The sequence below is a fragment of the Mesorhizobium sp. 10J20-29 genome (genome assembly GCF_054130485.1).
In genome coordinates, this window is sequence record NZ_CP199156.1 from 333,658 (window position 1) to 389,916 (window position 56,259).

Annotated in this window: 53 protein-coding genes, 1 tRNA gene and 1 pseudogene (2 of these 55 cut by a window edge); 25 read left to right on the plus strand and 30 right to left on the minus strand. The window is 60.9% G+C overall.

Going from position 1 to position 56,259, the window contains the following annotated elements:
• Window positions 1-649: the 3' portion of a threonine aldolase family protein gene (locus ACT2BZ_RS01645; RefSeq protein ID WP_457938815.1), read on the plus strand. The gene continues 401 nt to the left of window position 1, outside the view; 649 of the gene's 1,050 nt are visible here — the last part of the coding sequence; the start codon falls outside the window, past its left edge; it ends in the stop codon at window positions 647-649.
• Between the two features lie 55 nt (window positions 650-704).
• Here ACT2BZ_RS01645 and ACT2BZ_RS01650 read toward each other — a convergent pair whose 3' ends face one another.
• Window positions 705-1,163: an Hsp20 family protein gene (locus ACT2BZ_RS01650; RefSeq protein ID WP_457938816.1), complete on the minus strand. Its 459-nt coding sequence runs from the start codon at window positions 1,161-1,163 to the stop codon at window positions 705-707.
• A 459-nt stretch (window positions 1,164-1,622) separates the two neighbouring features.
• Between ACT2BZ_RS01650 and ACT2BZ_RS01655 the strand changes: the two genes are divergently transcribed.
• Window positions 1,623-2,579, plus strand: coding sequence for an alpha/beta fold hydrolase (locus ACT2BZ_RS01655; RefSeq protein WP_457938818.1), 957 nt, complete (start codon window positions 1,623-1,625; stop codon window positions 2,577-2,579).
• Between the two features lie 21 nt (window positions 2,580-2,600).
• Here the strand turns inward: ACT2BZ_RS01655 and hisN are convergent, their stop codons facing one another.
• Window positions 2,601-3,431 carry a histidinol-phosphatase gene (gene hisN / locus ACT2BZ_RS01660; RefSeq protein WP_457938820.1) on the minus strand — a complete coding sequence of 277 codons (831 nt, stop codon included), beginning with the start codon at window positions 3,429-3,431 and terminating at the stop codon, window positions 2,601-2,603.
• Between the two features lie 203 nt (window positions 3,432-3,634).
• Window positions 3,635-4,573, minus strand: coding sequence for an N-formylglutamate amidohydrolase (locus ACT2BZ_RS01665; protein WP_457938821.1), 939 nt, complete (start codon window positions 4,571-4,573; stop codon window positions 3,635-3,637).
• Window positions 4,574-4,735: 162 nt separating this feature from the next.
• Between ACT2BZ_RS01665 and cpdR the strand changes: the two genes are divergently transcribed.
• From cpdR to ACT2BZ_RS01700, 7 genes and pseudogenes are all read left to right on the plus strand, one after another.
• A complete protein-coding gene (gene cpdR, locus ACT2BZ_RS01670; RefSeq protein ID WP_457938822.1) occupies window positions 4,736-5,098 on the plus strand; it encodes a cell cycle two-component system response regulator CpdR in 363 nt (120 codons plus the stop codon).
• Window positions 5,099-5,204: 106 nt separating this feature from the next.
• Window positions 5,205-5,279, plus strand: a tRNA-Val gene (locus ACT2BZ_RS01675).
• 101 nt (window positions 5,280-5,380) lie between these two features.
• The gene (locus ACT2BZ_RS01680) at window positions 5,381-6,367 is read left to right on the plus strand and encodes a site-specific integrase (RefSeq protein WP_457938823.1); all 987 of its coding nucleotides are present in this window, start codon (window positions 5,381-5,383) and stop codon (window positions 6,365-6,367) included.
• A gap of 650 nt (window positions 6,368-7,017) precedes the next feature.
• Entirely contained in the window at window positions 7,018-7,950 is a 933-nt protein-coding gene (locus tag ACT2BZ_RS01685; RefSeq protein WP_457938824.1) for a hypothetical protein, read from the plus strand.
• Window positions 7,951-9,310: 1,360 nt separating this feature from the next.
• Window positions 9,311-9,418, plus strand: a pseudogene (locus tag ACT2BZ_RS01690) (sugar O-acetyltransferase); the annotation flags it as partial.
• Between the two features lie 50 nt (window positions 9,419-9,468).
• Entirely contained in the window at window positions 9,469-10,200 is a 732-nt protein-coding gene (locus ACT2BZ_RS01695) for a glycosyltransferase (RefSeq protein ID WP_457938826.1), read from the plus strand.
• Between the two features lie 314 nt (window positions 10,201-10,514).
• Entirely contained in the window at window positions 10,515-11,075 is a 561-nt protein-coding gene (locus ACT2BZ_RS01700) for a recombinase family protein (RefSeq protein WP_457938827.1), read from the plus strand.
• A 28-nt stretch (window positions 11,076-11,103) separates the two neighbouring features.
• Here ACT2BZ_RS01700 and ACT2BZ_RS01705 read toward each other — a convergent pair whose 3' ends face one another.
• Complete coding sequence (locus ACT2BZ_RS01705) at window positions 11,104-13,320, minus strand: AIPR family protein (protein ID WP_457938828.1); 2,217 nt, start codon at window positions 13,318-13,320, stop codon at window positions 11,104-11,106.
• A gap of 391 nt (window positions 13,321-13,711) precedes the next feature.
• Here ACT2BZ_RS01705 and ACT2BZ_RS01710 point away from each other — a divergent pair, with 391 nt between their 5' ends.
• Window positions 13,712-14,239, plus strand: coding sequence for a hypothetical protein (locus tag ACT2BZ_RS01710; RefSeq protein WP_457938830.1), 528 nt, complete (start codon window positions 13,712-13,714; stop codon window positions 14,237-14,239).
• A 630-nt stretch (window positions 14,240-14,869) separates the two neighbouring features.
• Here the strand turns inward: ACT2BZ_RS01710 and ACT2BZ_RS01715 are convergent.
• Window positions 14,870-15,430, minus strand: coding sequence for a YecA/YgfB family protein (locus ACT2BZ_RS01715; protein WP_457938831.1), 561 nt, complete (start codon window positions 15,428-15,430; stop codon window positions 14,870-14,872).
• Between the two features lie 45 nt (window positions 15,431-15,475).
• Here ACT2BZ_RS01715 and ACT2BZ_RS01720 point away from each other — a divergent pair, with 45 nt between their 5' ends.
• A complete protein-coding gene (locus ACT2BZ_RS01720) occupies window positions 15,476-16,231 on the plus strand; it encodes a glycosyltransferase family 25 protein (protein WP_457938833.1) in 756 nt (251 codons plus the stop codon).
• Between the two features lie 153 nt (window positions 16,232-16,384).
• Window positions 16,385-16,573, plus strand: a complete 189-nt coding sequence (locus ACT2BZ_RS01725) for a hypothetical protein (protein WP_457938835.1) — start codon at window positions 16,385-16,387, stop codon at window positions 16,571-16,573.
• Window positions 16,574-16,685: 112 nt separating this feature from the next.
• Here ACT2BZ_RS01725 and ACT2BZ_RS01730 read toward each other — a convergent pair whose 3' ends face one another.
• The 13 genes from ACT2BZ_RS01730 to ACT2BZ_RS01790 all read right to left on the minus strand — a co-directional run bounded on the left by ACT2BZ_RS01730 (window position 16,686) and on the right by ACT2BZ_RS01790 (window position 29,776).
• Window positions 16,686-17,096 carry an MAPEG family protein gene (locus ACT2BZ_RS01730; protein WP_457938836.1) on the minus strand — a complete coding sequence of 137 codons (411 nt, stop codon included), beginning with the start codon at window positions 17,094-17,096 and terminating at the stop codon, window positions 16,686-16,688.
• 735 nt (window positions 17,097-17,831) lie between these two features.
• Window positions 17,832-18,299, minus strand: coding sequence for a CatB-related O-acetyltransferase (locus ACT2BZ_RS01735; RefSeq protein ID WP_457938837.1), 468 nt, complete (start codon window positions 18,297-18,299; stop codon window positions 17,832-17,834).
• Window positions 18,300-18,343: 44 nt separating this feature from the next.
• On the minus strand, window positions 18,344-18,748 hold the full coding sequence (locus ACT2BZ_RS01740) for a host attachment family protein (RefSeq protein ID WP_457938839.1): 405 nt from the start codon (window positions 18,746-18,748) through the stop codon (window positions 18,344-18,346).
• A gap of 144 nt (window positions 18,749-18,892) precedes the next feature.
• Window positions 18,893-19,738, minus strand: coding sequence for an EamA family transporter (locus ACT2BZ_RS01745; protein WP_457938841.1), 846 nt, complete (start codon window positions 19,736-19,738; stop codon window positions 18,893-18,895).
• Window positions 19,739-19,745: 7 nt separating this feature from the next.
• The gene (locus ACT2BZ_RS01750) at window positions 19,746-20,651 is read right to left on the minus strand and encodes an endonuclease/exonuclease/phosphatase family protein (RefSeq protein ID WP_457938842.1); all 906 of its coding nucleotides are present in this window, start codon (window positions 20,649-20,651) and stop codon (window positions 19,746-19,748) included.
• Window positions 20,652-20,766: 115 nt separating this feature from the next.
• Window positions 20,767-21,831, minus strand: a complete 1,065-nt coding sequence (locus ACT2BZ_RS01755; protein ID WP_457938844.1) for an ABC transporter ATP-binding protein — start codon at window positions 21,829-21,831, stop codon at window positions 20,767-20,769.
• A 19-nt stretch (window positions 21,832-21,850) separates the two neighbouring features.
• Window positions 21,851-22,636 (minus strand): ABC transporter permease, encoded by a 786-nt coding sequence (locus ACT2BZ_RS01760; protein ID WP_457938845.1) that lies wholly within the window; start codon window positions 22,634-22,636, stop codon window positions 21,851-21,853.
• Window positions 22,633-23,517 (minus strand): ABC transporter permease, encoded by an 885-nt coding sequence (locus tag ACT2BZ_RS01765; RefSeq protein ID WP_457938846.1) that lies wholly within the window; start codon window positions 23,515-23,517, stop codon window positions 22,633-22,635. The genes ACT2BZ_RS01760 and ACT2BZ_RS01765 overlap by 4 nt, the downstream gene beginning before the upstream one ends.
• Before the next feature lie 78 nt (window positions 23,518-23,595).
• Complete coding sequence (locus tag ACT2BZ_RS01770; RefSeq protein ID WP_457938848.1) at window positions 23,596-24,702, minus strand: ABC transporter substrate-binding protein; 1,107 nt, start codon at window positions 24,700-24,702, stop codon at window positions 23,596-23,598.
• Between the two features lie 213 nt (window positions 24,703-24,915).
• Complete coding sequence (locus tag ACT2BZ_RS01775; protein WP_457938849.1) at window positions 24,916-26,088, minus strand: iron-containing alcohol dehydrogenase; 1,173 nt, start codon at window positions 26,086-26,088, stop codon at window positions 24,916-24,918.
• An 18-nt stretch (window positions 26,089-26,106) separates the two neighbouring features.
• Window positions 26,107-27,492, minus strand: a complete 1,386-nt coding sequence (locus tag ACT2BZ_RS01780) for an aldehyde dehydrogenase family protein (RefSeq protein WP_457938851.1) — start codon at window positions 27,490-27,492, stop codon at window positions 26,107-26,109.
• A 31-nt stretch (window positions 27,493-27,523) separates the two neighbouring features.
• Window positions 27,524-28,894 carry a glutamine synthetase family protein gene (locus ACT2BZ_RS01785; RefSeq protein ID WP_457938852.1) on the minus strand — a complete coding sequence of 457 codons (1,371 nt, stop codon included), beginning with the start codon at window positions 28,892-28,894 and terminating at the stop codon, window positions 27,524-27,526.
• 81 nt (window positions 28,895-28,975) lie between these two features.
• Window positions 28,976-29,776 carry an N-formylglutamate amidohydrolase gene (locus ACT2BZ_RS01790; protein WP_457941445.1) on the minus strand — a complete coding sequence of 267 codons (801 nt, stop codon included), beginning with the start codon at window positions 29,774-29,776 and terminating at the stop codon, window positions 28,976-28,978.
• A 159-nt stretch (window positions 29,777-29,935) separates the two neighbouring features.
• On the opposite strand from ACT2BZ_RS01790, the gene ACT2BZ_RS01795 reads away from it, so the two are divergent.
• From ACT2BZ_RS01795 to ACT2BZ_RS01805, 3 genes are all read left to right on the plus strand, one after another.
• Window positions 29,936-30,769, plus strand: coding sequence for a MurR/RpiR family transcriptional regulator (locus tag ACT2BZ_RS01795; protein WP_457938853.1), 834 nt, complete (start codon window positions 29,936-29,938; stop codon window positions 30,767-30,769).
• 161 nt (window positions 30,770-30,930) lie between these two features.
• Window positions 30,931-32,109, plus strand: coding sequence for an efflux RND transporter periplasmic adaptor subunit (locus ACT2BZ_RS01800; protein ID WP_457938854.1), 1,179 nt, complete (start codon window positions 30,931-30,933; stop codon window positions 32,107-32,109).
• A 4-nt stretch (window positions 32,110-32,113) separates the two neighbouring features.
• Window positions 32,114-35,242: an efflux RND transporter permease subunit gene (locus ACT2BZ_RS01805; RefSeq protein WP_457938856.1), complete on the plus strand. Its 3,129-nt coding sequence runs from the start codon at window positions 32,114-32,116 to the stop codon at window positions 35,240-35,242.
• Window positions 35,243-35,246: 4 nt separating this feature from the next.
• On the opposite strand, the gene ACT2BZ_RS01810 is transcribed toward ACT2BZ_RS01805, so the two are convergent.
• Together ACT2BZ_RS01810 and ACT2BZ_RS01815 are read right to left on the minus strand one after the other, a co-directional pair.
• On the minus strand, window positions 35,247-36,278 hold the full coding sequence (locus tag ACT2BZ_RS01810) for a zinc-binding dehydrogenase (RefSeq protein WP_457938857.1): 1,032 nt from the start codon (window positions 36,276-36,278) through the stop codon (window positions 35,247-35,249).
• An 81-nt stretch (window positions 36,279-36,359) separates the two neighbouring features.
• Window positions 36,360-37,598 (minus strand): acyl-CoA dehydrogenase family protein, encoded by a 1,239-nt coding sequence (locus ACT2BZ_RS01815; RefSeq protein WP_457938858.1) that lies wholly within the window; start codon window positions 37,596-37,598, stop codon window positions 36,360-36,362.
• Window positions 37,599-37,694: 96 nt separating this feature from the next.
• On the opposite strand from ACT2BZ_RS01815, the gene ACT2BZ_RS01820 reads away from it, so the two are divergent.
• From ACT2BZ_RS01820 to ACT2BZ_RS01835, 4 genes are read left to right on the plus strand one after another with little or no spacing between them, the layout of a single operon-like run.
• Window positions 37,695-38,510, plus strand: a complete 816-nt coding sequence (locus ACT2BZ_RS01820; RefSeq protein WP_457938859.1) for an SDR family oxidoreductase — start codon at window positions 37,695-37,697, stop codon at window positions 38,508-38,510.
• Between the two features lie 27 nt (window positions 38,511-38,537).
• A complete protein-coding gene (locus ACT2BZ_RS01825; RefSeq protein ID WP_457938860.1) occupies window positions 38,538-39,011 on the plus strand; it encodes a MaoC family dehydratase in 474 nt (157 codons plus the stop codon).
• On the plus strand, window positions 39,011-40,054 hold the full coding sequence (locus ACT2BZ_RS01830) for a phosphotransferase (RefSeq protein ID WP_457938861.1): 1,044 nt from the start codon (window positions 39,011-39,013) through the stop codon (window positions 40,052-40,054). The genes ACT2BZ_RS01825 and ACT2BZ_RS01830 overlap by 1 nt, the downstream gene beginning before the upstream one ends.
• Window position 40,055: 1 nt before the next feature.
• Entirely contained in the window at window positions 40,056-40,421 is a 366-nt protein-coding gene (locus tag ACT2BZ_RS01835) for a putative quinol monooxygenase (RefSeq protein WP_457938862.1), read from the plus strand.
• Window positions 40,422-40,480: 59 nt separating this feature from the next.
• Here ACT2BZ_RS01835 and ACT2BZ_RS01840 read toward each other — a convergent pair whose 3' ends face one another.
• Entirely contained in the window at window positions 40,481-40,789 is a 309-nt protein-coding gene (locus ACT2BZ_RS01840) for a hypothetical protein (protein ID WP_457938863.1), read from the minus strand.
• 254 nt (window positions 40,790-41,043) lie between these two features.
• On the opposite strand from ACT2BZ_RS01840, the gene ACT2BZ_RS01845 reads away from it, so the two are divergent.
• A complete protein-coding gene (locus ACT2BZ_RS01845; protein ID WP_457938864.1) occupies window positions 41,044-41,682 on the plus strand; it encodes a thermonuclease family protein in 639 nt (212 codons plus the stop codon).
• A 13-nt stretch (window positions 41,683-41,695) separates the two neighbouring features.
• On the opposite strand, the gene ACT2BZ_RS01850 is transcribed toward ACT2BZ_RS01845, so the two are convergent.
• From ACT2BZ_RS01850 to ACT2BZ_RS01885, 8 genes are all read right to left on the minus strand, one after another.
• On the minus strand, window positions 41,696-41,902 hold the full coding sequence (locus ACT2BZ_RS01850) for a hypothetical protein (RefSeq protein ID WP_457938865.1): 207 nt from the start codon (window positions 41,900-41,902) through the stop codon (window positions 41,696-41,698).
• Between the two features lie 57 nt (window positions 41,903-41,959).
• A complete protein-coding gene (locus ACT2BZ_RS01855; protein WP_457938867.1) occupies window positions 41,960-42,520 on the minus strand; it encodes a sarcosine oxidase subunit gamma in 561 nt (186 codons plus the stop codon).
• Window positions 42,513-45,500, minus strand: a complete 2,988-nt coding sequence (locus tag ACT2BZ_RS01860) for a sarcosine oxidase subunit alpha (RefSeq protein WP_457938869.1) — start codon at window positions 45,498-45,500, stop codon at window positions 42,513-42,515. Before ACT2BZ_RS01860 ends, ACT2BZ_RS01855 begins: the two co-directional genes overlap by 8 nt.
• Entirely contained in the window at window positions 45,497-45,877 is a 381-nt protein-coding gene (locus tag ACT2BZ_RS01865) for a sarcosine oxidase subunit delta (RefSeq protein ID WP_457938870.1), read from the minus strand. Before ACT2BZ_RS01865 ends, ACT2BZ_RS01860 begins: the two co-directional genes overlap by 4 nt.
• 9 nt (window positions 45,878-45,886) lie before the next feature.
• The gene (locus ACT2BZ_RS01870; protein WP_457938872.1) at window positions 45,887-46,312 is read right to left on the minus strand and encodes a hypothetical protein; all 426 of its coding nucleotides are present in this window, start codon (window positions 46,310-46,312) and stop codon (window positions 45,887-45,889) included.
• Window positions 46,312-47,565 (minus strand): sarcosine oxidase subunit beta, encoded by a 1,254-nt coding sequence (locus tag ACT2BZ_RS01875; RefSeq protein WP_457938874.1) that lies wholly within the window; start codon window positions 47,563-47,565, stop codon window positions 46,312-46,314. The genes ACT2BZ_RS01870 and ACT2BZ_RS01875 overlap by 1 nt, the downstream gene beginning before the upstream one ends.
• Window positions 47,566-47,689: 124 nt before the next feature.
• The gene (locus tag ACT2BZ_RS01880; RefSeq protein ID WP_457938876.1) at window positions 47,690-48,901 is read right to left on the minus strand and encodes an MFS transporter; all 1,212 of its coding nucleotides are present in this window, start codon (window positions 48,899-48,901) and stop codon (window positions 47,690-47,692) included.
• A 126-nt stretch (window positions 48,902-49,027) separates the two neighbouring features.
• Complete coding sequence (locus tag ACT2BZ_RS01885; protein WP_457938877.1) at window positions 49,028-50,311, minus strand: Hsp70 family protein; 1,284 nt, start codon at window positions 50,309-50,311, stop codon at window positions 49,028-49,030.
• Between the two features lie 234 nt (window positions 50,312-50,545).
• Between ACT2BZ_RS01885 and rpsU the strand changes: the two genes are divergently transcribed.
• The 5 genes from rpsU (at window position 50,546) to ACT2BZ_RS01910 (ending at window position 54,937) form a co-directional block, all read left to right on the plus strand.
• Complete coding sequence (rpsU, locus tag ACT2BZ_RS01890; protein WP_457938879.1) at window positions 50,546-50,806, plus strand: 30S ribosomal protein S21; 261 nt, start codon at window positions 50,546-50,548, stop codon at window positions 50,804-50,806.
• A gap of 142 nt (window positions 50,807-50,948) precedes the next feature.
• Entirely contained in the window at window positions 50,949-51,728 is a 780-nt protein-coding gene (locus ACT2BZ_RS01895) for a tetratricopeptide repeat protein (protein WP_457938881.1), read from the plus strand.
• An 800-nt stretch (window positions 51,729-52,528) separates the two neighbouring features.
• Entirely contained in the window at window positions 52,529-52,807 is a 279-nt protein-coding gene (locus ACT2BZ_RS01900) for a DUF992 domain-containing protein (RefSeq protein WP_457938882.1), read from the plus strand.
• Between the two features lie 63 nt (window positions 52,808-52,870).
• Window positions 52,871-53,356 (plus strand): DUF992 domain-containing protein, encoded by a 486-nt coding sequence (locus ACT2BZ_RS01905; protein ID WP_457938884.1) that lies wholly within the window; start codon window positions 52,871-52,873, stop codon window positions 53,354-53,356.
• A gap of 156 nt (window positions 53,357-53,512) precedes the next feature.
• Window positions 53,513-54,937: an MFS transporter gene (locus ACT2BZ_RS01910; protein WP_457938885.1), complete on the plus strand. Its 1,425-nt coding sequence runs from the start codon at window positions 53,513-53,515 to the stop codon at window positions 54,935-54,937.
• Here the strand turns inward: ACT2BZ_RS01910 and ACT2BZ_RS01915 are convergent.
• Window positions 54,934-56,259 carry the 3' portion of a hypothetical protein gene (locus ACT2BZ_RS01915; RefSeq protein WP_457938886.1) on the minus strand. Its footprint extends 93 nt past the window's final position, so only the last 1,326 of its 1,419 coding nucleotides appear in the window; its start codon lies beyond the right edge, outside the window; it ends in the stop codon at window positions 54,934-54,936. The two genes, ACT2BZ_RS01910 and ACT2BZ_RS01915, sit on opposite strands and share 4 nt — an antisense overlap.

The window sequence follows — 56,259 nt, forward strand, 5'->3', positions numbered from 1 at the left end:
GGCCGCCGTCTCGATCACCCAGGCGACCGAGATCGGCACGCTCTACGGGCTCGACGACATCGCGACCATCTCGGCGATCGCCAAGAAGCATTCCCTGCCGCTGCACATGGACGGCGCACGCTTCGCCAACGCGCTGGTGGCGCTCGGCACGACGCCAGCCGAAATGACCTGGAAGCGCGGCGTCGACATTGTCTCCTTCGGCGGCACCAAGAATGGCTGCTGGTGCGCCGAGGCAGTCATCCTGTTCGATCTCGAACGGGCCAACGACTTCGGCTTCATCCGCAAGCGGGCGGCACAGCTGTTTTCCAAGTCGCGCTTCATCGCCGCGCAGTTCGACGCCTATTTCGAGGGCGGGCTGTGGCTGGAGACGGCGGCCCACGCCAATGCCATGGCTGCGCGGCTGGCCGCCGCGATGCGCGCCTCCCGTACCCTGCGGCTCGCCTGGGAACCCCAGGCCAACGAGGTTTTCGCCATCATGCCGGCGGCAAGGATGAAGGCGCTGCAGGAGGCCGGGGCGCGCTTCTACGACTGGCCCACACCGCATGGTTTCGACGGTGACATCGGCGAGGGCGAGCAGCTTTGCCGCTTCGTGACCAGCTTTGCGACGACGGCCGACGAGGTCGATACCTTCGCCAGCCTCGTTCCCTGAAACGAAAAAGGGCGGCGCTAGAAGCGCCGCCCCGGTTTGACCTGAACAGAGAAGCTTAGGCCGCGGCCTTGGCCTCGATCTGCTTGGTCGACTTGCCGATTTCGATCTTGCGCGGCTTCAGTTCCTCGGGAACCGAGCGCTTCAGATCGATGTGCAGCAGACCGTTCTTCAGCTCGGCGCCCACGACCTCGACATGGTCGGCAAGCTGGAAGCGGCGCTCGAAGGTACGCGCGGCGATGCCGCGGTAAAGCACTTCGGTGCCTTCGCCATTGGTCTCATCCTTGCGCTCGCCCTTGACGCTCAGCACGTTGCGGTGAGCCTCGATGGCGATGTCGCTGTCAGAAAAGCCCGCTACCGCCATCGAGATGCGGTAGGCGTCCTCGCCGGTGCGCTCGATGTTGTAGGGCGGGTAGGTCTGGGCGTTCTCGGGCTGGCCGAGCGAATCCAGCATGGTGAAAAGCCGGTCGAAGCCGACGGTCGAACGGTAGAGAGGCGAAAAGTCAACGTGACGCATGGGTTTGTTCTCCTGTTGAGCAACTGTTTTGCGTGTTTGATCCGATGGCAGAACCCGGTTTGGCGTTCCGTCTGGACCAGCGGCCCCACGAGTGGCGACCGCTCCCAAGATTTGGGTGCCCAATTTCGGCATTTCAAGAGATTTGACGGCAAAATCGCCGTCGTCTCGATGAACCCGAGGTGAACCGCCCCTTCGGACGCCATTCAGGCGCGGCCGGTTAGAGTCTCGTCAAGATCACGGACAAGGCGGGTGCCCGACAGGCACCGCCGACGAGGCCGAGCCGGGTGTAACGTCCCTTCCTCCCGGATCGACAGAGGCCGGAAGACCGCCATGGGCGGCTTCCGGCTTCCCCTTTTCAGGCACAGGCGTATCCGGGAATTCCTTGCTTTTGCCGGCCGCGCTTTCTATCACCGGTCAGGCGTTCCGCTGAGGCACGCAAAACCCCGTCAACAGCGCTCCATGTCCGATCTGTTCCACCAATCCCCCGGCAATCCCGTACCGGAAAAGGCACGCGGCGGCCATTTCACCGCCCGCGACGGCGTCAAGCTGCGCTACGGCCTGTTCTCGGCCACCGGTCGCCCGCTGAAGGGCACGGTGATCCTGCTGACCGGTCGCAACGAATGTATCGAGAAGTATTTCGAGACCGCCAGGAACCTGTCGGAACGCGGCTTTTCGACCGCCATCATGGACTGGCGTGGCCAAGGTGGTTCCGACCGGCTGCTGCGCGACAGGCAGCGCGGCCATGTCCATAGTTTCCGTGACTATGTGCGCGATCTCGACCAGTTCTTCGAGGAAGTGGCTCTGCCTGACTGCCGCGGTCCCTACTACGTCCTCGCCCATTCGACCGGTGCGCTGGTCGCCCTGCTTGCCACGCCCTCGCTGATCAACCGCGTGCAGCGCATGGTGCTGGTGGCGCCCTTCCTCGCCTACAAGGGCGTGCCTTTCTCGATCCGCACCGTCGGCCGCATCACCCGGCTGCTCTGCTATCTCGGCCTCGGCAAGATGTACGGCGCCTGGGGCCCGCGGCCGCGCCGCACGCCGCCCTTCGCCACCAACCGGCTGACCACGGACATCACCCGCTACCAGCGCAACTCGGAAATCTACGAGCAGCATCCCGAGCTTGCGCTCGGCGGTCCGACCATTCGCTGGATCCGCGCGGCGGCCGAGGCGGCAATCGCCGTTACCGACCCGGAATTTGTCTCCCGCATCCAGATCCCGGTGATGTTCGTCGCCGCCGGCGCCGACGACATCGTTTCGAATGCGGCGATCGGCGACTATGCGCGCAAGCTGCGCGGCGGCTCGATCCTCAACATCATCGGCGCGCGCCATGAATTGCTGCAGGAAGCCGACATCTTCCGCGAGCAGCTGCTTGCCGCCTTCGACGCCTTCGTCCCGGGCACCGACAATCTGGTCTGAGGTTGGCGTGCCGGATGGCGCTCAGCCGGCGACCGCCGACGGCGCTTCCTCGTGCAGGATGTGCATGGCCGCGGCGTGCAGTTCCGGCGTTGCCGCCGCAACGATCTCTCCGCCCGCCTCGGCCGGCCCGCCATGCCAGTCCGTGATCATGCCGCCCGCCGCCTCGACGATCGGCACCAGCGCGACGATGTCGTAATTCTGCAGGCCGACCTCGACGACGAGGTCGACATGGCCGGCGGCAAGCATGGCATAGGCGTAGCAATCGGTGCCGTAGCGCGGCAGGCGCACGGCCTTTTCCAGCCGGTCATAGGCGGAGCGCCTTGCGTCCATGAACAGCGCCGGCGTCGTGGTGCAAAGCGTGGCATCCGCAAGCGACACGACCTTGCGGGTGGAAAGCGGCCGCGTGCCGCCCGGCCCCTCATAGACGGCCTTGCCGTCGATAGCGTGGAACAGCTCGCAGGTGAAGGGCTGCGCCATCATGCCGGCAATCGCATCGCCATTGTGTGTCAGCCCGACCAGCGTGCCCCACAGCGGAATGCCGGAGATGAAGGAACGCGTGCCGTCGATCGGGTCGATGACCCAGACATGATCGCTGCCGGGATTTTCCAGGCCGAACTCTTCGCCGAGGATGCCATGGCCGGGATATTCGGCCCGGATCAAGGCGCGGATGGCTTGCTCGGCCTGCTGGTCGGCCTCGGTCACCGGATCGAATCCGCCGCTCAGCTTGTTCGTCACGTCGCCAAACTGACGGAATCGCGGCAACGTCTCTTCCGCGGCGGCACGCGCGATACGCCGCAAAAACTCGACCGAAATAAGCAAAACCCGTCTCCAACTGTTGCCCAAACGCAACATTTTTGTGCGTTCGCAGCCTTTTGCACATGCCAATGAGCTTTAACAAGCCAGAAACAGTTGACATTTGTGCGTTGCACAATAAATTTTGAGTCGAACAGGTTTTCCTGTTCATGCCCTCCTTGGGCGTTTCCTCCCTAGACTTCGACCGCATCGTAGACCGATGCGGTCTTTTTTTATCTGCCGTCGCCCGATTCTCCGCAAGGCTACTCGGCGGCCAGCGGCATATCCCTGAAATGATCGCCGGGCATCCCCATCAGCTCGGCAGAAAACCGCGCCAGGTCGTCGGCCAGCGCGTCGAAGCCCGACGTGCGGGCAAGCGTGCGTTCGTTCATGTAAAGGCCGCGGTTGATTTCGACCTGGATGGCGTGCAGCCCGCGCGCCGGACGGCCGTAATGCTCGGTGATGAAGCCTCCGGCATAGGGCTTGTTGTGCGCCACCGTGTAGCCCATCGACATCAGCAGCCCGATGGCGTGCTCGGTCAGGCCGCTCGCTGCCGAGGCGCCGAAGCGGTCGCCGACGATGAAATCCGGCCGCACCCCTGATTCGCCGATACGGATGCTGGCGGGCATCGAGTGGCAGTCGACCAGCACGGCATAGCCGAAGGCCGCATGCGTGCGGGTGAGCAGGCGCTTCAGCGTGTCGTGATAGGGCTTGTAGACGTTTTCGATGCGGCCGATGGCCTCGGCAAGCGGCAGGCGCCCGGGATAGATGTCGAGCCCCTCGCCGACCAGCTTGGGGATGGTGCCGAGTCCGCCGGCGACGCGCGCCGAGCGGATGTTGGCGAAGGAGGGAACCGGTTCGGCGAACATGCGCGGGTCGAGTTCCCACGGTTCGCGGTTGACGTCGAGATAGGCGCGCGGGAAGTTCGCCACCAGCATCGGCGCCCCGAGCGCCGAGGCCGCGCCGAACAGTTCGTCGACATAGCAGTCTTCCGAGCGGCGGATCGCCAGCCGGTCCAGACGGGTCATTTCCAGGAAGCGTTCCGGATAGCGGTTGCCGCTGTGCGGCGAGTTGAAAACGAAGGGCACGCGCTGTTCGGCGCCGGTGCGGACCTCAAAGGCCGGCACATCGTCAAAATCGTCGGCCGCCCTTGTCAACCGCGCCTCACCCGAAGGACCACTCTCATGCGGCGAAACTGACATCTGGCGGACGACCTGTCCAGCCTGTCGCAAAGTACCGGCTTCGATGCCGCAGGAGCCCCAAACGCAACATTCACTTGATGTTTACCCGCCGCACTTCATATACAGGATGGTTAACGGGCCTGTCGGTGTACAGTCCCGCAATAGCGATTCGGACGGGGTCAGATGGCACGCATACTCCTGGCAGAAGACGACGACGACATGCGCCGGTTCCTGGTCAAGGCGCTCGAACGCGCCGGCTACGACGTCAGCGATTTCGACAATGGGGCAAGCGCCTACGAGCGCCTGCGCGAGGAGCCCTTCTCGCTGCTCCTGACCGACATCGTGATGCCGGAGATGGACGGCATCGAGCTGGCGCGCCGCGCCACCGAGATCGATCCCGACCTCAAGGTGATGTTCATCACCGGCTTCGCCGCGGTCGCGCTGAACCCGGATTCGGGCGCCCCCAAGGACGCCAAGATCCTGTCGAAACCCTTTCATCTGCGCGACCTGGTGAGCCAGGTCGAAAAGATGCTTCAGGCTGCCTGAGCCACACTTTCGGGCGCATCCGGCAAGGTCGGCGAAAAGACCGGCCGGAGGCGTCCGCTGGCTATTGACGCGCCAGCGCAAAAGTGGTGTATGCGCGGCTTCGGATGGGTGTGTAGCTCAGCGGGAGAGCACTTCGGTGACATCGAAGGGGTCGTAGGTTCAATCCCTACCACACCCACCATCCTAAATGATTGAAAACAAAACGTTTTTTGATCTGACCGCTCCATCGAAACCTGAATGATTTTGGCCGCTGTCACACTCCTGTCACAGTGAGAAATCGTCATGGCTACAATTCGGAAGCGAGGAACGAACTGGCAGGTGCAAATTCGCCGCCAGAACATGCCACCAGTTACACGTACATTCCTGAAGAAATCAGACGCGACAGAATGGGCCCGATTTTGGGAGACCAAGGCGGACCGAAACGAGTTGCCCGAAAACACAAGAAACCTGAATCACATATCGCTGGGCGAGCTCGTCCAGCGCTACCTTGAGGAAATTGTCCCAACCAAAAAAGGCGCAGTTAACGAGACGATCGTTCTCAATGCCTTCATGCGTGACCCAATCTGTCAAAAGAAACTTTCGGTATTGGCTACTTCGGATTTCGCGGCGTATCGGGATGGGCGCCTAGAAACTGTTGCGGCCAAATCCGTGGCTCGATGGCTATCGCCACTTTCCAATATGTTCAGAATTGCCAGGGTGGAATGGGGTCTCCCATTGAGCAACCCTCTTGCAGACCTCCGGTTGATTACAACGGACAGGAAGCGGCATAGGCGACTTCGAACTGGAGAACTCGACCGGCTTCTATTTGCGATCAAGAAGTCCCGAAACCGCTACGTCAAACCCATAATCTTGTTTGCGATAGAGACGGCGATGAGGCGCGGGGAAATCCTCGCCATGCAATGGAGCCAAGTGGACTTCGAAAGGCGCTCAGTGGCCATCCCTGAGGCAAAGAACGGGCATTCCAGGGCGATTCCATTGACCCTGACGGCAAGGGACATGCTCTTGGAGTTGGATCGATCACATTTGAAGGTGTTCCCCTTAACACCCGTGGCATTGCGGTTGGCTTGGGATCGATTGACTACGAGAGCTGGATTGGTCGACCTTCATTTCCATGATCTCAGGCATGAAGCGATTAGTCGATTTTTCGAGATGGGTTTGACCGTCCCGGAAGTGGCTTCTATCAGCGGGCATCGAGACATAAGAATGCTGTTGCGCTACGCTCATGCTGACACCAGCCGTCTCACAGCCAAGTTGGATAATCAGCAGTAGCGCTTATGCCCTATAGACCCCCTACGATTACGAATTTCAATCATGCGAAGTGGCTGAAGCGTGGGTTCCGGTTGAGCGAGATATTCGACCCGTTCCTCGATGAAATGACTGATCGGGTGTTGGTCCACTCAGGCCGAACGAGGCGGATTGACAACCTACGAAACATCAAGAACGCGTTGAATGTACTGCTAACTAATTTGTACAGCACACACATTCGAAATGAGAATAGATTCATAATTATTGACAGGAGCAATAACGGGTATTCTCGAGGAGAATTTAATCCCCTGAGATTGAACAGAAATAAGATGAGAGATTGTTTCAATTTCTTGATAAACGCTGATCCACCTTATATTGAAATGATGGGAGGTAACTTTGATAATAATATAGGTCGAGGTTACCCAACAAGGATGAGAGCTTCAGAGAGAACCATCAACGAGATAGAGGGCTATCTATTTCAACTGAGGGAATTCCGGCAGGAAGAACCGCAGGGTATTATTAGGACCACTTTGAGAGACAACCCACAGTCCCCAACTCTCGCTTTTTTATTTAGAGAAGAAAACCTTCCGATCATCCGATTAAGAGGAGAGAAGCCTGCGGATGGTGGCTCTGCTCCACAGTTAACATTCGAACACACTCCCGAAACTCGTCAGATGGAAGCCAACCTTCTAGCCTACAACCAATTCGTGAGTCAGCATCACTGGATTGATATCCTCATCCCGGACAGAGACTTCGATGCATTGTCCCGAAACGTTGACGACGAACGTGATGAGTTTGGTGACGAAGACGACGGTCGATGGGAACTCATGCTGGGTCGAAATCAGCTTTATCGGGTGTTCAACAATGGGCGCTTCACCGATGGCGGAAGGTTCTATGGTGGATGGTGGCAGGGCGTACCGAGTCGTTTGCGTGAACATCTGACTATCAATTGGTACCCAACCTCTGAACTCGACTACTCGAACATGCAGATCGCGATGCTTTACTCGGACTCTGGTTTGCAGCTCGAGGGAGACGCGTATGAGATTGATGGCATCCCTCCCACGCATCGAAAATTGATCAAGCGGACTGTCTTCAAAATCATAAATGCAGCTGGCCAGATACGAGCACCGCTGCGAACTCAACTCCCTGACGGCTGGACATGGAACCAACTCATGGAAGCCGTGAGAGAGAAGCATCGGCCAATCGAACATCGCTTCGGTACCGGTATTGGGATTCAGCTCCAGAAGAGAGACGCCGACATTGCTGAAAGTGTCATGCTGACCATGATGGCCGAGGGGATTCTGGTGCTACCCATCCATGATAGCTTTGTCGTCGAGGAAGGGCGGCAACAGCGCTTGAGAGAAGTGATGATACAGGCCTACAATGACCACCTAGGACACGGGATTGATATAGATGCGAACGTGACATGGCTGGGGCGACTCCCACAAGAAATTCACGTGATGGAAGAGCTAGGCGTCCGAGGGCCTGAAGACGTGCTGGCTGAACAGGAAATGCAGCCGGAGTATGCCAACTACCGCGAACGGAGAGCGGCTTTTCTACGTGAAAGAGGCGAACACTGGGGTCACACGCATCACTTCCATTCCTAATCCGATCCCGGCCACCAGATAGCCTCCATACGCCACATAGAAGCCCGTACAGCGCGTTCTTACAAGATTAGGCACAATCTTATCCAAAAACTACAAATACCTCTGTATGAGCTTCTATTGTATTTCTATAGCGCATAGAGAATATATAGTCTTTCAGATAAAGATTAATACGCACAAAAGATGATGATAAATATTCCCCCTATTTAAATATTATTGCCAATTTTACAACTCAATTTTCTCAAAATTACGGCGAGGTTGTATTAAAGAGATTGTACTCCTGGCGCGGCTCCTGCCCCACCCCGAGCAGGAAATGGGTAATAGTGTACAAATCTCCAAGATCAGGGAGTGGGCAGGTGACATGTACACGAGCCCGAAATTGCCGGATAACTTTACAGACAAATCTCGCAAAAATACGCCGAGGCTGTATCCGATAGGGATACCCCTACCCTTGGCTCCTGCCCCTGTCATGCATTCTGCAGATATACCGCGAGATACGAACCAGACTGACGAAATGCATGCGAGCGGAAACCGACGAACCCGCAAATGCGCTCACTAGGACCGGACCAGAAGCGAGCAGGGCCGCAGTTCAGCTAGTGTATCAGAGTCTACGGAACGGCAAAGGTTGTCGTCGGTGAAACAGTCGTGGGTGCAGCCGTCGTTGGTGGAACCGTTGTGGCTGTTCCAGTCGTGACTGGTGGCGATGCCTGAGCGTGGGCAGGAACAACAATCGATTCTACGATTGGGCGGGTCCACTTTGACGGAAGCGCGATTGTCGCAACCACCACTCCGCCAGCCACCAACTTGATAGCTCGCCTACGGTTGACATTGCGCTTGCTCATGCTGGCTATCCCATGTTCCACGATATCTACTACATTGAAATACCGTCTGCATGCGTCCTGTCAACGCTTGAGCGATTAAACGGCCTTCAGCTACCATGGCGTAATACGCCGCAGATCGAACCCTCTAGGATTGGTTCAATGCCGAAACACGGCGACGAGCGATGATGACCGAAGACCTGAATCTGCGTTTTCCTCACGTCCATTTCTACAATATGCGCCTGACCGAGGTGCAGGAGGGCGTGGAAATCGGGGCTGGAACTCGCGTTGGATCGATGACCCTCATACATAAAGGGGCACACATTGGCACCAACTCAACGATCGGATCACACTGCAACATTTGCGACTGCCGGATTGGCGATAGGGTCTCCATACAGACCGCCTGTCACATCACCAGGGGTGTCGTCATTGAGGACGATGTGTTTGTCGGTCCGGGAGTAATAACGGTCAACGATCCCCTCACGGTAGTGGAATTGGCTTATCCGAGGATTTGCAAAGGGGCCAAGATCGGTGGCGGAAGTGTCATTATGCCAGGTGTGACAATTGGTGCAGACGCCATCGTTGGTGCCGGGAGCGTTGTGACGAAAGATGTTGCGAAGGGTACTACCGTCGGAGGGAGCCCGGCTCGTTTAGCTGCGCTTGGCAGGATTGCCTCGAGAGGGGCGGAGAACGATAGAACCCCATGACCAAACTGCCATCAATCGTATGCCGGACAGCAACTTTTGGGCGTGGGCCCCTCTTAAACGAGGCCGTAGGGTCCTTCCTGCGCCAAGATTACCCAGGCCCCAAGCGGATGTTTATCCTCAACGACTGTCCCGGTGTCGAATATTGGTGCGACCACCCGGACATCCACGTCGAAAATTCGCCCACGCGGTTTCCGACATTGGGAGACAAGTTCAACCACTTATTAGGGAGTTTCAAGTGCGACATCGTGGTCAACTGGCCGGATGACGACATCATGCTGCCCCACGCAATCTCGACCGTCGTCGACAATATCAAGGACCGTAAAGTCTTTGCCGGAGTTGGCTTCTGGTACATGGAAAGCGGTGAAATCAAGAAGTTCGATAGACTGCATTGTGCAGGTGTCCTAGCCTTTCGCCATAAACTCTGGCGGGAATTGGGGGGCTATGCCTCAATGAATAGTGGCGAGGACAAGGAGTTTCTTGCTCGCATTCGCAACCATGTGGACGTGGAATTCTCCCAGCTCTCGCCTGATCAAGCTTACTTCATCTACCGTTGGGCGACTGGCTTCGGGCATCTCAGTGGCTACGATCACGGTTCGACAGATGGGTATGCCGAGTACGGTGAAACGGTCATGGGTAGAAGCGTGCCAGGTCGGTACGAGATAACACCCACGTGGAAATACGACTATCAGGAAATGGTGGAAGAGTTTCTCAATCGCCCTCCCATCTAGTTGGTGCCCTCCCCTGCGAAGCGACGAGACCATCCGAGAGCCAATTGGCTAGGGCCTACAATGCAGGTTGCAACTGATCGAACGAAACACTCCGTTGGGTATCGCTGGAACAACACCGCAGAATTGAGCCGAAAAGGCCAACGTTCCTGCTTCGGGAACTGCTCAGAGTCAGTGCCGCGATTGGACTTGCGCAAGCTGGCAACTGTCATCCGACATGTCCACAAAGGTATACCATTCTAGCACACCAGGATTGACCGTACCTTTTGCGTCCAATATCTAGGTGTCTTTCACTCTCTAGAGGAAAGGGTACAGACATGGGAAGCATCGTGGCATATGCGCGTGTTTCAACAGGTCAGCAGGACAACCAGTCTCAGATTGATCGGCTCATGGCAGCAGGGGCCACCAAGGTCTTTTCGGAGAAGAAGTCTGGGCTCGATGGCGGAAGACCGGAGCTTGCCGAGTGCCTGAGATATGTCCGTGAGGGCGATACGCTGATGGTGACCAAACTCGACCGGCTCGCTCGTTCCACAGCTGACCTCTACAAGATTGTAACTGAGTTGGCCGACAAGGGTGTTGGCTTCAGGGTCCTAGACGATGCTGCTGTTGATACGACGACCAGGACTGGAAAACTTGTCATGGGTATCCTGGCCCTGATCGCAGAGTTTGAGACCGAGATACGCAGAGAGCGTCAGATGGAAGGTATTGCCAAGGCCAAGTCTGAGGGCAGGATGGGTGGACGTCCAAAGCAGGTAACCGACGAGATTGAAGGGCGAATTCGAGATCTCCGGGCGCAGGGAGTTAGCATTCGTAAAATCGCAGCCGAGGTGGAATTCTCGAAAGCCACTGTACAAAAGGTAATAACCTATCGGCTTTGACTCGTGATATCCGATTGTACGGCCCGCATTATTTCAGGTTTTTCCTTATGAATTCGAAGACGCCTTGGCACTCATTTATGCCCACAGCCCAACTGCGCATCAACTGCGATGTCTTTACGAAATTATCCATCTGGATGACTTCATTGAAGAAAATCTCTCTTGTAGAATACCCATAGTTAAATCTTGTGCGATTGGGAGCAATGAGCCACTGCTCCTTCCATGGAGAAGCGAGCATTCCTTCAACGATATGACCAAAAAGATACCAGAGGGTCTGCACAATATCGTCCTTCTGGTAGTGCCACTGGTTGCTCTCGTCTTCCGCTTTCAATGTCGTGAAATCAGCATTCTCAAACAACCTTTTAAACGTGCCATTTCGCACCAGCATCTGGCTTTTTTCTGAATACAAAGACCCATAACTCTTGTACATACAAAACCCCACAAGTTCGGGAAATATGTAAGTGGTTGCGCGGAGTATGACGCCCCGAAGATACTTGTTGTCCCTGTTCAGCTCCTCGTTCTGCTTCTCTCTTGTCGCGCCATCTAAATTAAGACGCGTTACCGCCTCATCCCGATGCTTCTTTGCTGATGGGGCTAGCTTTCGTGCAAGTTCCCTGGCCAAATACGCGGCCAAAAGAGATTTTGGATACGGCGAAACAGGAGTAACATCTCCCAGAACCTTCTTAACATCAAATCGGAAGCCGTAATCACATCCGTGCTTCTCAGGCTGATGGAGGTATATCAATCTATAGAGATCGTCCTCGCGAAAAATATCGGTCTTCTTTTGAACGGCCTCATTTGAATACCCAATATATGCTAGCCAGCATTGACCCAACTCTTCATTATCTACAGTTCTCGGGGTTGCTCCTGAGCGAAAATCGGACGCTTTCTTACCTTGTAAGGTGCCCCATCTCTTCGCGTCACCTCGAAAAGCCGCCCATGCCCCCTCTTTTCGCTCGTAGAACCAGCCCAACTCTGCAAAAAGCCGTTCATAAATAATCTGCTCCCCGTCGTTCGCGCGAAGATTCCTCTGCTGCATTGGATTCTGGTTGTTTGTCGATTTCACAAGGGATCGAAAGTCTCCAACCGCGTTCCTCGCGTGAAGCCGCACGAGCACGGTGCAATCGTCTTCAAACTGCCGCTTCTCTTGCTGATCCAGATCGCCATAAGCATCATTCAAAGATTTAAGTGTCTGCAATCCATTGATTACGCCGGGCTGCCTTATGCGTATCGATGAAATCGATGGATGTCCCTTTTTCTCAAACCCATCGCAAATGACAGTTAGTCCGTTGTTTAAGTGTTTAAACTCTTTGCGTCCCTTGAAACTTTTTACAGACGCTCTTATCGCCTCATTCACGCGGGAACGTTGTATTTCACAGCGAACATTTGGTTCGAATATCTGATATCCGAAATCTTCATACATCCTAACAAGATCTATCGCTTTAATAAAGCAAACAAGAGATTTCGGTTCTTCGATGACGTTTCCATCCACACGAAGGGTCACTGTATCCCTATTATTGCCGTCCTTGTCTCGCCACTGAGTGTTATTTTCCCGCCATTTGTCCTCTACGAGATTAGGTATTAGATATGATTCAAAATTCAGTGATATCGGTACTTCTGAGACGGTAATGAGGTCTCTCTGTGTAATCTCCTTCCAATGCACCGCCGCTTGTTGCGTGGTTTTTCCTGCCAACGCAGCCAACGTAATATTGACGCTTATTTTCCTATCTGAAGGATCTTCTATTTCCCTGACTCTCGACACCAGAGAATGATATTCAATCAAAAATTGCTTCGCTTTATTATTGATTCCTTCTGGAATAGGGTCTTCGCTTTCCAATCTATCAACAATTCGTTTGATGTCGGAGATATCTGAAGGTGCCACAGATACGGACTCATCAACGTATCTATCGTTTCCTTCAAATGCTTTAAACTGCATAACCGTAACATTTCGATCAGTTATATCCCAAAAATCAATTCCGAAATCTCGCGCGCCGTCAGATAGATGACTTGTTCTCCACTCCTCGTCTTTTGAGAACCCCTGATAATCTAAGACGAGCTCGGCGAAACCACGCTCCAGAGGTAGCCCGTCTTCGTCAACCTTGATCCGGAGGTCCGTTTCCACGAGTTCTACGAAATTTGCCCTCTGGGCCACCGGTAAGCTCATTGTTCCACCTTGAATGCTGATGTCGTTGCTCGAATATGATTTTGTTGTCTTCTGCCAGAGGCGGTGACGATTGGGCGGGTCCATACTATTTCGTTTTTTTCGCAGGGTAACTTCGCAACTGCGAAAACGCTACCCAAACATTCTGAACAGCCTAGTTAGAGTACGGATCCAATTTGGCTCCACTGGCCTCTCATAAAGGACCTGAATCGGGTGAACCATTCCTCCTGTTCGTCAACACGCGCTAGAGTTCTCGTTCCCTCGAGATGATATGGTACGGTCAACGAAGCAGTTGATTTTACGCAGTTATTTTTGATTTCAGTTCAACCGGCGATTAGCCAGCGAAGACGTCTCAGGAGACTTCAATTTCCGTAGAAGTTGGTGGAGCGCTTTGGTTTCCGTCGATATTCAGCATCCCGCTTGAGAATGTCGATTCCCAGAGAATGTTTTCCCTCATATGGTCTCCAGGCGAAACTGGATGTCGACCATGCCAAGCAAATCTATTGCCACATTTGCCGCTTGCTTGCTCTTGGTTGCTACACCCGCACAAACGGAAAAAGTTTCAAATCTGTTTGGCGTTGAGCTCCCCTTTGAATTGCCCGACTGGGCAAGTAATCCAACGGAAGCATTTGATCCTTTTTTGAGCGAGGTAATATCAGGCCTACATGTATTACAGACAATGGGGTTTGAGGTAACCATCCTGAAGCTTGAAATGATACCTCCGTCTGCGAGTCTTAGGGTAAGCTCTCGGCTCTCTGACGAGCCCACTGTTGATATCTCGGGTTTGGTTACAGATGACTCCTCTTGGGTTCTGAAGGCGATGGTCCTAAGCGCTGAGAAGGCAAAAAATGTTCAGGGCTTGGTAAAGCTGGAATATGTCGCGTTAGATATGCAGTTGGGTCTAGCCCAAGCACCCGTAATGAAGATGTCGTTGTCAGAAGAACGCGAAGCAGTTATCGACTCCCAGATGGCGCTGGAAGCGTCCTCTTGCATATCCGCACGATGAGGGTACGGGAGATCGCAATCGGCCCTTGACAGTACGACCTCAGCGTATGTTGGCCACCCGGTTACCTGTCACACTGCTCTCAGAACTGGGATAGGAGAATGACGGTAATAGACGGGGCGGCTCTATAGAAGATTGTAAACTGCGTAAGCAGTAGGTTTAAAGCGATCTTTGGTAAAGCATGTTTCGCATGCGCCTGAGAGAGTGCGCTGTTCGCAATGACTTGGTCAGGAGTTTGATCCTCCTCAACGGCATCATCGGATTTGTATGGCGCGCTTATCTGTGACTAACTCCTATGATTCTGGCTCAGTCACCGATGCAGACACAGGTCTGAGGGGCCAGATTGCAGCCGACTCTACGTACTGATCGTGAACCCGAAACCGGCTCCTATGCGGCTCCAATATGGCTCCAATGGCATCTCAGCACTGCACCCAAACAGAGACTCCATTTCATTTGTTGTCGACGCATACCGGAGATCTTGCATAGGCTTGATGGTGTGGTAGAGTGACCGAAGCAGTTGATTTCTTGCGGTTTTTTGGAACTCAGGTCAGCGGGCGATTAGTAAGGCGAAGCCGTCAAGGAAACTTCAGTTTCCATACCAGTTGGTAGAGCGCTTCGTTTACACCGAAGGTGTCAGTTCGACTGGGACCGCTTCGACTTCCAGTAGGTGAACACATTCGGCACTGTCTCAGGTATCCGCCTTGATGCGGTGTCGAGAAGCGCGTCCATCACCTTCTCTTGGGCACCAACAAGGGATTTACCGTCTTCATCGAAGAGATGAGCGAACACCGGGAACATCCAGTCGCGTCCCTGCTCGGTCTCTAACAGCTCGGCCCAGAGTTCCCTGCGGAGCGCTAGGGCTTGCATGAAGCCCTCACACCAGTCCATCGCAATGGCGTGACCCTCAGGGGCTTCCCAGAAGAGCGGCTCAATAGCCGGCGGTTCACCGTTCAGTTCGGAGGCGATCTCGTTGTAGCGCTCCAACACTGCCTGCATAGCCCAGATGTGTGTATCGATGTCGCTCACGTCAGGCTCTGTGCCACCCCACACAACGGGCAGCCACTCGCTGGGCATGATCAACTCGGGGGAGCACACGATGCCCGTGAGAAACCCGTCGAGGTCCGAGAGCAGCATCGAATTCTCGGGGGAGGCTTCGGAACTTAGGTATTTGTCCAAGGCTTCTAGATCTGCCATTCATCACCTATGGGTCAACATTGGGCATTCAAGACCTGTACGCTTATGATCAACACATATGTCATCAATCTCGATCGAGCGAGTGAACGGCTGGCCTATATGCAACGCCAGCTGGATGCCTTGTCGTTACCTTATGAACGCGTCGACGCCATCGATGGATCGCAGCTAATGCGTCCAGTGGCCGGGTTTGACGAGCGTGGCTACCAACTCTTGCACGGCCGCAAATTTAATCCGGGCGAGGTAGGCTGCTATCTCAGCCACATGCAAGCCTTGCGAAAGTTTATGGATAGCGGTGCCGACCATTGCTTGATCCTGGAGGACGATTGCCTATTGCCCCCCGATCTGTCCTCTTCGATCGAGAAAGCGATAGCAGCGGCGGATGATTGGGACATCCTGCGGCTCTCAACCGTCAGCTCTGGTCGCAAGTTCGCCTTTCGCAGTATCGGTGGCGGTTGTTCTCTTGCCATCTCGTTGACACGCGAAAAGGGCTCTGGGGCTTACGTAGTGAGCCGTCGTTGCGCTGAGACCTTCCTGCGCAGGCTCAGGCCAATGCGTATGGCTTGGGACATAGCCTTCGACACGGAGTATCTGATGGGACTGCGATCAGTGTTCTTGCTTCCGCTGCCGGTAAACCAAGTGACCGATATCGCAACCCAGATCCAGGTCAACCACCGGAAATACAAGCTGCCCCGTTGGCGCTATCTGACGGTGTTCCCGTGGCGGGTCTGGGTGGAGGTCAATCGCGTGCTTCATCGCGGATGGCGTTTGCTCATCCTGAAGTCACGTTACCGAGAAACCTGACATTGCGCGGTTCTGATCGTCTGGCAACCTGCCCCAAGGGTCATAAATATCGGCGAGCCGGTCGACAATGGTCAGCTGCCGTATGCTGGAAGGCTTCGTTGGCGCACCCGTACCGAACCCCCATATGTTCAGCGCAATGCATAGGAGAAACCGATGGCTCGTTGGGTAAAATTGACAACTGCTACTGGTGACGAGAAGCGGCCGATCTACGTCAATCTAGACACCGTCACGTACCTGTTTCCCGCCGACCCAGGAACTCGCATCTGGTTCGCTGGTCATGACACGGCCAACGTGGTCGTTGTAGAAGCGCCTGAAGAAGTCGTTGGAATGAGGACACTATAGCCTCGCCCCTCCCCCGAGGTTGCAGTCGACAGACGACAAGCTGCTGTTTGGTTCTCGCGAATGAGCCCCTGAGCCGAACTGAATCTAATTTGCGGAGGTAGGAGCTGGCCCATCATCCGGCATTTACCAAAATTTCCCAAGCCAGAACGATCAGGCATATCCAGGCTACTGTGAATACCAGTGTCCGCAACATGACGACACCGATCCCTGCAATCATGACGATTGCGTGGGCTATACGCGCCCAGAAAAAGACCGCTGCAGCAAGCGCCGTAGCTGCCGTCGATACATTGGCCAAGTGCGCGACAACGACAAGGCCTGCAAAAGCGCCGAACTGTTCGACGAGATTGATGTGTGCCCGGTTGGCCCGCCTGATCCACGCCGGCATTTCGTTCACGTCACGAAGATTCTTGTAGTCGTCGGGGTTTAGTGGACCAATCGTGCTGACCTGTCCCGCGATAAAGGGAATCCACAGCATTGCAAGCAGTACCGATGTGAGGAACAAATACCAGAGTTCGGTAGTCATGGTCCGATCCTTTCGGTGAAAATCTGGGAAATCGCTTGTACGCTCCCCATGCCATTCTACCGTCAAAGGTGGATTGGCCCAAATTCCCTGCGCTTCGGCTGCTTCGGCCGCGAACTATCCTGTGTCCCTTAACCGTTTTGAGAGCCCGCCAACCGGATAGTTGGCCACGGGATTGACGACGACATGAACCCAGGTCCGGGGGCCATTTGTCCACTGTGCGGCCAGCCTTTCCTGTCACACTGGTGTCACAACCAGCCTCAATAAGGTGCCTAAATAGCGAGGATTGTGTGTAGCAGAGAAAGATCGTAGACTGCGTTAAGCAGCTGAATTTCTTCAGTCTTTCGTTTAGAGCGGATGCGATTTCAGCGGGAGAGCACTTCGGTGACATCGAAGGGGTCGTAGGTTCAATCCCTACCACACCCACCATCCGCCTCAGAATCAATGCGTTAGCTTGCGGTTTCGCTGGCGAGACACACCAGCGAGGCATTTTGCCGTGCGGAAGCCGACCTATCTCGAACGGTCACGCCACCAAGTCTACAATCTTCGGTTCCCGTTTCGACCAAATTATCACCGGACGGTCAGTCCATAGGCAGGGTACCGCCTCTAGCCAGTAGCGGCAGTTTCCTCAGCGTGTTTGTAGGTTGCGGCAAACTCGTTTGCCGGCAGGTCGAAAGCGTCCTTCTCGGCCCGGATCTTGGCGTCCGGCCAATCCCACCATCGAATCGCCAGCAAGGCCTAGACGGTTTGACTGTCGTAGCGCGGCCTAATCACCCGCGCCGGATTGCCCGCTGCGATGGTGTAGGGAGGAACGTCCATGGTCACCACGCTACCAGCAGCTATGACCGCACCGTCGCCGATGCTGACGCCAGAAAGGATGATTGCCCGCGCACCGATCCAGACGTCGTTGCCGACCCGTATTGGCCCCTTTGACACCAAATATTCGAGGTCTTTGCGGCGTTTGAACACCTGTGACTGAAGCGGAAAGGTCGATGCGGTGTGCGTCGGATGGTTGGCCTGGCAGAGAAACAGGACCTCGCGTGCAATCGAACAAAAGGCCCCGATCGTTACGGGCGACTGCGGCGAGCAATTCATGAAGCTGTGGCCGCTAACGCCATAGGTGCGCCGGCCGACCGTCGCATCGCGGGGAATATCCGCCGGGTTCTTTTTCAACCCGAGCCAGATGCGCAGTGTCTTGAGTGCCATGAAGCGTTCAGAGGCTGCTGCAGGCAGGCGATCGGATCAAAATCCTACATCGCGGCCTTGAGCGATTTGACGATTTCGTCGGTGGAGCTGTTCGACAGGGTCTTTGCCAGATCGAACGCAAGCCTGTCTTGCACTTCCTTGTGAAGGAGCGGGCGTACCTCGCCCAGCGTATCGGGATCGAGGACCAGGATCAGATCGTCGTATTTTCCGGCATGCGCCATCGAGTAGAGCTGGTTTGCCAGCTGCTTGGAGAACGTGGCCTCCATCGATTCCTTGCCCGACTGTTCGGGCGGGCTTTTTCCTGCCGGGCCGTCATCCGCCATGTCGCCGGCATCGAGATGCCCAGCCGACTGCAGCCTGATGTCGTTGACGTCACCGACGTTGCGGAAGAATTTGGCGCCCTCCCCTGTGCCGACGACGACGAAAGCGTTTTTGCGAACCTTGTTCATGGTCATGAAATTCCTCTGCGTGTCCGGACGATAATTCGTGTCACCCAGACCAACGCACCGATGGCGGATTCGTTCGGAGCGGTTGCCGAAAAGCCTTCGGGGTAGCCATGAACCGAGGGATGAATGGCCGGCAGACGGGTTACATCAGCCGAGTCGGAGCGCGATGACGCCGGCGACGATGAGGAGCGCCGCCACGATGCGCCAAGGCGTCATCTTCTCGCGCAGCACAAACACCGAAATGCCCATGGCGAACAGGATCGAGGTCTCGCGCAGGGCCGCGACCGAGGCGATCGGCGCCTTGGTCATGGCCCACATGGCGATCCAGTAGGCGGCGGCCGACAGCGCGCCGGTCAAGAGCCCGTCCCTCCAGCCGATGGCGATGGCCGGCAGCACGATTTTTCCGCGCAGTACGACCGCCAGCGCCAGCGACCATAAACCGTCGCAGAAGAACAGCCACGCGGCATAGCTCGACGCCGTGGTGGCAAGCCTGGCGCCGTTGCCGTCCGACAGGGTGTAGGCTGCGATGAAGACCGAGGTGACCAGCGCGTAGCCGACAGCATGCAGGTTGAATTTTTCGAGCGCAGCACCACCGCGAAACGACATCAGGAAGGTGCCGCAGGAGAGCAGCGCGATGCCGGCGATCGACAGCGGCGTCGGGAACTCCGAGACCAGCACCATGGCGCCGAGCGTCGTCAAGAGCGGCGCCGTGCCGCGCGCCAGCGGGTAGGTTTGCGCCATGTCGCCAGCCTCGTAGGCGCGGACCAGCGCCAGCTTGTAGCCCATGTGGAAGATCACCGAGGCGATGATCCAGGGCCAGACATTGGGTGCCGGGAAGTCGACGAAGGGCAGCACCGGCAGCGAGGCGGCCATCATGCCGAGGGTCATCAGCGTGACCGACACGAAGCGGTCGAAGCGCACCTTGACCACGGCGTTCCACACCGCGTGCATGGCCGCCGCCGCCATGACGGCAAAGAAGACGGTGAGCGTCATGGCGCGCTCACCGGCCGCCGGGTTCCGGCGTGTCGAGGTCGATGTCGACGAAGAGCGGATGGTGGTCGGAGGCGACCTCGGCATTGTCGACGGTGACCGAGCGGACGCGCGCGGCGAGCGGCGAGCCCACGAAACAATGGTCGAGCTGGCGTTTTCGCGTCTCGCCGGCGATTTGCTTGACGTGGGTGTGGAGCGCACCGGGGCCGTGGCCGGCAAGCCGTGCCGCGTCGGAGAAGCCGCCAACATAGGCGGCCCCTGGATGGTATGGGTTGTCGCCCACGATGCGGTGGTATTCCGTGCTTCCGGGCTCGCTGTTGAAGTCGCCCATCCAGATGGCCAGCTGCGGGCAATCGGGCTCGGCGCCGCCATTCGTCCAGTTGCGTGACGGCTCGTCGTCGACGCCGCTCCACGGCCCGCCCTCGAGCGGCGCGCGACGGTGGCGTTCAAGCAGATAGTCGATCTCCTCGAGCCGCTCCTCGACCGCGATGTGGGCGAGATGGATCGAGAAGAAGCGGACCGGACCGGAGGGAGTGCGGATGAGGCATTCGAGCGCCGCGTTCTGCGTGTTGAGTGGCGTAACCGCGCGGCGCATCGGCAGGAGATGCAGGCGCGACCACAGGATCGGCAGGCGCGACAGGATCATGGTGCCAAACTGCCGGCGGCGGTTGACGATGCCACCGTCGCTGCGGAAACTGGCGTCCATGTCGAAGGCCGGGCCGTAGACCCAGTAGTGGTCGGGCAGCAGGCGGCCCAGTATTTCGGGCTGGTCGTCCTCGTTGCTGCGCTGCCAGAAGCGCTCGACCTCCTGCAGGGCGATGATGTCGGCGCCAGCGACGACGCGGGCGGCGCGCGCCAGGTCGTAACGCCCGTCGCTGCCAAAACCGTACTGGATGTTGTAGCTGACGAGCTTCACGCGAATTTCCCCCGCGCTATCCGAGTAGCTTGCCCTTCGCCGGCTGACAATCGGCCGCTCGCGGCTGGCCGATGGGGCCAGATTCGCGGCGCGCGCGGGACGGCAGCCGTCTGGCCTAGTGAAGCACCAGGAGGTCGGCGGACGAGAAGCTGATCTCGGTTTTTTCGCCGACCTTGGGCGGCGGCTTGGCCGGGTTGTTGAACGTGTCGAGCGACACGGCATCCTTGCCGAGACCGACGCGCACCCGGATCACCGAGCCGAGGAAGCTGACCTCCGAGATCGTGCCGCCGATGGAGGCGTCGCGGCCCGGCTGCTTGCCGAGCGAGATGGCTTCGGGCCTGAGTGCCAGAGACAGCGTGTCGCCAGCCTTTGCGCCGTTGAGCGACTGCTTCATCACGACGTTGTCGTCACCGATGCGGACCGCGCCGGTTGCCGGGTCGGTCACCGTACCGTCAAGCACGTTCAGCGTGCCGACGAAGCCGGCGACGAACTTGCTGGTCGGCTTGTTGTAGATCTCGTATGGCGTGCCGACCTGCTCAGCCATGCCGCCATGCATGACGACGATGCGGTCGGACATCGACAGCGCCTCTTCCTGGTCATGCGTGACGAAGATCGTCGTGATGCCGAGCGCCTTCTGGATGGAGCGAATCTCGTCGCGCAGCGAGACACGGACCTTGGCGTCCAGCGCCGACAGCGGCTCGTCGAGCAACAGGACCTGGGGCTTTCCAGCCATGGCGCGGGCGAGCGCAACGCGCTGCTGCTGGCCGCCGGAAAGCTGGTAGGGATAGCGGTCGCCCAGCTGCGGCAAGCTGATCAGCTGCAGCATCTCGTCGACGCGCGCGGCCGCCTCGGCCTTGGGAACGCCGGCGACCTTGAGTCCGAAGCCGATATTCTGTCCAACCGTCATGTTCGGAAACAGCGCGTAGGACTGGAACACCATGCCGATGTTGCGCTGGTTCGGCTTGAGGCTTGTGACGTCCTTGCCTCCGATGACGACGGACCCTGCACTTGGTACTTCGAAGCCGGCAACGATGCGCAGCATCGTCGTCTTGCCGCAGCCCGACGGCCCGAGGAAGGAAACGAACTCTCCCTGCTCGACTTCGAGGCTGAAATCCTTGACGACGGTGACGTCGCCATAGGCCTTTCGCACATTCTGGATCAACAGGAACGGATCGGACATTCGGCTTGGCTCTTCACAATCAGTGCGGGTTGACCGGCGCCTTCGGCGCGAAGCGGGAAACAATCTGGATCAGCGCCATGCAGCCCCAGGTGATGGCAAAGGCGATCACGGCGAGTGCCGCGGGCTCATAGGCGCGGTTGGCGCCGAGCAGCTGCATGTAGGGGCCGAAGGCGGGACGGTTCAGAAGCGCGGCCATGGTGAATTCACCAAGCACGATGGCCAAGGTAACGAAAGCACCCGACAGGACGGCGACCAGGACATTGGGCAGGATGATGCGCGACAGGATGGTGATCCAACCGGCGCCGAGCGATTGGGCGGCTTCGGTCAGGGTGGAAACATCAATAGTGCGCAGTCCCGTGTCCACAGCGCGATACATGTAGGGCAGCGACAGCGTCGCATAGCCGAACATCAGCAAGGCGTTTGTCCCATGTACCGACCCGGTGAGCGGTAGCCAGCTCGACGTGTTGTAGAGCCGGATGTAGCCGAACACGATGACGATGGCCGGAATGACCAGCGGCAGAAGCGTGATGAACTCGATGTACGGGCGCAGGCGGGGCAGCTTGAGGCGGACCCAGTAGGCGGTGGGCACCACGAGCAGGACGCCGAACAGGATCGTCACCAGCGCCATCGCGACGGAGTAGGTGAACGTCTCCTGGAATTTCGGATCGGCCAGAACCCTGGCATAGGCGTCGAACGAATAGACGCCACGGCGCATCTTGAGCGAGAACTCGGTCATGCCGAGCAGCGGCAGGATGAAGTAGATCATGCCGCCGGCCAGTGCCAGCCATGCCCAGAACCGGCTCATTTGAGCCACCGCTCGGAGCGCGCCCTGAGCCAGATGTAGATGGTATTTGCGATACCGGTAACGACAATCATGCCGAAGGCCAGTGCATAACCGAGATGCGGATCGCCGAGCACATCGCCGCGAATCTGCGCAAAGAGCAGGATCGGCACGATGTTAAGCGACGAACCGGTCAGCGCGATGGCTGTCGCGACCGCGCCGAACGAGTTGGCGAAGAGCAGCGCCAGCGTCCCGAGAAGCGACGGGAACAGGATCGGGAAGGCCACCAGCCGCCAGTACTGAAAACCGGAGGCGCCGAGAATGCTGGCGGCTTCCCGCCACTCGCGCTTCAAACCGTCCAGCGCGGGGGTGATGATCAGGATCATCAGCGGGATCTGGAAGAACAGATAGGTTACCGTCAGGCCCCAGAACGACAGCAGGTTGAAGCCGAGCGACCTCAGGTCGATGCCGACCTGGGTGCGCAGGAAGACAGTGACCAGCCCGATCGGTCCGAGCGTTGCGAGAAAGGCGAAGGCCAGCGGCACGCCGGCAAAATTGGACGCCACGCCGGAGAAGGTCAGCAGAGGCGACCGTATCCACTTCGGCAAACCGCCGAGCGTCACGGCTGCGGCGACAGAAAAGCCGACAAGGCAACCGAGCAGGGCGGAAGCCAGGCTGATCTTGATGGATATCCAGTAGGCGGAAATGATCGAGGGGGTGTTCAGGCCCTGGATGTTGGCAAGGGTGAACTCGCCCGCAGGATTCTGGAACGCGCCGATGACGATGTTCATCGTCGGCAGGAACAGGAACAGCGTGACAAACAGCGCGAACGGCGCCACGCCCAGCCAGTTCAGCGGCAGCCGGCTCATGATGGTCTTCGAGGCTGTTGGCGTCTGGGTCGTCATCCGCTCGCTGCTGTCAGTCGGCTCAGAAACTGCCCGTCCCGCAAGGATGCGGAACGGGCATTGCTTCAGTGACGGACGTTACTGAACGTTGGCACCCACGACGGCATCCCAGCCGGCGGTGACCGCTTCCTTGTTGGCGTTGACTTCCTCAAGCGTCGGGAAGTAGGCGGCTTCGTAGGATGCTGCCGGCGGCAGCTTGTCGAGCAGGTCCTGCGGAACGACGCCGCGCTTGACCATGTCGTTGAAGCGGATCGGGTGGCAGTAGCCCTTCAGCCAGCCGAGCTGACCTTCGTCCGAGTAGAGATACTCCATCCACAGCTTCGCGGCATTCGGGTGCGGCGCATAGGCGCTGATGGCCTGCACGTAGACACCGGCGAGAACGCCAGACTTCGGCACGATGACCTCGACCGGCGGATTGCCCGCAAGCGTGTCCTTGGCGGCAAGCGCGTTGTAGTCCCACATCACCATGATCGGGGTCGAGCCCTGCGCCAGCGTTCCGGCCTTGCCGATGACCGGCACGAAGTTGCCGCTCTTGTTCAGCTCGGCAAAGAACTCAAGACCCTTTTCGCCTGCTTCCTTGCCTGCGGCAGCACCGCCGGCCAGACCTGCGGCCAGGACACCGAGGATGGCCTGGTTCGAAGCGCGCGGATCGCCGGCAAGGGCGACCTGGCCCGAATATTCAGGCTTCAAAAGGTCCGACCAGTCGGCCGGCGTGTTGGGGACCAGATCCTTGTTCACGATGAACGACATGACGCCGTAATAGTCGCCATACCAGTGACCGTCGGCATCCTTTGCGCTGTCCGGGATCGAGTCCCAGGTCGAAACCTTGTAAGGCATCAACAGGCCTTCGGACATTGCCGACGGACCGAAGGACAGGCCGACGTCGATGACGTCAGGCGCCTGCGGGCCCTTGTTGTCCTTGTTTGCCTTGATCGCCTCGATTTCATCAGCCGAGCCGGCATCCGGGTTCAGTTCGTTGATCGTGATTTCCGGGTACTTGGCCTTGAAGCCGGCGATGACATCGCCGTAACCGCACCAGTCGTGCGGCAGCGCGATGGTGGTGAGCTGGCCCTCAGCCTTCGCGGCTGCAACCAGTTCGTCCATGGACTGCGCCGAAGCAAAGGCCGTCGTCAGCATCAGCGACGCCGCCGAAAGGGAAAGCAGCTTTCCCGTGAACTTGAACATATTGTCTCTCCATTGAATTGACGCCATTTGACGCCTGCGATGCGGTTACCGCTATCGTGTGACAGTCCGATGAACCCTGGACTGTCGGAACCCCCGAAGCGATAAAATCTAACTACTTTTGCCGGCTTCTAGCAATCGGCGAGGGACAGATTCTTTTTCCCGGCTAACGAATATCCGGACGCTCTCCTCCCCTGGGAGAGACGCCCGGGCGGCTCAGACTGTGCCGGCGATCGACTTCTCGAGCAGTTCCTGCGCCGCCTTCCTGGTCAGCTTGACCGGATTGCCGCCGGTGCTGGGATCGGCCACGGCCATTTCGGCGATCAGCTTGCGGCGCTTGGCGTCCATGTCCAGCCCCTTGATGAGGTCGGGCAGCGCATGCGGCACCTTGAGTTCCTTGCGCAGCTTGAGGATCGCCTTCATGAAACCGTCGAACCCGCCCTTGATGCCGAGATAGGCGGCGGCGCGCGTGATGCGCTCCTCGACCGCCGGCCGGTTGAAGGCCAGCACGTAGGGCATGAAGACGCCGTTGGTCATGCCGTGATGGGTGTCATAGAGCGCACCGATCGGGTGCGACAGGGAGTGGATGGCGCCGAGGCCCTTCTGGAAGGCAGTGGCGCCCATCGCGGCAGCCGCCATCATGTTGGCGCGCGCAGTGATGTCCTTGCCGTTGGCGGCGGCCTTCGGCAGGTTTTCCAGCACCAGCCGCATGCCTTCGAGCGCGATGCCGTCGGCCATCGGATGGTATCCCGGCGCGCAATAGGCTTCGAGGCAATGCGCCAGCGCATCCATGCCGGTGCCAATGGTGATGAAGGCCGGCATGCCGGTGGTGAGTTCCGGGTCGGCAATCACGATGGCCGGCAGCAGCTTGGGGTGGAAGATGATCTTCTTGGTGTGCGTTTCCTCGTTGGTCAGCACACCGGCGCGGCCGACTTCCGAGCCGGTGCCGGCCGTGGTCGGCACGGCAACGATCGGCGCGATGGCGTCGCTGTTGGCGCGCGTCCACCAGTCGCCGACATCCTCGAAATCCCAGATCGGACGGGTCTGGCCGGCCTGGAAGGCGATCAGCTTGCCGAGATCGAGCGCCGAGCCGCCGCCGAAGGCGATGACGCCGTCATGCTTGCCCTTCCTGAACACCGCGACGCCGGCATCGAGGTTGGCGCCGACCGGGTTGGCCTTGACGTCGGAGAAGACGCCATAGGGAATCTTCGCGTCGTCGAGGATCTTCAGCGTCGAGGCGACGACCGGCAGCCTGGCCAGGCCCGGATCGGTGACGAACAGCGGCCGCTTGATGCCGGCAAAGGCCAGCGCGTCCGGCAGTTCCGAGATGCGTCCGGCGCCGAAGCGCACGGTGGTTGGGTAGTTCCACTTGGATACGAGTTTCGACATCGGGTGCTCTTTCGGGGATCAGATTGCTTCGCGCAGATGATAGGATTTCGGCCGCGTCAGGTTTTCATACCCGACGACCGACATGGCGCCGCCCTTGCCGGTGTCCTTGACGCCGGTCCAGACGAGGCCCGGATCGACATAGTCGCAGCGGTTCATGAACACGGTCCCGGTCTCGATGCGGTCGCCGATGGTGGCCGCATGGCCGGTGTCGGTCGTCCAGATCGAGGCGGTCAGTCCGTAGGGGCTGTCGTTCATCAGCGCGATGGCTTCCTCGTCGTTCTTCACCTTCATGATGCCGACGATCGGTCCGAAACTTTCCTCGCGCATGACGCTCATCTGGTGATTGACGTCGGTCAGCACTTCCGGCGCGATGTAGGGCGAACCGGCCTTGTCCTCCGCGACCGTCATGTTGATGTTGGCCCTCGCGCCCTTGCGCAGCGCCTCGGCCTTCTGCTCGCGGATGGCGTCGGCGAAACGCGCCTGCGCCATCGGGCCCATGGTGGTGGCGGCGTCGAGGGGGTTGCCGACGACGTAGTTCTTCGTCTCGGCGATGAAGCCTTCGATGAACTCGTCATAGACCTTCTCGTGCACATAGACGCGCTCGATGCCGCAGCAGCACTGGCCCGAATTGTAGAAGGCGCCGTCGACCAGATTGGCCACGGCATGGTCCATCTTCGCGTCGGGCAGCACATAGGCCGGGTCCTTGCCGCCGAGCTCGAGGCCGAGCGTCATGAAGGTGCCGGCGGCAGCCTTCTCGATGGCGCGCCCGCCACCGACGGAACCGGTGAAGTTGCAATGGTCGATCTTGCCCGAGCCGAGCAGCTTCTCGGTTTGCGCGTGGTTGAGCACGATGTTCTGGAACAGGCCTTTGGGCAGGCCGGCCTTGTCGAAGGCAGCTTGAAAGCGTTCGCCAACGAGCAGCGTCTGCGCGGCATGCTTGAGGACCACTGCGTTGCCGGCCATCAGCGCCGGCACGATGGTGTTGACGGCGGTCAGGAACGGGTAGTTCCACGGCGCGATGACGAAGACGATGCCAAGCGGCTCCTTCTTGAGGTAGCGGCGGAAGCCCGGGCGCTCCTCGGGATAGAACGGCGCGAGTGCCTTTTCGGCCAGCGCCACCATGTAGCGCGTGCGCTCCTCGACGCCGCCCTTTTCGCCGCCGTAGCGCGTCGGCCGGCCCATCTGCCAGGCAAGCTCCGGCACGATCTCGTCGTTCATGGCGACCAGCGCCTCGAGCATGGCGAGGAGATACTTGCCGCGCTCGGCGATCGGCGTCTCGGCCCACGAAGCCTGCGCGCCCCTCGCGCGCTCGACCGCGGCGTTGATGGCCTGGTCGGTGGCGACCGGGCGCTCGAGCCAGATCGAGCCGTCGATGGGGGAAGTGAGCTTGACCGTTTCGGTCATGATGTTTCCTCGTCCGTTTCCGTGTTCTTGCTCAGTACCGCTCGAAGCCGCGATGCAGCTCCCAGTCGGTGATGCGGCGGTCGTATTCCATCTGCTCCCAGCGGGCGGTGTGCAGGTAATGCTCGATGACGTCCTCGCCGAGCGCCGCCTTCAGCATCTTCGATTTTGCCATCGTCTCGGTGGCGTCGCGCAACGTCTTCGGTATCTCCGGCAGCTTCGCCGCCTGGTAGGCGTCGCCGACGAAGGGCTTCTGCAGTTCGAGCTTCTCGTCGATGCCCGCGAGACCGGCGGCGATCAGCGCCGCAAAGGCGAGATAGGGGTTGAGGTCTGCGCCGCCGATGCGGCATTCCATGCGGATGCCCTTGGTGCCTTCGCCGCAGAGCCGGAAGCCGGCGGTGCGGTTGTCGCGGCTCCAGATGATGCGGGTCGGCGCCCAGCTTCCCGACTGAAACCGCTTGTATGAATTGATGTAGGGCGCCAGCAGCGCCGTGTATTCCCGTGCGTATTTGAGCTGGCCGGCCGCCCACTGCTGTCCAAGCGTCGACAATGTCCAGTCGCTGTTCTTGTCGTAAAAGAGCGGCGTCTTTCCATCCATGCTCCACAGCGAATTATGGACGTGGCTGGAATTTCCGGCGTGGTTGTAGTGGTACTTGGACATGAAAGAGATCGCCTTGCCTTCCTGGCTGGCAATCTCGCGGGCGCCGTTCTTCAGGATCACATGGCGGTCGGCCGCCTCAAGCGCTTCGGCATAGCGGACGTTTATTTCTTCCTGACCCGGCCCGGCTTCGCCCTTGGAGTTCTCGATCGGGATGCCGGCCGCCTGCATCTCGTTGCGCAGCCGGCGCATCACGCCTTCTTCCTTGGTGGTGATGCCGATCAGGTAGTCACCGATATAGGGCGATGCCGTTTCGAGGTTCTGCCAATGCTTCGCACGCGCTGAATCGTACGTCTCGTTGAACAGGTAGAATTCGAGTTCGGAGGCGAAATAGCCGAGATAGCCTCTTTCCGTGAGGCGTGCGACCTGGCGGCGAAGGATGCCACGCGGCGAGTGCGCCAGGTCGGCATGTGTCTCCGGATCCTGCAGGTCGCAGAGCAGCATCGCAGTCTTCTCAAGCCACGGCACGACCCTGATCGTCGAAAGATCGGACTTCATGACGAGATCGCCATAGCCCTTCGCCCAGCTCGCCGCCTTGTAGCCGGGTACCGCCTCCATATCGATGTCGTTGGCCAGCAGGTAGTTGCAGCCATGCGACTCGTCATAGGCGGACTCGACGAAAAAGCTGGCGAGGAACCGCTTTCCGATGAGCCTGCCCTGCATGTCGACGGCGCAGCTGAGCACCGTGTCGATCTCGCCCGAGGCGACAGCCTTCTTCAACTGCTCGAACGTCATGTTTCCAGCCATGCTTTTCACTCCGCCGCGCCGCCTGGCGCCCAATTCGTGACCGGCAGCCACAAGGCCGCCGAATAAATTTCCTGCCGCGGCTCAGGCCGCCGGCTGTCCCGTCTCCGCCGCGCCCGACAATAGCGGTTCGAGGCGCGAAAACATCCCCCCGAGCAGGTCGGCCCATTTACCCTGGCCGGCTGCGTCGGAAATCTCGTCGTTGCGGATCTCGATCATGGCGCAGGGCAGGCCGCGCGAGCGCGCATGGCGCTCCAGCGTGAAATAGACCCGGTCGGCCGGCGAATAGGGTTCGTTGACGCCGACGGTAAGGCCGGGCACCTCGCGCAATGCCGCGACCAGCGGATCGGCGACGCGCCGGTCGTCGTCATGGATGATGCCGATCTCCCAGGGCCGGCTCTTGCCGCGGTAGACCGGCGTGAAGGAATGGATGGAAACCAGCACCGTCGGCTGGCGGCGCGCCAGGCGTTCCTCGACCACCGCCTCGATGGCGTTGTGGAAGGGTGTCCAGGAAAGTGCGATGCGCTCTTCCCTCTCCTTCGGAGAAAGCCCGGCATTGGCCGGGATCTCGGTGGTCTCGCTGACCGCCGGAATGAGGTCGTGCGCGTCGAGCGGCCGGTTGCAGTCGATCAGCAGCCGCGAGACGCCGGATTCGACGAGCGGCGCGTCGAGCGCCTCGGCCATCAGGCTCGCGACCGGCAGCGCGCCTGGGTCCCAGGCGATGTGGCGCGTCATGTCGGAGCCGGCGAGGCCGAGCGTGCCGAAGGAGGCCGGCAGCCAGTTCGAAGCGTGGTCGCAGAGAATCACGAAGGGCGAGCCGCCACCGCGCCGGGTGATCCGGACGGGCTCCCTGCCGAGCGTGGCGCCTGACTGCGTGCCGTTCATGCCTGCCGTTTCGGACGATGCCGTACCGTATGATACGATTTTTGTTTTCATCCGCCCTCATGAATGATTTCATACGCCTTCGGCGGCTTTGTCAAACGTCTTTTACGGAGGACGGAAGGCGGCTGCGGAGAGAGGCGCAGGGCGCCCGGAGGCAAGGCCATGGCAAGCAGCATTTCCGAGCGCATCGCCGACCGTATCGATGCGATGCCGGCCGGCGAGCGCCGCGCCGCGCAGGCGCTGATCGCCAGCTACCCGCTGGTCGGGCTGAAGACGGTGGCCGAGTTCTCGCAAGCCGCCGGTGTCAGCTCTCCGACGATACTGCGGTTCGTCGCGCGCATCGGCTTTGCCAACTACCCGGAATTCCAGTCGGCGCTGCAGGACGAGCTTGCCGCGCAGTTGCAATCGCCGGCCTCGCGCACCGTGACGGCGCCCGACCAGGACGGCGCGCTGTCGGCGACGGTGGAAACGACGCTCGAAAACATCCGCGAAACCTTCCGGCACGTCTCGGAGAGCCAGATCGCAGACATCGTCACGCTGCTGTCCAACCCGCGCTCGAAGGTGCTGCTGGTCGGCGGACGCTTCACCGACCCGCTTGCCGGCTACATGGCGGCGCACCTGGCGATCGTACGGCCGAACGTTCTGCATCTGGCCGGTCAGGAGGGCAACTGGCGCGACCGGCTGATCGATGTCGGCAAGCGCGACGTGCTCGTGGTCTTCGACATCAGGCGCTACCAGGACGGCCTGCTGCGCTTCGCAGAAGCCGCCCATGCCCGCGGCACGCAGATCCTGCTTTTCACCGACCAGTGGTTGTCGCCGATCGCCCGCTTCGCCAGGCACACCATCGCAGGTCGCACGGGGGCGCCCTCCCCTTGGGATTCCTCTGCGGCCCTGTTCGTCGTTGCCGAAACGCTTGTCGGTGAACTCAGCCGCGGCCTTCCAGGCAGCGCCGATCGCATCCGCGAAATGGAAAGCCTGCGCGAAACAAGGGCTTAGGGGAAGCTTGCAGCCCCTCAACCTTACCTAGATTTAATGATAAACTAGGTGCGCAGGGACAGTAGAGTTGTCATAACGCAAGCTTGGAAAATCCCCTGCGGCCCAGCTCGGGTCGCTGGCGAAGCCAGGGCGCCGATGGGGCGCCGATCTCTGGAGTGACAATGGCAGCCTGGAAACAGTTCCTCGTCGTGCTGGTGCTGCTCGTCGCCGCTGCCGCGGCGTGGGTGAAGTTTTTCCCCGGCGCGCCGGACGTGCTGGCCCGCTGGGGCATCGACTGGGCAAGCGCCGCTGTCGCGCCAAAGCAGGACGGTTCCGGCGAAGAGGGCTCGCGCCGGCAGCGAGGCCCGCAGACCGCCGTCGTCGTCGCCCCGGTGATAAACGCCACCATCAACGACAAGCTGTCGGCTATCGGCACGGGACGCGCCAACCGCTCGGTCACGGTCAATCCCTATGATTCCGGCAGGCTGACCGAAATTCTCGTCGAGTCCGGCCAGACCATCGAACAGGGCGGCGTCATAGCAAGGCTCGACGCGGAAGCCGAGGAGATCGCTGTCGACCGGGCCAGGATCGCGCTGGACGACGCGCAGGCGCGCATGAAGCGCATCACCGCGCTGAGAACCTCCAACACCGCCACTGCGGTGCAGGTGACCGAGGCCGATCTCGCGCTCTCCAATGCGCAGCTTGCGCTGCGCGATTCGGAATTGGCGCTCGACCGCCGCTCGGTCCGCTCGCCGATCTCCGGCATTGTCGGCATCGTTCCGGTCGAGGCCGGCAACTACGTGACGACGCAGACCGCAATCGTCACCATCGAGGACCGTTCGACCATCATCGTCGATTTCTGGGTTCCCGAACGCTACGCCAGCGGCATTGCCGTCGGCGCGCCCCTTTCCGCGACGCCGATCGCGCGGCCCAACGAAGTGCTCGAGGGTACGGTCAGCGCCGTCGACAACAGGCTCGACGAGGAAAGCCGCACGCTGCTCGTCCAGGCCAAGCTCGACAATGCGCGCGACACGCTGCGGCCCGGAATGTCCTTCCAGGTCTCGATGCGCTTTCCCGGCGACACCTATCCCTCGGTCGATCCGCTGGCCATCCAGTGGGGTACCGACGGCGCTTTCGTCTGGGCGGTGCGCGACGGCAGGGCCGTGCGCGTCAGCGTGCGCATCGTGCAACGAAACACCGAGAGCGTGCTGGTGTCAGCCGAGCTGACGGAAGGCGACAGCGTGGTGACCGAGGGCGTGCACGTGGTGCGCGACGGCGCCGAGCTGCTGATCGCCTCGAACCGGGCACAGCCCGCAGGCATCGGGGCGAATGCCCCGGCGGCCACCGGCAGCGGCACGTAGCGCCATGGCTGAGTCCCACAACGACACGTCCAAGCACGGCATGACGGCGCTGTTCGTGCGTCGGCCTGTGCTGGCCTTCGTCATCTCGACTTTGATCGTCGTGGCAGGCCTTGCCGCGCTGTTCGGCGTCGAGGTGCGCGAACTGCCCGATGTCGACCGGCCGGTGATCACTGTGACCGCCGACTACCGCGGCGCCTCGGCCGAATCCATCGGCCGCGAACTGACCGAGGTCATCGAGGGCGCGGTGTCGCGCGTCTCGGGCGTCAAGTCGATCTCGTCGTCATCGTCCTATGGACGCGCCCGCATCACCGTCGAATTCAACGACGGCGTCGACCTCAATGTCGCGGCCTCCGACATGCGCGATGCCGTCTCTCGCATCACCAACCAGCTGCCCGACGAGGCCGACGCGCCGCGCATCGTGAAGGCCGACGCCAATGCCGACGCGGTGCTGAGGCTGGCGGTGACCTCCGACACCATGTCGGTCGAGGACATGACGATCCTGGTCGAGGAGCAGGTGCTCGACACGCTGTCGGCGGTGCCGGGCGTTGCCGACGTGCAGGTCTGGGGCGACCGCGAGAAGATCTTCCGCATCGACATCAACCAGGCCAAGCTCGCCAGCCTGGGCTTTAGCGTCGCCGACGTGGCGCGCGCGCTGGCGTCGATCTCGATGGACACGCCGGCCGGCGCGCTGACCACCAACGACCAGAACATCATCGTGCGCGCCACGGCCTCGGTTTCCTCGCCCGACGCCTTCGAGAACCTGATCATCGGCGGCCGCACGCGGCTTGGCGACGTCGCAACCGTGACGCTCGGGCCCGACACCGGCGGCACGTCGCTGCGCTCCGACGGCAAGACCGGCATAGGGCTCGGCATCATCCGCCAGGCGCAGTCGAACACGCTGGAAATCTCGGACGGCGTACGCAAGGCCGTAGCCAACATCCAGCAGAACCTGCCCGAGGGCACCAGCATCCGGGTGACCAGCGACGACGCCACCTTCGTCAACGGTGCCGTGCACGAGGTCGAGATCGCGCTCGCCATCTCGGTGTCGATCGTGCTGCTAATCATCTACCTGTTCCTACTCGACTGGCGCGCCACGCTGATCCCCGGTTTGGCCATGCCGGTGGCGCTGATCGGCACCATCGCGGCGATCTACCTCGCCGGCTTCTCCATCAACATCCTGACGCTCCTGGCGCTCGTGCTGGCGACCGGCATCGTCGTCGACGACGCCATCGTGGTGCTGGAGAACATCGTGCGCCGGCGCAACGAGGGCATGGGCCCGCGCGCCGCCGCCGTGCTCGGCACCAAGGAAGTCTTCTTCGCCGTCATCGCGACGACGGCAACGCTCGCCGCCGTCTTCATCCCGCTTTCCTTCCTGCCCGGCCAGACCGGCGGCCTGTTCCGCGAATTCGGCTTCGTGCTCGCCATGGCGGTGCTGCTGTCCTCGGTGGTGGCGCTGTCGCTCTGCCCGATGCTCGCCTCGCGCATGCTGACCGCGCATGTCGGGGAGAAACGGACCGGCATCATGGGGCGCGTGGGCAACACGCTCTCGGAAATCTACCGGCGCTGCCTGCACGTCTGCCTCGACGCGCCGCTGGTGGTCATCGTTGTGTCGGTGCTGTTTGCGGCCGCCGCCTACGGCGCCTTCGGCATGATCCGGCAGGAACTGACGCCGACCGAGGACCGCTCGCGCGCCATGCTGCGCGTCTCGGCGCCGCAGGGCGTCAGCCTCGACTACACGACACAGCAGATGCGCCGCATCGAGCAGCTGATGCAGCCGCTGCGCGACTCCGGCGAAGTGGAGAGCACCTTCGCGGCGACCGGCATCGGCGGATCGGTCAACAGCGGCTTCATGGTGATGTCGCTCGCTCCCTGGGACGAACGCACCCGCAGCCAGCAGGAGATCGCCGCCGACATCAGCCGCTACCTGACCGACGTTCCGGGCGTGCGCGCATTCCCCATCTCGCCCAACAGTCTCGGCATCCGCGGCGCGGGCAACGGGCTGCAGTTCGCCGTCGTCGGCTCAAACAGCTATGCCGATCTCGGCAAGGCAGCGACCGCCATCGTCGCCGAGTTGGAGAAGGACGAGCGCTTCCAGCAGGCGCGCCTGTCGACCGATGCCACGCAGCCGCAGCTCTCGGTCAAGATCGACCGCGAGCGCGCCTCCGATCTCGGCATCGACATCGCCGGCCTCTCCGAGGCCGTCCAGGCGATGCTGGACGGGCGCGAAATCGACGAGGTGTTCATCGACGACCGCAGCTACGCGGTGAAGCTGGTGTCGACGACCAACCCGATCAACGATCCGACCGACCTCGAGAACATCTTCATGAAGACCGGCGACAACCGCTTCGTGCCGCTGTCGACCATCGCCACGCTGACCGAGCAGGCGGTGCCGCCCTCGCTGTCGCGCGAGCAGCAGCTGCGCTCGGTCGCCGTCACCTCCAACCTCGCCCCGGGCTTTGCGCTCGGCGACGCGCTGGCACGCGCCGAGGAGATCGCCGCGCCCCTGCTGCCGCCGGGCAGCCGCATCGAGCCGCTGGCCGAAGCGGCGACGCTCGGCGAGAGCAATTCGAGCATGCTGACGATCTTCGCCTTCGCGCTGGTCATCATCCTGCTTGTGCTCGCCGCGCAGTTCGAGAGCTTCGTCAGTGCCGTCATCATCATGGCGACCGTGCCGCTCGGGCTCGCCTGCGCCGTCTTCGCGCTGCTCCTGACCGGCACGAGCCTCAACGCCTACAGCCAGATCGGCCTGGTGATGCTGGTCGGCATCATGGCCAAGAACGGCATCCTGATCGTCGAATTCGCCAACCAGCTGCGCGACCGCGGCATGAGCGTGCGCGAGGCGATCGAGCAGGCTTCGAACATCCGGCTGCGCCCGGTGATGATGACGATGATCTGTACAGTGCTCGGCGGCCTGCCGCTGGTGCTGGCGTCAGGCGCCGGCGCCGAGGCGCGCATCGCGCTCGGCTGGGTCATCGTCGGCGGGCTGGGCCTTGCCACGCTGTCGACGCTTTTCCTGACGCCGGTAGCCTACCTGCTGCTCGGCCGCTTCGTCACGCCGCATGTCGAGGACGCGGCGCGGCTGAAGCAGGAACTGGATCACGCCACGGGCTCTCGCGTGAGCCCCGCCGAATGAGCTGCTAGGGCTTGATGAAGACCTTGCCGTTGGGTTTCGCCAGTTCGTCCGGAACCCGGGCGACGGCTTCGGAGAGCGGCACGATGGCGGTGACGTCGGTCGCCCAGCGGCCATCGGCAAAACGCATCTGCGCCTCGATGACGGCTTCCTTGCGCCGCTCGCCGGCCTGACGCATCCATTCGGTCAGCCAGAAGCCTTCGATACGCTTGTTCATGAAGATCAGCTGACCGGGCTCAGGTATCAGCGTGTCGCCGAGATCCATGCGGCCGTATATGATCCAGCGTGCACCGCGCGGCATCGCCGCGAAGATCGCGGAGGCCAGCGAGCCGGTGACGGCGTCGAGGAAGATGCGCGGCTTCTCGGCCTTCATGACTTCGCGCAGCTTCTCGTGGAAGTCGTCGGCCGTAGCGTTGAGGACATGCACCGCGCCAGCTGCTTTCAGCGCTTCGATCTGGTCGTCGCGTCGTACCGTGACGATCGGGCGGTAGCCGGCCTCCTTGGCCAGTTCGAGGATCAGCTTCGACAGCTGGCTGGCGCCGGCGGTCATGACGAAGGCCTTTTCGCCGGCCTCGCGCACGATGCCGAACATGGCGATCGCCGTCAGTGGATTGACGATGAGTGCCGCGCCGTCCTCATCGCGCACGCCGTCGATCAGCGGGATGCAGGCGCCGGCCTCGGCGAGGGCATAGTCGGCCCACGAACCCCAGCCCGACTGGCCGGTGGCGAAGGCGATGCGCATGCCTGCGAGCGGCGCGGCAGCCTCGCCCGCGGCGACCACGGTTCCGACGCCCTCGAAGCCGGCCGGCTGGCCCTTTGCGCGCGGCTGGCCGTACTGCCCCTTGATGAACATCACGTCGGAGGGATTGATGGAGGCGAGAGACACCTTGACCAGCACCTGGCTCGGACCGGGCCGCGGCACGCCGATGCTGGTCAGCGTCACATAGGGATCGAGCGCTTCCAGCGCGCTGCCCGATTTCTTCAGGGCGAATCCGTCATTGTTCAGGACCAGCGCCTGCATGTCGTCGGGAAGTGTCATCAGAAAAGCTCTCTCGGTTGGGGATGCATCGCCAACGGGCTGTACGCAGCCCGGGTTCCGCCAGATTGCCTGTCGGTGCAATCAGATCTTTTCCTGCGTATACTTTCTCAGCTCCGTCCTGGCTACCTGCCTGCGGTGCACGGCATCCGGACCGTCGACCAGGCGCAGCGTCCTCAGATGGGTCCAGGAGCGGGCGAGCGGCGTGTCCTGGCTGATGCCCTGGGCACCGAACATCTGTACCGCCTCGTCCGTGACCTTGAGCGCAACGCGCGGCGCCACCACCTTGACCTGGCTGATCCAGGGCGCGGCGGCGCGGGGGTCGCCCTGGTCCATCATCCATGCCGCCTTGAGGCAAAGCAGCCTCGCCTGCTCGATTTCCATGCGGCATTCGGCGATGATGTCGAAATTGGCGCCGAGTTCGGCGAGCCGGCTGCCGAAGGCCTCGCGCCACAACGAGCGCTGGCACATCATCTCCAGCGCCATCTCGGCCTGGCCGATGGCGCGCATGCAATGATGGATGCGGCCGGGCCCCAGCCGGCCCTGCGCAACCTCGAAGCCCCTGCCCTCGCCGAGGATCAGGTTGGCCTTAGGCACGCGGACATTGTCGAATTTCAGGTGCATGTGGCCATGCGGCGCGTCGTCGTCGCCGTAGACCTGCATGGCGCGCAGCTTGGTGGCGCCCTTGGTGTCGGCTGGCACCAGTATCATCGAATGCTGGCCGTGCTTCGGTGCGCCGGGGTCGGTCTTGACCATGACGATGTAGATCGCGCAGCGCGGGTCTCCGGCGCCCGACGACCACCACTTCTCGCCATTGAGCACGTAGTAGTTGCCGTCGGCCTCGCAGCGCATCGAGATGTTGGTGGCGTCCGAAGAGGCGACGTCCGGCTCGGTCATCAGGTAGGCCGAGCGGATCTTTCCCTCGAGCAGCGGTTCCAGCCATTTCTTCTTGTGCTCGGGCGCACCGTAGCGCTCCAGCACCTCCATGTTGCCGGTGTCGGGCGCCGAGCAGTTGAAGGTCTCCGCGCCGAGATGCGCCTTGCCCATCTCCTCGGCGAGATAGGCATATTCGACGGTGCTGAGGCCGTAGCCGCGGTCTGAGCCAGTGAGCCAGAAGTTCCACAGACCACGCTCGCGCGCCCTGGCCTTCAGCCCTTCGAGAATCTCGGTCTGTCGCGCCGTGTAGGCGAAGCGGTCGCCCTCCTTGCCGACCTCGGCGAGGAATTCATGGTCGAGCGGGATGATCTCGTCGCGCACCATGCGCTCGACGCGTTCGTGGATCGGCTTCAGCCGCTCCGTCATTCCAAGCGCCATGTCGGACATCGGACTTTTCTCCCTCGGCACTTTACCCGCGGCAAGGATGACCGTACTTCCGGTGACATTGTCAACGCGACCGGTGGTCCAAGGGCGGCGAAGATCATGAGTTATCTCGAGGAACTGTTCTCGCTGGGCGGCAAGACGGCGCTGGTGACCGGCGGCGCCACCGGCATCGGCCGCATGGCGGCGACCGCGCTGGTCAGGGCCGGTGCGACGGTGCTTGTCGCCTCGCGAAAGGGCGCCGACTGCGAGAAGGCGGCAGCCGAACTGAATGCGCTCGGAGCACCGGGCAAGGCCGAGGGCTTTGCCGGCGACGTTTCCAGCGAGGACGGCGTTCTGGCGCTCGCGGCGGCGGTCAAGGCGCGGACCGACCGTCTCGACATATTGTTCAACAATGCCGGCACGTCATGGGGCGCGCCCTTCGCGGAATTTCCCTATGCCGGCTGGACCAAGGTGCTGGCGGTCAACGTGGTTGGCCTGTTCCATCTGACGCGCGAACTGGTTCCGCTGCTGGCCAATGCCGCTAGCGACGACGACCCTTCGCGCATCGTCAATCTCGGTTCGGTCATGGGCACGCAGCCGCTTGCCGACGACGCCTATTCCTACACCGCCTCGAAGGCGGCGGTTCACCACCTGACGCGCACGCTGGCGGTGGAACTCGCCGGCCGACGCATCACCGTCAACGCCTTCGCGCCCGGCCCTTTCCAGAGCCGCATGACGGCCTTCGCCACGGCCACAGAGGAAGGCGCGCAGAAGGTCGGCAGCCATGTGCCGCTTGGCCGCATCGGCCGGCCGGATGACATTGCCGGCGCAACGCTCTATCTGTGCAGCCGCGCCGGCGCCTATGTCACCGGCGCCATCCTGCCGATCGATGGCGGCCAGTCGGTGCAGCACGGCATGACGCTGTTCAAGGACTGACGCCGCCCGCAACCGGAGACGCCTGGCTTGAAATCCATCACCCTTGACGAAATGCTGGCCGCGGTCGGCCAGGAGACCGGCGTGTCGCCCTGGCGCACCGTGACGCAGACGATGATCGACCATTTCGCCGACGCCACGGACGACCACCAGTTCATCCATTGCGATCCCGCGCGCGCCGCCGCCGAGACGCCGTTCGGCGGCACCATCGCGCATGGCTTCCTGTCGCTGTCGCTGCTTTCGGCCTTCTCCTACGAGACTTTGCCGCGGCTGGAAGGCGCCGACATGGGCATCAACCACGGCTTCGACACCGTGCGCTTCGTGACGCCGATCAAGACCGGCTCCAACATCCGCGCGCGCTTCAGGCTCGCCGACGTCAAGGCGCGGCCTTCCGGCTGGATCCAGATCGCCAACGACGTGACCATCGAGATCGAGAACTCGATCAAGCCGGCGCTGACCGCACGCTGGCTGACGCTGACCTTCATCCAGCCCAAAGAAGAGTGATGGAAGACCCGAACGCTGTCGATGCGGGCGTTCTGGCGCCCTACCTCGAAGCCGAGATTCCCGGCTTCCTTGGCCTGCAAAGCATCGAGAAATTCACGTCCGGGCAGTCGAACCCGACCTACCTGCTGCGCGCGAAGAGCGGCCGTTACGTGCTGCGCGCCAAGCCGCCCGGCGAACTGCTGAAATCCGCTCACCAGGTCGACCGCGAATTCCGCGTGATGAAGGCGCTTGGCCCCACCGCCGTGCCGGTGCCGAAAATGCTGCACCTGTCGGGCGAGGCTTCCCCAATCGGCCGCATGTTCTATGTCATGGAGTTCGTCGAGGGTCGCATCTTCTGGGACCCGGCGCTGCCGGAGCTTGCCGGCAAGGATGAGCGGGCAGCGATCTATGGCGCGATGAACCGGACACTCGCCGTCCTGCACGACGTTGACCTTGCCGCCGCCGGCCTTGCCGATTACGGCCGGCCGGGCAGCTATTTCGAGCGGCAGCTGGCGCGCTGGTCGGCGCAGTACCGCGCCGCCGAGACCACGCGGATCGCAGACATGGACCGGCTGATCACCTGGCTGGAAGAGCATCTTCCGGCCGACGACGAGCAGACATCGCTGGTGCATGGCGACTATCGGCTCGACAACCTGGTGTTTGCGCCGGACCGGGCCGAGATCGTCGCCGTGCTGGACTGGGAACTGTCGACGCTCGGCCATCCCTATGCCGACCTAGCCTACCAGTGCATGCAGTGGCGCCTGTCGCACGATTTTGGCTTCGGCAATCTCGGCGGGCTGGCCGGCATCGACCGCGGGGCAATCGGCATCCCCGGCGAAGCCGCTTATGTGGCGGACTATTGCCGCAGGCGCGGAATCGGCGGCATTGCCGGGTGGAACGCCTGTCTTGCCTTCTCGTTCTTCCGGCTGGCGGCGATTTGCCAGGGAGTCTACAAACGCGCTCTTGACGGCAATGCCTCCAATCCCGAAAGGGGGATCAGGCATGGCGATCTGGTGCCCGTGCTGGCCGGACTTGCCGTCAGGCTGATCGACGAAGGAGAGTGACGTGCCCAAAGTGACCGTGATCGTGGAATTCGAGGCCAATGAGGGCTGTCAGGACGAACTGGCCGCAAGCCTGCGCGACCATGCCCGGCGCACGCTTCACGAGGAACCAGGCTGTCTCCGCTTCGAAGTGATCCAGCAGACCGACGAAGCCGGCAACCCGGTCGCCAACAGACTGCTGGTCAACGAGCTCTATGCGAACGCCGCGGCCTTCGAGGCCCATAAGGCCAATCCGCGCATGCCGGGGCTGGCGGCCAAGAATGCGCCGCTGCTGAAGTCGCGCCGGCTTATCACCGCCATCTCGCTCGATGCAGAGCCAGAAGATGAGGGCCTGCAGCCGGAAGAACTGAACGCTGCCAACGACGGCTGAAAGCCCGCCGCGCTGGTTGCGCGGCAGGCTCTCGACCTGAACATTCCGGGTTTGCTGGCCTAGCGGCGCAGCAGTAGTGCTGCCGCGAGTCCAACGACGGCGAGGCCCAGAAAGGCCGTGGTCGCCGGGTTGTCGCGCGCCACTTTCTCGGCGGCACGGGCGCGCTTGCGCATAGCGGGCAGGGACTCTGCGAAGCGGTCCCACAACTCGCCATAAACCTCCGAGGCGCCATCGCGGGTGTCCTGGTACGCATTTGCGCCCCGACGGGAGACCGACTTCTTGAGCGCCGACAGCTCCTTGGTCAGAGCGGCGACCTGATCTTCCAGATCGCTTTCCATACCGCGAAGTTTCGAGATTGTTGAAGCCATGGTGTTTCCTCGATCCGTTGAGTTGGGGATGCTGCTCAACGGGCCGGCGGCACATAGGTTCCTGCCCGCGACAATGTGCTGAAGGCCGCGGGGTCCCGACGGCGCCTTGGCTTTCCGCCGCAGACACATCTGTAAGGTTATCTGTTCGTTGCTTGCCGCGTTAAGGATAAGCTTTTTCAAACTGTCCCAGTTGACCTAACGCTTCTTCAACGGGCGGCAGGGTATGAGCAGTCCCCTAGTTAAGGGGATGCTCTATGAAGGATGCGACGGCCCAGCCATGGCCGGGGCAAAGACAACAGGATAGCGGACCACGCCGAAACCCGGTTTCCGGCTGGCTGGCAGTCTGCATCGCGCTTTCCGCCGGGGTTGGCTTCTTTTCCGCGGACCTGGGCAAGATCTTTGAAAGCAGCAGCTTCGGCCGCCGCACCACGGCGATCGCTGTCCGCTTCGCCAACGACATCCAGCAACGCGTCGCTTCCAGCACCACGCCGGCACCGAAGGTCGTGAAGTCCGAAAAGACCGTGCTGGTTGCCAGTTCTCTGCGTGCCGCACCCATCGATTTCGAGATTTGCGGGCCCGGCAAGCGCCTGAACTGCGTCGTCGACGGCGATACTTTCTGGTACGACGGCGAAAAGATCCGCATCGAGACCATCGATGCGCCGGAGATCCTCGGTCGCTGCAGCCAGGAGAAGAAGCTCGCCGTCAAGGCGACGCAGCGCCTGGCCCAGATCCTGTCCCGCAACAGCTTCACCATCGAGCGCAGCGGCGTCGATCGTCATGGTCGCACACTGGCAAGTGTCTCTGGCAGTTCCGGCGAGGCTGGCGCCATTCTGGTGCGCGAGGGCCTGGCCAGGCCATGGCGGGGCCACAAGGAAGTCTGGTGCCGGAGCTAGGCCGACGGGCCGGTCAGCCGGACTTCTTGCGCTCGGCCTTGGGGCCGCCCGGGATCGAGGTCGAGGTCACGGAAACAGGGTCGCTGGCCGGAAACGTGTCTTCCAGACCCTCTTCCAGTTCCTCTTCCTTGAGTTCCTTGAGCTTCTGCTTCTCGCGGTCGAGGGAACGGACCGCCGGGGATGTTTTTGGGGCTTGAGCCGGCTTCGTCTGGTCGGGCATGAATCACCTATGCGTTGGATCAGCTTCGCAACGCAGGCCTGCTTGCAAGGTTCCGGGTCAGGCTGCGTCGGTCGCCGCGTCGGTGAGAAAAGCTAGCACGTAATCCGAGAAGGAGCGCCAGCATTCGACGCGAAAGCTGTCCTCGGCATTGCGCAGAAGCACGATTTCGGCCTTGCCCAGGATGGTCCGCGAGCAGGCGCCGACCGGAAAGGCGGCGAGCGACAGGTCCTGCGGGCATCCGGCGTTGAGCGTTTCGGCAGCACGCGGGCCGGTGACCGAGAGGCCGACATTGCGGTGCGAGACGCCGACCGCCGAGTGCAGCACCTTGACGCGGGCGCAGTCCTCGAGCGGGTCCTTGCCGCCGTCGTCGATGACCAGCCATTCGTCCGGACCGAGCCAGAGCGCGCTGCGGCTGCCCTTGGTGACTGAACTCTTCGGCGACGCCGGCAGTTTCAGGCCGAGTGCCTTTGACAGGGCGGCAAGCGACTTTTCCGGCGCGCGCAGCGCCAGGCGATGCGACGGCGCCAGCACGGCGATCCTTGCGCCATCGGCGGAAAACTCCCGTCCGGCGAAAATCGGGGAACGGGCGGCGGTGGCGATCTTTGCGGCCTTAGCCATTGAGGCGGCCTCCCTTCTCGTCGAAGAATACCGGCGAGCAGACCTCGACCTCGATCGGGCCCTCCGGCATCGGAACGAACAGCGTCTCGCCCATGCGCTCGCGGCCGCCTGCCAGCAGCGCCAGCGCGATGGAGCGGCCGCAATTCTCCGACCAGTAGCTCGAGGTGACATGGCCGATCATGGTCATCGGGATCGGTTGCCGCGGATTGGCGACGATCTGCGCGCCCTCTTCAAGCACGGTCTTCGGGTCCTTGGTCTTCAGGCCGACGAGCTGCTTGCGTCCCGGCGCCACGAGATCCGGGCGGGTCAGGCCGCGAATGCCGACGAAATCGGTCTTCTTCTTGCCGATCGCCCAGTCGAGGCCGGCGTCGTTAGGCGTCACGGTGCCGTCCGTGTCCTGGCCGACGATGATATAGCCCTTCTCGGCGCGCAGCACGTGCATCGCCTCGGTGCCGTAGGCGCAGGCGCCATGCTTCTGGCCCTCGGCCCACAGCGCTTCCCATACGGCCTGGCCGTAATCGGCCGGCACGTTGACCTCGAAGCCGCGGTCGCCGGTGAACGACATGCGGAAAAGCCTAGTCGGCACGCCGCAGATCGTGCCCTCGCGCACCGACATGTGCGGCATGGCCTCGTCCGACATGTCGATGCCCTCGACCAGCGGTCCGACGATCCTGCGTGAGTTGGGGCCCTGCACGGCGATGACCGCCCACTGTTCCGAAATGGAGGTCAGCCAGACGTCGAGCTGCGGGAACTCGGTCTGGAGGTAGTCCTCCATGTGGTTCATGACGCGCGCGGCACCGCCGGTCGTGGTGGTGACGTGAAAACGGTCGGGCGCCAGGCGGCCGACAACGCCGTCATCATAGATGAAACCGTCCTCGCGCAGCATGATGCCATAGCGGCAGCGGCCGGGCTCGAGCTTCTCCCACGGGTTGGTGTAGAGCAGCTCCATGAACTTTGCCGCGTCCGGGCCGACGACCTCGATCTTGCCGAGCGTCGAGGCGTCGAACAGGCCGGCCGTCTCGCGCACCGTGCGGCATTCGCGGTTGACCGCGGCTTGCATGTCCTCGCCCGCCTTGGGGAAATACCAGGCGCGCTTCCACTGGCCGACATCCTCGAACACGGCGCCGTGTTTCTGGGCCCAGTCATGCGTCGCCGTGCGCCGCGTCGGGTCGAACAGGGGACCGCGGCCATGGTTGACGATGGTGCCGAAGGTGACCGGCGTGTAGGGCGCGCGGAAGGTGGTGAGACCGACCTCCGGGATGTCCTTGCCGAGCGTCTCGGCGGCGATCGCCAGGCCGTGCATGTTGGACGTCTTGCCCTGGTCGGTAGCCATGCCGTTGGTGGTGAAGCGCTTGACGTGCTCGATCGAGCGCATGCCCTCGCGCACGGCGAGCCGGATGTCCTTGGCGGTGACGTCGTTCTGGAAGTCGACGAAGGCCTTGACCGTCTTGTCGGCTCCCGCGCCCGGACCGGCGCCGAGCATGCCGCCCGAAAAATTCTCGCCGGAATCGACCTTGGGCTTGGTTCCCTTGGTCACGCTGCCGCCCGCTTCCTTGGCCGCCTTGGCGCCGGCCGCCCAGGCCTGGTCGAGCGTCGCAGAGAGGCTGTCGGTGCCGTTGCAGGCGCCAACGGAGACGCAGTCCTGTGCATAATTGCCCGGCAGGAAGCGCTTGGTGGCGTCGTCGAAGACGACCTTGCCGCGCGACTGCGAGAAGAGATGCACCGACGGGGTCCAGCCGGAGGACACCAGAAGCGCGTCGACCGGAATGGTGCGCGCAACACCCCCGCCCTTGGGCTGCACGGTCATCGACGAGACGCGGAGCTTGCCGCCGACGCCGACGACACCACGGCCATGATGGATGTCGATGCCGAGCGAGCGCGCCTCGTCGACCAGCGGGCCGGCGGGGTTGTCGCGCAGGTCGACGATCGCCGCGATGCTGACACCCGCCTTCTTCAGGTCGAGCGCCGCGGCATAGGCGGAATCATTGGCGGTGTAGACGCCGACATTGCGGCCTACGGTGACGCCGTAATGGTTGAGATAGGTGCGCGCCGCCGAGGCCAGCATGACGCCCGGCCGGTCGTTGTCTGCGAATACCATGTGACGCTCGATGGCGCCGGTGGCAAGGATGACGCGCCTGGCGCGCACCTGCCACAGCCGTTCGCGCGGCAGGCCCTTCGGATCGGCGAGATGCTCGGTGACCCGCTCGGCGAGTCCGACGAAGTTCTGCGCGTAATAGCCGAAAGCGGTCGTGCGCGGCAGGATGGTGACATTGTCCATGGCCGCGAGTTTCGCGACGCTGGCCTGCGCCCAGGCCCATCCGTCCTGGCCGTCGATGGCGGCACCCGCCTCGTAGCGCATGGCGCCGCCGAGTTCGGCCTGCTCGTCGCAGATGACGACGCGAACGCCGGTTTCTGCCGCCGCAAGGGCTGCCGCGATCCCAGCGGCGCCGCCGCCGAGCACCAGCACCTCGCAATGCGCGTAGCGCGCCGCGTAATGGTCGGGGTCCGGAAGGTCGGGCGCGACGCCGAGGCCCGCCGCAGAGCGGATCACCGGCTCGTAGAGGCTCTTCCATGCCGCCTTCGGCCACATGAAGGTCTTGTAGTAGAAGCCGGCCGAGAACATCGGCGAGACCACGTCGTTGACTTCGCCGACGTCGAAGGCGAGCGACGGCCAGCGGTTCTGCGAGCTTGCCGAAAGTCCCTCATAGAGTTCCTGCACCGTGGCGCGGACATTGGGCGTCTTGCGCGCCGCATCGCGCTCGACCGAGACCAGCGCGTTGGGCTCCTCGGCACCTGCCGACAGGATGCCGCGCGGCCGATGATACTTGAACGAGCGGCCGACCAAATGCACGCCATTGGCAAGCAGCGCCGATGCCAGCGTGTCGCCGGAAAGACCGGCATAGGGCTTGCCGTCGAAGCTGAAGCGGGCGGTGCGCGACGACAGGCGGCCACGGCCGGCGATGCGGAAGCTCGCCGTCATTTCGCCTCTCCCTTGCTGGCCGGCTTGCGGCGCGGGCGCTTGACGTTGAGCTGATCCGGCGGACGGTTGGCATAGGCCGCGGGGCCGCTTGCCGATTTCGGCATCGACGGCTTCGGCGCTCCGGCCTTGTAGGTGGTGATGAAGCGATCGGTGACGGTGTCGCGCGCCGCGTTGAAGAAGCGCGCGCAGCCATGCACGTGGCGCCAGCGCTCGAAGATCACGCCCTTGGGGTTGGAGCGGATGAAGAAGAACTTTTCGAAGTCCTCGCCGCTCTCCTCGGCAATGCTGGGCGAGCGCGCGATATGGGCCTCGCCGGCGTTGCGAAACTCGAGTTCCGGACGCTCTTCCTCGCAATAGGGGCAATGGATGAGAAGCATGTTCTTTCCTCAGAGCTCGTCCGGCTGGGGCGAAGCCTCGTCGCACAGGGCGAGGCCCATCTCCTCGAAGGGAGCAAGGCGCCCGACGAGTGTCTCCAGCGTGTCGAAAGGCAGATAGAGCGCGCGGTCCTCGAACGAGGCAAGCAGTGCCAGCGGATTGGTCGATACCACCGCCATGCGCGGAAGCGTCATGTTGCCGAGCTCCTGCGGCACGTCATCGCGCCACGGCTCGGCAAAGAAGACCATCTCCCTGCCGTTGAGCGAGACGCAGCTCAGCGTGCCGGAATCGACCGAGAAGGGCCATTCGTGCTCGCTCGTCGCCCGGTTGATCTCCAGCTCCGGAAAGGTGCTGACAAGACGCAGCGCGTCGCCGTGTACGCCCTGGGCGATGGCGAGTGGCGCGGCAAAGGCAAAGGTTGCGGCGGCCAGATGCATCAGTGCGCCACGGCCGCGGCGGCGGCCTCGTCGATCAGGCGCCCGGTGCGAAAGCGCTCCAGTGTGAAGGGAGCGTTGATCTTGTGCGGCTCGTCATTGGCAATGGTGTGCGCGAAGACATGTCCCGAACCCGGCGTCGCCTTGAAGCCGCCCGTGCCCCAGCCGCAATTGACGTAGAGGCCAGGCACCGGCGTCTTGGCGAGGATAGGCGAGCGGTCCGGCGTGACATCGACGATGCCGCCCCACGAGCGCAGCATCTTCATGCGCGTGAACATCGGGAACATCTCGCAGATGGCGTCGAGCGTGTGGGTGAGGATATGGAGCCCCCCCGTCTGCGAGTAGGAAATGTACTGGTCGGTGCCCGCGCCGATGACCAGTTCGCCCTTGTCGGACTGGGAAATATAGGCGTGCACCGTGTTCGACATGACGACGCATGGAAACACCGGCTTGACCGGCTCCGACACCAGTGCCTGCAGCGGGTAGGATTCGAGCGGCATGCGCACGCCGGCCATGTTCATGATGACCGAGGAATGGCCGGCAGCAACGACGCCGACCTTCTTGGCACCGATGAAGCCGCGCGTCGTCTCGACGCCGGTGACCGCGCCGTTCGGCGCGCGCTTGACCCCGGTGACCTCGCAATTCTGGATGATGTGGACGCCGCGCGCCGAGGCGCCGCGCGCATAGCCCCAGGCGACAGCGTCGTGGCGGGCAGTGCCGCCGCGCCGCTGCAGGGCGGCGCCGACGACCGGATAGCGCGCATCGCGCGAGGTGTTGAGCGGCGGGCAGAATTCCTTGGCCTGCTCGCGGGTCAGGTATTCGTTGTCGATGCCGTTCAGCCGGTTTGCGTGGACGTGGCGCTTCAGCACCTGCACGTCGTGCACATTGTGCGCCAGCATCATGACGCCGCGGGCCGAATACATGACGTTGTAGTTGAGCTCCTGCGACAGCCCGTCCCACAGCTTCAGCGCATGGTCGTAGATGCCGGCCGATTCGTCATAGAGGTAGTTGGACCGGATGATGGTGGTGTTGCGGCCGGTATTGCCGCCGCCGAGCCAGCCCTTTTCCAGCACCGCCACATTGGTGATGCCGTGCACGCTCGCAAGATAATAGGCCGTCGCCAGGCCATGGCCGCCGGCGCCGACGATGATGACGTCGTATTCCGCACGCGGCTCGGGCGACGACCACTGCTCGTCCCAGCCCTTGTGGGCGCGCATCGCTTCGCGGGCGATGGCAAATACCGAATATTTCCGCATGCTTCCCCTGGCCTCGTGACTGCCGGGACGGGATCGGTCCGTCCGAGGGCGTCATGTACCACTAGCGAAAAGCCCGTGTCACCCTTGCTTTATTTGCGACGGGGGCTGCCGCTTTGGGCTGCGGCTATGTAGCCGACCGCGCCGAGCCGGTGCTGGGAAGCAGGATCGTCAGCAGCCCGACCAGCGGCAGGTAGGAGCAGATCTGGAAGACATACTCGATGCCGCGGGCGTCGGCGACGACGCCGAGAACTGCCGCGGCGATGCCGCCCATGCCGAAGGCGAAGCCGAAGAAGATGCCCGCCACCATGCCGACCCGGCCGGGCACCAGTTCCTGCGCGAAGACGACGATCGCGGAAAAGGCGGACGACAGGATCAACCCGATCAGGACAACCAGCACGTTGGTCCAGACCAGGTTTGTATAGGGCAGTGCGAGCGTGAAGGGCAGAACGCCGAGGATCGAGAACCAGATCACCGTCTTCGGCCCGAAACGGTCGCCGAACAGGCCGCCGAGCAGGATGCCGAGCGCCGAAGCGCCGAGGAACAGGAACAGCATGACCTGCGAGGCCTGCACCGAGACGCCGAACTTCTCGATCACGAAAAAGGTGTAGTAGCTGGCGATGCCCGCCGTATAGCCGTTCTTTGTGAAGGTCAGCAGCGCAAGGATGACAAGCGCCGAGGTCACCTTGGAGCGCGGCAGGCCAGGGAAGCGCGAGGCCGCCGGCTTGCGCAGATGAGCCGTCTTGAGGTGCGCGCTGTACCAGGCGCCGACCCGCCTGAGCACGACGATGCCGACGAGCGCGCCAAGCGCAAACCAGGCGACGCTGCCCTGGCCGTAGGGCACGACGATGAAGGCGGCGAGCAGCGGTCCCATGGCCTGGCCGAAATTGCCGCCGACCTGGAAGGTCGACTGCGCAAGGCCGTAGCGGCCACCCGAGGCCAGCCGCGCGACGCGCGAGGATTCGGGGTGGAAGATCGCCGAACCGAGGCCGATGCAGGCGGCGCCGATGAGCAGCATGACATAGCTGTGCGCGGTGGCGAGCAGGATCAGGCCGATCATCGAGGAGGTCATGCCGACTGGCAGCGAATAGGGCATCGGGCGCCGGTCGGTATACATGCCGATCGCCGGCTGGAGAAGCGAGGCCGTCACCATGAAGGCCATGGTGAGCAGGCCGATCTGCCAGAAGTCGAGCTGGAAATCTTCCTTCAGCATCGGATAGAGCGCCGACAGCAGCGACTGCATCACATCGTTGATGAAATGGCAGAAGCTGACGGCCAGGATAACGGCAAACACGGTGCCATCGGCAACCGCCGGCGAACGGACAGTGGTATCGGTCAATGCATGCTCCCTGCCCTGCTGGCGCAGGTGACAGATATTCGCTTTTGCCCTTAAACCCGCAAGCTGCAACGCGAATGTGTCAGATCGGGCTAGTTCTCGGACCAGTTGCAACGCCGCATGGCGCAATCAGGCCGATTTCCGCACGCTTTCAGTACCGGCAAACTTACGGCCCGCATCGAGCGCGAGGCCGAGCCCGACGCTGCCGAAACGGTCGCCGGCCACGACCTTGGCGCCCGGGAACAGGCCGAGCATCGCCGTCCTCAAGACGGGCACGGCAGTCGACCCGCCGGTCAGGAAGATCGTGTCGATGCGCGACGCCGGCAGCTGTGCCTGGGCGAGCATGGCGCGGACCGTGTCGGCGACGCGGCCGACGGCGTCGGCGACGGCGCTTTCGAACTGCGCGCGCGAGACCTTGACGGCAAGATCGCCGTCGGAAAGGCCGAGCCTGATACCGGTTTCGGCCTGCTCGGTGAGGTCGATCTTGGCCTGCTCGACTGCGCCGGCCAGCGCGTGCCCCTGTCGGTGCGTGACGATGTCGATGAGACGCTCGACGAGTTCCGGCTTGGCCGCCTCGTAGCGCATCTGCCGCAACTCGGTCATCGCCTTCGGCGTGTAGAGGAGATTGATCCGCTGCCAGGTCGAGAGGTCGACGTAATAGGCGGCGGGCAGGTTGCGCTTGCCGTCGCGCGTCGGCGTCAGGTAGCCGAGATCGCGCATGACACTGGCGAGCGACAACAGCCGGTCGAAGTCGGTACCCCCGATATGCACGCCGGCATTGGCAAGGATGTCCTCGCGTCGGTCCGCGGCATTGCGGCGTTCCGGCGACACCCGCACGATCGAGAAGTCGGAGGTGCCGCCGCCGATGTCGACGATCAGAGCCAGTTCCTCGCGCGTCACCGACTGCTCATAGTCAAGCGCCGCGGCAATCGGCTCGTACTGGAACTCGATATGCGCGAAGCCCTGGCGGCGCGCGGCCTTGCCGAGCTCCTCCTGCGCCGCGGCATCGGCCACGTCATCATCGTCGACGAAATGCACGGGGCGACCGAGCACGACATTGTCGACCGGTTCGCCGAGGGCCGCGTCAAGCTTCGACTTCAGATGACCGATGAATTCGCCGATAATGTCGGAAAACGGCACCGAGCGCGACTTGATGCGCGTCTTTTCGTGGATCAGCGAGGATCCGAGGACACTCTTGAGTGCGCGCAGCAGCCGCCCCTCGGCATGATCGGTATAGTCGGCGATAGCGCGGCGGCCGAAGCGCGTCGCATTATCCTCGAAATTGAAGAAGACGGCGCTCGGCAGAGTGGTCTGCTCGCCCTCCAGCGCAACGAGGCGCGGCCGACCGTCGGCGAGGATGCCGACGGTCGAGTTCGAGGTGCCGAAGTCAATTCCACCGAAGGCCGGGGGCATCACATATCCCATGGGTTGGGGGGGCGCGCCGAAGCGGCGGGGAGTGGCCGCATACACAAGCCGGGCGGCAATGTCGAATGCAAAAGACCGCATCGGGCTGGCCCACGCAAACTGCCACTCGACATCGGTCGCCGATTCTGCTAAGTGCCGCCGCAATTCGCGGTGCAGGCTACCGCGGGGGCTTTAGCCTATACGGCTTGGCCATTGGTCTTTTGAACACGAACAGGAACGCCCGTGCAGGTACTCGTCCGCGACAACAATGTTGACCAGGCGCTCCGCGCGCTCAAGAAAAAGATGCAGCGCGAAGGCATCTTCCGCGAAATGAAGATGCGCGGCCACTACGAGAAGCCGTCCGAAAAGCGCGCCCGCGAAAAGGCCGAGGCCGTTCGCCGCGCCCGCAAGCTGGCCCGCAAGCGCGCGCAGCGCGAGGGATTGCTGCCGATGACGCCGCGTCCGGCGGCTACCGGAGCAGGCGCAGGCCGCCCGGCGCGGTAACTATCGCCTATCTTTCGTCTTTTTCCGGCAATACCACGAAGGTGGGGCGATGCGAATCGCCGCCACCTTTCGTTTTTCGCCGCGTGCGAGGGAATGCGGCGCAGACGGCAAGAATTTGGCAGTGCAAGGGGATAGTCTCGTAATGAATGCAGCCACTGGCGACCGCAGGCTCTCGATGCGGAGCGGCGCGATGATGGCGGCAGTCCTTGCCGCGGGCCTTGCCCTTACGGCCTGCCAGAGCAGCGGCCCGACGGGCGAGTTGGCCACAATCGACACCGCGCAGGGCTCCGAGCAGAACATCGCCTCGCTGACGGCCGTGATCGCGCGCAACCCGCAGGATCCTGAAGCCTACAATGTGCGCGGCTCGGCCTATGGCCGCGGTGGCAAGTACAACGAGGCGCTGAAGGATTTCGACACCGCCATAAAGCTGCGGCCGAATTTCTACCAGGCCTATGCCAACCGGGCGCTGATCTACCGCTTCACCGGGGACCAGACACAGGCGCTGGCCGACTACAATCGCTCGATCCAGATCAACCCGAACTACGACGCCGCCTATATCGGCCGCGGCAATCTCTACCGCAAGGCGGGCGCAGTGTTTTTTTTTTTTTTTTTTTTTTTTTTTTTTTTTTTTTTTTTTTTTTTTTTTTTTTTTTACGATGCGCCAGGCCAGGAAAAAAAAAAAAAAAAAAAAAAAAAAAAAAAAAAAAAAAAAAAAAAAAAAAAAAAAAAAAAAAAAAAAAAAAAAAAAAAAAAAAAAAAAAAAAAAAAAAAAAAAAAAAAAAAAAAAAAAAAAAAAAAAAAAAAAAAAAAAAAAAAAAAAAAAAAAAAAAAAAAAAAATTTTTTTTTTTTTTTTTTTTTTTTTTTTTTTTTTTTTTTTTTTTTTTTTTTTTTTTTTTTTTTTTTTTTTTTTTTTTTTTTTAAAAAAAAAAAAAAAAAATTTTTTTTTTTTTTTTTTTTTTTTTTTTTTTTTTTTTTTTTTTTTTTTTTTTTTTTTTTTTTTTTTTTTTTTTTTTTTTTTTTTTTTTTTTTTTTTTTTTTTTTTTTTTTTTTTTTTTTTTTTTTTTTTTTTTTTTTTTTTTTTTTTTTTTTTTTTTTTTTTTTTTTTTTTTTTTTTTTTTTTTTTTTTTTTTTTTTTTTTTTTTTTTTTTTTTTTTTTTTTTTTTTTTTTTTTTTTTTTTTTTTTTTTTTTTTTTTTTTTTTTTTTTTTTTTTTTTTTTTTTTTTTTTTTTTTTTTTTTAAAAAAAAAAAAAAAAAAAAAAAAAAAAAAAAAAAAAAAAAAAAAAAAAAAAAAAAAAAAAAAAAAAAAAAAAAAAAAAAAAAAAAAAAAAAAAAAAAAAAAAAAAAAAAAAAAAAAAAAAAAAAAAAAAAAAAAAAAAAAAAAAAAAAAAAAAAAAAAAAAAAAAAAAAAAAAAAAAAAAAAAAAAAAAAAAAAAAAAAAAAAAAAAAAAAAAAAAAAAAAAAAAAAAAAAAAAAAAAAAAAAAAAAAAAAAAAAAAAAAAAAAAAAAAAAAAAAAAAATTTTTTTTGTTTTTTTTTTTTTAAAAAAAAAAAAAAAAAAAAAAAAAAAAAAAAAAAAAAAAAAAAAAAAAAAAAAAAAAAAAAAAAAAAAAAAAAAAAAAAAAAAAAAAAAAAAAAAAAAAAAAAAAAAAAAAAAAAAAAAAAAAAAAAAAAAAAAAAAAAAAAAAAAAAAAAAAAAAAAAAAAAAAAAACTTCGACACCGGCATGATCTCCAAGCTCGGCGTCGACCTCGGCAAGACCCACCAGGGCTCGCTGCAGTGGGCGGTACTTGCCGTCAGCCGCAACTATGACGAGGGCCAGCTGGCCGGCAACTACTTCGGCGTCAATGCCGAGGCGAGCGTCGTCACGGGCGGCGGTGCGAACCTGCTGACCGGCGGTTTCCGCGACTCCTTCACCCTGCAGCCGCTCAGCGTGCAGGCACAGACCGGCCTGAACGTGGCCGTTGCCGTGACCTCGATCGAGCTCATTTCCTCGCTGAAATAGCGACCCAGGACGGGTGGCCTGAACCAGGCCGCCCCATCGGCTCAAACGAAGCAGGAGATTGACATGAAAAAGACGATCGCTACTGCCCTCTTTGCCCTTGCTGCCGGCGCGGTATCGCCGGCGCTTGCCCAGCAGCCGGGCGTGGAACTCGGCGTGCTTGAGTGCCAGATCGACGGCGGCGTCGGGCTGATCATCAGCTCGTCCAAGGACATGAAGTGCAACTTCTCGCCGAGCGACAACACTTTTGCGCCGGAGCCCTATTTTGGCGTGGTCAACAAGTTCGGCATCGACATCGGCGTCACCGAGGCGACCACGATGAGCTGGCTGGTGCTGGCACCGAGCAGCAACATCTATGCGCCCGGCGCGCTGGCCGGCGACTATGTCGGGGCAAGCGCCGAGGCCTCGGCCGGCATCGGCGGCGGCGCCAACCTGTTGATCGGCGGCACCGGCACCAACTTCACGCTGCAGCCGCTCAGCCTGCAGACGCAGACCGGCCTGAATCTGGCCGTCGGCGTCACGCAGTTTCAGTTGCGCAGTTCGTCCAACTGAATATTTCCCGGGAAACCGGGAGCAGGCACAAGGCCGGCGGTAACTCCGCCGGCCTTTTTTTTTGCGCCCGATCCGCAGGGGCCGGAGCAATGCGGACTGACTGGACCCATCCCTAGCGCTTGCTGACCGGCGGAGCCTTGTCTATTCGCAGGCACCATGGAGCATCAGGCTGCAAACCGGGCTGACTGGCGAGCGCTATGGGCAAGCGGCGACCTCGCGCGCTTCTGCTTCATCAGCCTGGGCATCATGCTGCATGCCACCAACGAGACCATGGTGGCGACGATCATGCCGGCCATGGTCGCCAACCTCTCCGGGGTGGAACTCGTCGGCTGGGCACTGGCGATCTACGAGCTCGGCGCCATCGTCGCGGGCGCCGCCGCAGGGCGCATGATCAGCTACGTGCCGCTGCGCACCAACATGGCCGTTGCCGCCGGGCTCTATGCGGTGGGTGCGCTGATCTGCGCCACCTCACCCAACATGATCGTCTTCCTCGCCGGCCGCCTGATTGAGGGTCTTGGCGGCGGGGCGCTGGTGGCGCTCGCCTTCGTCTCGGTCGAGCGGCTCTTCCCGCGGCGCATCTGGCCGCAGCTCTTCGGCGTGATGTCGGCGATCTGGGGCGTGGCCGCCTTCAGCGGCCCGCTGCTCGGCGCACTGGCTGCCGAGATGCTGTCGTGGCGCTGGGCCTTCGGCATGTTCACGGCAGCCGGCCTGGCGATGGCGCTGGCCTGTTTCGCGGTACTGCGCAGCCCCGAGGCAACCAGGCGGCGCGCCGGCGCGGTGGCGCCGCCCTTCCCGCTGCCTGCGCTTTGCGTTCTGGCCGCCGGCGTGGTGCTGATCGGGCTTGCCGGCGTCGGCATCGCGCCGTTGCGCTCCAGCCTCTTCCTGATCTGCGGGCTGGCCGGACTGGTGCTGTTCTTCGTCATCGATGGCTGGCGGCCCGCTTCGCGGCTGTTTCCGTCACGCCCGTTCAGCTGGCGCACGCCTGTCGGCAGCGGCATGACCATGGTGCTCGCCTTTTCGGTCGCCACCTGTTCCTTTGCCGTCTACGGCCCACTGATCATGACGACGCTGCACGACATTCCGATCCTGACGGCCGGCTACATCATCGCAGCCGAATCGGTCGCCTGGTCGATTCTGTCGATCATGGTCGCCAATGCGCCGCCGCAACGCGAACGTCTGATCATCGTGACCGGCGCGCTGATGATCGCCGGCGGGGTTGCCGGTTTCGCCTATGCCATGCCCGTCGGCTCGATCCCGCTGATCCTCGCCTGCGCCATCCTGCAAGGGGGCGGCTTCGGCATCGCCTGGCCCTTCGTGACGCGGGTCATCGTTGCCGTCGCCGACCCGGCCGAGAGCACCATTGCTTCCTCGGCCATCCCGACCATGCAGCGCATCGGCTACGCCGTGGGCGCGGCCCTTTGCGGCATCATCGCCAATGCCAGCGGATTTTCCCAAGGCCTGTCGCCGGAGACCGCGCAAGGCGTGGCGCGCTGGCTCTTCCTCGCCTTCCTGCCGCTTGCGGTCCTCGGTTGCGTCGCGGCCGTCAGGCTCTCGCGGCCGGTCCCCGGCAACTCGCTCTAGCTTTCCAGACGTCGGCCGAGATCGACAGCGTCGCGCAGCACCTCGAGATGGCTGCGCCTGATGCCGGCGGCAGCTTCCACCTCGACGCCCTCGGCATCGAGGGACCAGTAGAGCGTATGGGTGAAGGTGCGGCCCAGCCGACCTTCCAGGCGCACCTGGACGTTTTCGACGCCGCCGCCGAAATTTTCCGTCATGTCGCCGGAGATCGGATCGCCGGTCGAAAGCAGGTTGCCGATGTCGTAAACATTCGTCCAGCGCGTCGCGGCAAAGCAGGCACCGTGATGCATGGCGCGCACCCTCGGCCTCTCGTAATACATCACGTCGGGCTCGCTGGCGCTGTCCGACAGCGGCGGGCAGATCGAGAAAAGACGCTCGGCCACTCCTTCGCGGAAGGCGTCCTCGTTCTTTGCCATCAGGAACTCGGCATGCGTGAGCGGGCTGCCGAGGGTAACGAAATCGCTGATCTTCCAGACTGGCTGGTCGCCGTCGCGCGCCCTCAGAAGCGTGTGCAGCCTCCACTGCGCGGCTCGGAACGCAGTCCTTTCCTCATCGGCAAGTTGCCTGGGAAAAGCGCCAGGCAAGGCGGCATGAGCGCCGGCCTCGCGGATTGCCGCGATGAGGGCCCTGTCACCTCGCATGGTCAGGCCGCCCGGACGGCGCTCGGCCCACAGTATCTGCAAAAGGTCATAGGCGAGGATGGAGCCAAGGCTGTGGCCAACGAGGACGATGCGGTCGTAGCGCGGGTCGTCCGACAGTTCGCGCAACAGCTTCAGGCCGCGCTCGCGCACCTCGGCCCGCTGGGCGACGGTTGTCGGCGTTGCCTGGACGTAGGAGGCGACGTCGCCGAAATAGGGCACGACGAACTGGTCGAGAAACCAGAACAGCACGGCGCCGACCGCCGCGATGATGGCGGCGAGCAACGGGTTCCAGAACGAGCCGAGCGCGACCAGGAAAGCGACGACGGCAAACAGCACCGTCACGACGGCGGTGGCGATGTAGAGGCGCCTGGCGTCGGCGGGAATGTCGTCCGGCTTGCGCCAGAGAAGCTCGAGCACCCAGGCGACGAGGCGCGAGCGGGTCGTGCCGCGCGTCACATCGGCCCAGTAGAGCTCGTAGAAATCGGTCCGGATACCGTTCACGTAGGGCGTGGTGATGCGGCGCAGCTCATGCGAGCCGGCCCGCTCGTCGGGCGTGATCCAGGTCTTGTTGGCGTTCGGGTGGCCGGCCTCTCGCCGTAGCCTGGCATCGCGCGACCACACCGCCTCGACAAAGCTCCGCAGCGTCGACATCGGCCGCTGCTCGCCCATGCCGTGGACGATGAC

Bases quoted from the DNA above. Each gene is read 5' to 3' on its own strand.
- ACT2BZ_RS01770 (WP_457938848.1), bottom strand. From the start codon at position 24,702: ATGTTCAAGTTCACGGGAAAGCTGCTTTCCCTTTCGGCGGCGTCGCTG.
- ACT2BZ_RS01755 (WP_457938844.1), bottom strand. From the start codon at position 21,831: ATGTCCGATCCGTTCCTGTTGATCCAGAATGTGCGAAAGGCCTATGGC.
- ACT2BZ_RS01900 (WP_457938882.1), top strand. From the start codon at position 52,529: ATGATCTCCAAGCTCGGCGTCGACCTCGGCAAGACCCACCAGGGCTCG.
- ACT2BZ_RS01730 (WP_457938836.1), bottom strand. From the start codon at position 17,096: ATGACTACCGAACTCTGGTATTTGTTCCTCACATCGGTACTGCTTGCA.
- ACT2BZ_RS01865 (WP_457938870.1), bottom strand. From the start codon at position 45,877: ATGCTTCTCATCCATTGCCCCTATTGCGAGGAAGAGCGTCCGGAACTC.
- ACT2BZ_RS01655 (WP_457938818.1), top strand. From the start codon at position 1,623: ATGTCCGATCTGTTCCACCAATCCCCCGGCAATCCCGTACCGGAAAAG.
- ACT2BZ_RS01795 (WP_457938853.1), top strand. From the start codon at position 29,936: ATGGCAAGCAGCATTTCCGAGCGCATCGCCGACCGTATCGATGCGATG.
- ACT2BZ_RS01700 (WP_457938827.1), top strand. From the start codon at position 10,515: ATGGGAAGCATCGTGGCATATGCGCGTGTTTCAACAGGTCAGCAGGAC.
- ACT2BZ_RS01785 (WP_457938852.1), bottom strand. From the start codon at position 28,894: ATGGCTGGAAACATGACGTTCGAGCAGTTGAAGAAGGCTGTCGCCTCG.
- ACT2BZ_RS01710 (WP_457938830.1), top strand. From the start codon at position 13,712: ATGTCGACCATGCCAAGCAAATCTATTGCCACATTTGCCGCTTGCTTG.
- ACT2BZ_RS01780 (WP_457938851.1), bottom strand. From the start codon at position 27,492: ATGACCGAAACGGTCAAGCTCACTTCCCCCATCGACGGCTCGATCTGG.
- ACT2BZ_RS01815 (WP_457938858.1), bottom strand. From the start codon at position 37,598: ATGTCCGACATGGCGCTTGGAATGACGGAGCGGCTGAAGCCGATCCAC.
- ACT2BZ_RS01740 (WP_457938839.1), bottom strand. From the start codon at position 18,748: ATGAACAAGGTTCGCAAAAACGCTTTCGTCGTCGTCGGCACAGGGGAG.
- ACT2BZ_RS01800 (WP_457938854.1), top strand. From the start codon at position 30,931: ATGGCAGCCTGGAAACAGTTCCTCGTCGTGCTGGTGCTGCTCGTCGCC.
- ACT2BZ_RS01650 (WP_457938816.1), bottom strand. From the start codon at position 1,163: ATGCGTCACGTTGACTTTTCGCCTCTCTACCGTTCGACCGTCGGCTTC.
- ACT2BZ_RS01665 (WP_457938821.1), bottom strand. From the start codon at position 4,573: ATGTCAGTTTCGCCGCATGAGAGTGGTCCTTCGGGTGAGGCGCGGTTG.
- ACT2BZ_RS01735 (WP_457938837.1), bottom strand. From the start codon at position 18,299: ATGGCACTCAAGACACTGCGCATCTGGCTCGGGTTGAAAAAGAACCCG.
- hisN (WP_457938820.1), bottom strand. From the start codon at position 3,431: ATGTTGCGTTTGGGCAACAGTTGGAGACGGGTTTTGCTTATTTCGGTC.
- ACT2BZ_RS01845 (WP_457938864.1), top strand. From the start codon at position 41,044: ATGAAGGATGCGACGGCCCAGCCATGGCCGGGGCAAAGACAACAGGAT.
- ACT2BZ_RS01745 (WP_457938841.1), bottom strand. From the start codon at position 19,738: ATGACGCTCACCGTCTTCTTTGCCGTCATGGCGGCGGCGGCCATGCAC.
- ACT2BZ_RS01895 (WP_457938881.1), top strand. From the start codon at position 50,949: ATGAATGCAGCCACTGGCGACCGCAGGCTCTCGATGCGGAGCGGCGCG.
- ACT2BZ_RS01860 (WP_457938869.1), bottom strand. From the start codon at position 45,500: ATGACGGCGAGCTTCCGCATCGCCGGCCGTGGCCGCCTGTCGTCGCGC.
- ACT2BZ_RS01855 (WP_457938867.1), bottom strand. From the start codon at position 42,520: ATGGCTAAGGCCGCAAAGATCGCCACCGCCGCCCGTTCCCCGATTTTC.
- ACT2BZ_RS01850 (WP_457938865.1), bottom strand. From the start codon at position 41,902: ATGCCCGACCAGACGAAGCCGGCTCAAGCCCCAAAAACATCCCCGGCG.
- ACT2BZ_RS01790 (WP_457941445.1), bottom strand. From the start codon at position 29,776: ATGAACGGCACGCAGTCAGGCGCCACGCTCGGCAGGGAGCCCGTCCGG.
- ACT2BZ_RS01705 (WP_457938828.1), bottom strand. From the start codon at position 13,320: ATGGACCCGCCCAATCGTCACCGCCTCTGGCAGAAGACAACAAAATCA.
- ACT2BZ_RS01715 (WP_457938831.1), bottom strand. From the start codon at position 15,430: ATGGCAGATCTAGAAGCCTTGGACAAATACCTAAGTTCCGAAGCCTCC.
- ACT2BZ_RS01695 (WP_457938826.1), top strand. From the start codon at position 9,469: ATGACCAAACTGCCATCAATCGTATGCCGGACAGCAACTTTTGGGCGT.
- ACT2BZ_RS01765 (WP_457938846.1), bottom strand. From the start codon at position 23,517: ATGACGACCCAGACGCCAACAGCCTCGAAGACCATCATGAGCCGGCTG.
- ACT2BZ_RS01905 (WP_457938884.1), top strand. From the start codon at position 52,871: ATGAAAAAGACGATCGCTACTGCCCTCTTTGCCCTTGCTGCCGGCGCG.
- ACT2BZ_RS01810 (WP_457938857.1), bottom strand. From the start codon at position 36,278: ATGACACTTCCCGACGACATGCAGGCGCTGGTCCTGAACAATGACGGA.
- ACT2BZ_RS01875 (WP_457938874.1), bottom strand. From the start codon at position 47,565: ATGCGGAAATATTCGGTATTTGCCATCGCCCGCGAAGCGATGCGCGCC.
- ACT2BZ_RS01685 (WP_457938824.1), top strand. From the start codon at position 7,018: ATGGAAGCCAACCTTCTAGCCTACAACCAATTCGTGAGTCAGCATCAC.
- ACT2BZ_RS01725 (WP_457938835.1), top strand. From the start codon at position 16,385: ATGGCTCGTTGGGTAAAATTGACAACTGCTACTGGTGACGAGAAGCGG.
- ACT2BZ_RS01680 (WP_457938823.1), top strand. From the start codon at position 5,381: ATGGCTACAATTCGGAAGCGAGGAACGAACTGGCAGGTGCAAATTCGC.
- ACT2BZ_RS01805 (WP_457938856.1), top strand. From the start codon at position 32,114: ATGGCTGAGTCCCACAACGACACGTCCAAGCACGGCATGACGGCGCTG.
- ACT2BZ_RS01830 (WP_457938861.1), top strand. From the start codon at position 39,011: ATGGAAGACCCGAACGCTGTCGATGCGGGCGTTCTGGCGCCCTACCTC.
- ACT2BZ_RS01820 (WP_457938859.1), top strand. From the start codon at position 37,695: ATGAGTTATCTCGAGGAACTGTTCTCGCTGGGCGGCAAGACGGCGCTG.
- ACT2BZ_RS01885 (WP_457938877.1), bottom strand. From the start codon at position 50,311: ATGCCCCCGGCCTTCGGTGGAATTGACTTCGGCACCTCGAACTCGACC.
- ACT2BZ_RS01775 (WP_457938849.1), bottom strand. From the start codon at position 26,088: ATGTCGAAACTCGTATCCAAGTGGAACTACCCAACCACCGTGCGCTTC.
- ACT2BZ_RS01840 (WP_457938863.1), bottom strand. From the start codon at position 40,789: ATGGCTTCAACAATCTCGAAACTTCGCGGTATGGAAAGCGATCTGGAA.
- cpdR (WP_457938822.1), top strand. From the start codon at position 4,736: ATGGCACGCATACTCCTGGCAGAAGACGACGACGACATGCGCCGGTTC.
- ACT2BZ_RS01760 (WP_457938845.1), bottom strand. From the start codon at position 22,636: ATGAGCCGGTTCTGGGCATGGCTGGCACTGGCCGGCGGCATGATCTAC.
- ACT2BZ_RS01720 (WP_457938833.1), top strand. From the start codon at position 15,476: ATGATCAACACATATGTCATCAATCTCGATCGAGCGAGTGAACGGCTG.
- ACT2BZ_RS01910 (WP_457938885.1), top strand. From the start codon at position 53,513: ATGGAGCATCAGGCTGCAAACCGGGCTGACTGGCGAGCGCTATGGGCA.
- ACT2BZ_RS01870 (WP_457938872.1), bottom strand. From the start codon at position 46,312: ATGCATCTGGCCGCCGCAACCTTTGCCTTTGCCGCGCCACTCGCCATC.